The organism is Trinickia sp. Y13 (genome assembly GCF_029522115.1).
Classification (GTDB): domain Bacteria; phylum Pseudomonadota; class Gammaproteobacteria; order Burkholderiales; family Burkholderiaceae; genus Trinickia.
The window spans coordinates 459,434-514,910 of sequence record NZ_JAKWFK010000003.1; the positions used below are offsets into that span (position 1 = coordinate 459,434).

Sequence of the window (55,477 nt, forward strand, 5' to 3'; positions counted from 1 at the left end):
CTCGGTGCTCACGGGTATCCCCGTGCGTGCGAATGTGGCGATGACGGGCGAGATCACGCTGCGCGGCGAAGTGCTGCCGATCGGCGGGCTCAAGGAAAAGCTGCTGGCGGCGCATCGCGGGGGCATCAAGCTCGTTCTGATCCCCGAGGAGAACGTCAAGGATTTGGCGGATATCCCCGATAACGTGAAGAATGCGATCGAGATCGTGCCGGTGCGCTGGATCGACAAGGTGCTCGAGCTCGCTTTGGAACGCGTGCCTGAGCCGTTGGTCGAGGAAGAAGTGAAGGCCGCGCCCGTGGCCGACGCAACCAAGGATGCGGCAGCGACGGAAGTCGTTAAGCACTGACCCGGCGCCGTTCAGGCGACTAACGGGTAAAACCGCGACGGCGTGACAAACGCCGGTCGCGGTTTTTTTATGCCCGCGCGCTATGCACCGATTCGCACGTTCGCACTTGGAAGCCGTTGCGCAGCCCAGGGTAGATCAGGCGCAACCCTTGTTGACACGGCAGTTTCGGCCACTTTTAATGGGCCGGCGCAGTATGGCTGCGCTTCTTTCGCGCGCTTCGGAGCGCGCTCGCGATTGTCCAACATTCATCATCGGGGATTCGGATGAACAAGACGGAACTGATCGACCACATTGCACAGCAAGCGGATCTATCCAAGGCGGCGGCCGGGCGCGCGCTCGATGCTGTCATCGGCGGCGTCAAAGGCGCGCTGAAAAAGGGCAGCACGGTGACGCTCGTCGGCTTCGGCACGTTTGCCGTCGGCAAGCGCACCGCACGCACGGGCCGCAACCCGCGCACGGGCGCAGCGATCAAGATCAAGGCCGCGAAGGTGCCGAAATTTAAGCCTGGCAAAGCTCTGAAAGATGCGCTAAACTAGCGGGCTTGCTGGTTGCGAATGTTCACGTTCGTGGAACACAGCGAAAAGCAAGAAGCGCAACAAAGCAAGCAGCAAAAGGCTTCGCGAACGGGTGCTTAGCTCAGTTGGTAGAGCGGCGCCCTTACAAGGCGTAGGTCGGGAGTTCGAGCCTCTCAGCACCCACCATCGTTCGCGAGCGGCATCGGCCCACATCGGCAGCCGTAGCCACCGCCCAAGACCCGCATCACCGAAAGGTTTGCGGGTTTTTTGTTGCCGCGTGCGCCGCTACGCGGCTTTCGCGGCATTCACGCTCAGCGCTGCCCCGGCGGCAGTCTGCATCAACGGCTCGTTAGCAAAGAGCGTCTGCACCCAATCGGCGAACACACGCACTTTGCGCGGCAAGTGGCGGTTGCGCGCGTACATGATGGAAATCGCCCGGGGCGGCGAGCAATAGCCGGTCAACACTTCTTTCAGTTCGCCGCTCTCGAGATATCGAGCGATCGGGAAAATCGCCGTCTTGAGCAATCCCAGGCCGTGCAGGCCACATGACACATAGGCGTCGACGTCGTTGACCGCGATCATGCCGCGGATATCGACCGTTTCGACGCGGCCGTCCACCACGTAGTCCCAACTGCGCACGCGCCCGGTATTGCTCGATACGTAATTGACGCCGATGTGCTCGCGCAAGTCGTCGATCGTCTTCGGCTCGCCGTATTTGTCGAGGTAAGCCGGCGAAGCGCACGTCACGCGCCGCATGTTGCCCAGGCGCCGTGCGACGAGCCCCGAATCTTCGAGTTCGCCGGTGCGAATCACGCAATCGACGCCTTCTTCGACGATATCGACTTGGCGATCGCTCAATCCCATCTCGATCTCGATATCGGGGTATCGCTCGAAAAACTCAGGCAGGGCAGGAATGATGACGAGTTTGGCGACGAGCGCCGGCAGGTTCACTTTGAGCCGCCCCTTCGGGTTGAGCTTGGCGTGGGTGAGCTCCGCTTCCATCTCGTCGACTTCGGCCAGCACGCGAACGCAGCGCTGGTAGTAAGCCTCGCCGTCGTCCGTCACGCTGATGCTGCGCGTCGTCCGGTTGAGCAAGCGCGCCCCGAGATGCGCCTCGAGCGCCTGGACGATCCGCGACACCTGCGGCGCCGCCATATGCAGCGATTCGGCGGCCTTCACGAAACTGTGCGATTCGACGACCCGCGCGAATACCTTCATTGCAACGAAGCGGTCCATAGGACGCCTCCTCCGTATCGTTCTCTTTTCGAATGGTCACTGCTGCTTCATTGTCGAACATCTTGCGCCGCGGCGCTTCGGGACCGCGCAAACTGGACGCTAACGGCGGGCCAGGATTGTTATCCCACACGCACCAATGAATTCCGAATTCCCATATTTATCCGGGAAGACCCTGAGCCTACACTGCCTTCACCTGCTGCACACAACCGTGTCGCAGCCCCTTAAAAAAGTATTCGGAGGTAGTCATCATGAACGCATTCATCAAGCAAATCGCAGTTGCCGTCGCCCTCGTGGCCCCCGTGGCCGCTTTCGCTCAATCGAACCAACCGCTCACGCGCGACCAAGTGCGCGCCGATCTGGTGCGTCTCGAGCAAGCCGGCTACAACCCGCGCGATTGGCAACACTACCCGGAAAACATCCAAGCCGCTCAGCAACGCGTCAACGCGCAGCAAGGCGTCGCGCAAGCCGATACGAGCGGCTATGGGCCCAGCGTGGAGGGTGCCTCGCAAGCAGGCAGCCGCACCAACGATGGCGCCGTCAGCACGTACTCGCCGCCCGTTTATCAGCACAACTAACGATCGATTACGGCGCAGCGGACGGTTCGGCGATTCTCCTCGGCGGATCGCCGAACCGCTGTGGTGTTCGCATTGCCATGCGACGCCGATCTTCTCCGAGCCGCTGGGGTTCCCGGTGGTGTTTGCCCAGGCCGGTGAAGCCTGGGTTTTTTTCTTGATGCTTTGAAGCGCGGGCTCAGACGAGGGTGAGCGTCACGTCGATGTTATTGCGCGTCGCATTCGAATACGGGCAGACGACGTGTGCCTTTTCGATCAGCGCTTGGGCCGCGGCGCGGTCCATGCCCGGCAGCGAGATCTTCAATTCGACTTCGATGCCGAAGCCATTCGGAAGCTGGCCGATACCGACGCTACCGTCGATTGCCACGTCCTGCGGCAAAGCGATCTTGTCGCGCGCCGCGACGAACTTCATTGCCCCGATGAAACACGCGCTGTAGCCGGCCGCGAACAGTTGCTCGGGATTCGCGCCGTCGCCGCCCGCGCCGCCCAGTTCTCGCGGCGTCGTCAAACGCAGGTCCAGGCCGCTGTCGGGAACGACTGCGCGTCCGTCGCGGCCGCCCGTTGCGCGAGCATGGGCACGATAGAGAACTTTTTCGATCGACATGGTGTAGCTCCTCTCAATGAATGAAGGTGGGGTGTGCTCGGCCTGCGCTCGTAAAAGATAGGCCATCCGCAAAACCCTACTGCACAGTGGGTACTTCTCCCGTTGCGGGTCGCAACGATTCAATAATCTATCTACCAGAAGATAGATAAATCAACCCTAAAACGGGGCGCTGTCTTGCGCCCCTTGCTTCCATACTGCCTGCTAATGCTTACTTCGACAACTTGAACGACGCTTGCACTTCTGCGAGCCGGCTCTTGGTGCGGAACAGCCGACTTGCCAACCCTGCGCCCTGCAATGCCGCGAAGAAGGCCCGCGCCGCCTGATCGGGCTTGGCGCTCGATGCGAGCGTGCCGTCGCGCATGCCTTCGGCGAAGACATCGGTGAGCCAGGCCTCGTTCGCCCTGAAAAAACCTTGCACCGCTACGCGGACCGGCTCGGGCAACGTTTCGATGTCCGAGGCGAGCATGCCGCACAGACAAATATGATCGCCATCGCCGAGCGTGCGGCCGAACATCTTCGCGAACTTGGCGAGCTTTGCCTCGGCCGGCAGGGCAACGTCGATCGTTCGAACCGCGCGTTGCACTTCCTGCGTATAGGCATGAACGGCTTCGAGCACCAAATCGTCTTTCGACGGGAAGTAGTAATGGATGCTCGACGTTTTCACGCCGACGAGCTCGGACAAATCGCGGTAGCTGAAGCCGTTGTAACCGCGCAGCATCATGAGCGTGATCGCATGATCGAGGATCTGTTCGCGTACCGGCTTCGTCGTTTCCATGCCCACCACTTTATCTACTAATAGATAGATAGTCAACCCTCGGGCAAAAAGAAACGGTGGTCAGCTTCCAGAGGCGGCTTCAGGGGCGTGATGGCGGCGCTTGTCTTCGTACATCGCGGCATCGGCCTCGCGCAGCATGTCTTCGATGCGCTCGCCGCGCTCGCACGTGGCGTAGCCCATCGAAAAGCTCAGCGCCGGGCCTGAATAGAATTGATTGTTGAGCTCGACGATTTGCCGGATGCTTTCGGCCACCACTTCGGTGTCGCGTTCGTTCGCCCCGGGCAGCAGCACGACGAACTCGTCGCCGCCGATGCGCGCGGCGTGATACGGCTTTTGAATCGCTTTGGACAGGGCTTCGCCTGCACGACGCAAGAGCGCGTCTCCCGCCGCATGGCCCAACTGGTCGTTGACGGTCTTCAGGTCGTTCAAATCGACGATGATCGCGCTGACGGGGAAGGGGCCTTTGCGCTCGAGGCGATTGAGTTCGTCGACATAGAACGAGCGGTTCTTCAGCTTCGTGAGCACGTCGTGCTTGCCCAAATATTCGAGGTACGCCTCGGCCTTTTTGCGCGCGGTGATGTCGGTCAGCGCGAGCAGCACGAGGTCCCATTGATCCTCATGGCCAGGAAAGACCGAGAATTGCAAATGCAGATGGACTTCGCTGCCGTCGAGCGCGTAGTTGAGCACCTCGCGCTGCTGGAACAGCCGCCCCTCCCACAGGTCGATCAACTGCTCGCGAAAGTGCTGATGCATGTCGTCGCGAAACACTTCGGGTAGACGGTCCAGCAGCGAGGCTTTGTCGTCTGCCTTGAATAGGTCGATCGTATAGCGGTTGACGTCGAGCACGACGATCTCCGCCATGCAGCGCTCGACGAAATCAGGGTGGACATCGGTGAAAGTGCGAAAGTCGACGATGCCTTGTTCGCGCACCTCGTCGATCAGCCCTTTGATGCGGCGGAAGTCCTCGATCCATAGCGAAACGGGTGCGTGCTCGAACAATCCTTGCGCATATTGCTGACTCGCGGCCACGCGCCGCCGCGCATCTTCGAGCGCCGTGATGTCGTCGATGGCCACGAGCACCCGGTCCCACGACGCTTCGTGGCCGGGAAGGATGACGCCCTTGAGCAAGATGTCGAGCCGCCGTCCGTCCAGCGTGTAGTTCACGCTTTGGCTTTCGAACGTGCAGTTGCCCGACCACATTTGGACGAGTTCGTCGACATGCGCTTCGAGCATGTCGTCGCGCAACACGACGTCCAAGCGCGCGCATAGCTCGTCGAAGTCGCGCGCGCCGTACATTTGCAGCGTGCGGCGATTGACCTTCAACACGCGAATGCAAGCCGAGCATTGCGCGACGCGGCCGGTGTCGGCCGCGAGGAACGCGCGCAGGTCGGTTACGCCTTGCTCGCGCCAGGTAGCGAACAGCGCATGCAGGCGGCTGTAGTCTTCGAGCCAAAGCGAGGTCGGCGTAAGGTCGAATAGATCGACGGACGTGACGCCGCTCGCGTCCAGACCGCTTGCTTCGTTCGGTGTGCCTGGTTTCATATCGAATGTGTGAGAGGTTCTATTGCGCTGTGTCGGTGGTTCTTTCCCTGAGTTAACGGCGCAAGTCCTTCGCAAGTTGAGCGCGCAACGTGCGACGCCATGTCGCGCCGCATCGCTAGCTCGCCTCGTGCATCGACAGTTTGCGCGCCGCCGTGTCGAGCATGGCGGTCACGTCATCGAGCGAGGGCGCGACGTACTCGTCGATGCGTCGCATGTAAGGCGTCGTGAGACAGGCCATCGCATGCCCGGACGGGCCGAGGATCGGGAACGTGACGTCGGTCACGCCGAACGTTTGCGCGCTGTCCTTGCGCAGGTGCCCTCGCTCGCGAATCGACGCGAGCAATGCCGTGAGCGCCGCATCGCCGAGCGCGATTTCCCCCTTGACCTTCGTGTGCTCCGCGAGCATGCGCACCCGTTCGGCCTCGCTCTGAAATGCGAGCATGACTTGGCCCGAGGCAGTGTCGACCAAGCCGACTCGCGAGCCGAGACGAATCGACAGGCCCCACGTGCCGGGGCCGTCGACCTGGGCGATCACGAGTAAGTTGCCCCGATCGTAGACCGTCAAGTGACACGACTGCTCGGCCGTCTCCGCAAAGGCCTGCATCACGGGCAATGCTTCGGCAATGAACCGGTTCATGGGCGGGTGCCGGTGCGCGAGCGCAAATAGTTTGAGGCTCAACGAGTAGCGATCGCCCGCGCTCGAGCGCATCACGTATTGCCGAGCGACGAGCCGCTCGAGCATCCGGTAGATCTCGCTCGCGTTGCGTCCCAGCGCCTTCATGATCTCGGCGCGGGTCAATCCTTCCTTTTGTTCGGACAGTAGCTCGAGGATGTCGAGCCCTTTGTCGAGCGCCGGCGCGCGGTAACGCTCGGCCTCATCGGTTGCGCCGTCCGGCGCCGCTTCGTTCGCGGCGGTTTGCTTGGCTGGTTTCACTGGCGTCGCTTCCTCACAGCTTGGGGCACTAAGGGAAAACACGGGCGAACGTCGTCCTTGACGTTGGATCGTCCGTATATGAATAATACGTTCATCCATGAATCATTGCGTCGATCGCAAACCGGCGACGCCGACGAACCCGGCTCGCGGAGACATCCGCCAAAGCCGCAAACCGCAGCATAGCGAAGCCGCCGCAGAGCGGACCATAGATCGGGCCCGAAAAGCCCGAGCCGTTGCGTCTTCCCGACGCATGAGGACTAGGAGACAACCATGACGTTCAGCTTTGAGCCGGCCGATACCCGGCATTGGGCAATTCGCGCATTTCGTGTTCTTCGACTCGCGGCGTCGCCCTCGGCACGCGCCCGGGCGCGCGCCAGCCGCCGCGCATGGGCGCGCTACAGTCTTGCAACGGCGGCTGCGCTCGCGGCTTTCGGGGCGGCCGCGCCCGCGGTGCAAGCCGCACAAGGCGCAAGCGAAGTGGTGGGCGCCAATTTGCCGCTGCTCACCTCGCCGTTCTGGCAGGCGTACAACAACTATCTGCCGCAGTACGCGAAAGAGCTCGGTGTGAACATGCTCGCGCCCGTCAACTCGAATGGCGACCCGGCGCAACAGATCACCGACATCAACGCGCTGCTCAATCAACGCGTCAAAGGGATCGTCACGGGACCGCTCGATTCGGCGGCAATCAGCCGGGCGCTCGATGCAGCCTCGGCCAAGCACGTGCCCGTCGTGGCCGTCGATGTGGCGCCGACGCAGGGCAAGGTGGCGATGGTCGTGCGCGCCGACAACCGGGCCTATGGCGAGAAGGCCTGCAAGTACATCGGCGATCACGTATCGCAGGGCAAAGTGGTGCAGATCATGGGCGATCTCGCATCCGTCAACGGCCGGGACCGGTCCGAAGCATTCCGCTCTTGCATCAAGAGCCACTATCCGAAGCTGCAGGTGCTCGAAATTCCGGCCGCCTGGAAGGGCGATGTGGCCGCTTCCGCGCTCGACAGCCTGCTGACCGCGAACCCGGATGTCAAAGGGATCTATATGCAAGCGGGCGGGGTGTATCTCTCGCCGACGCTGCAGACGCTGCGCCGCAAGCAGATGTTGTTTCCGGTCGGCGATGCGAAGCATATCGTGATCGTCAGCAATGACGGGATTCCGCAAGAGTTCGATGCGATCCGCAAGGGCGAGATCGACGCGACCGTGTCGCAACCGGCCGATGCCTACGCGAAATACGGCCTCTGGTATTTGAAGGAAGCGCTGGCGGGCAAGACCTTCAAGGCCGGTCCGACCGATCACGGCAGCACGATCGTCGAGTTGGCCCCCGGCATGCTCGAAGATCAATTGCCCGCGCCGCTCGTCACCAAAGCGAACGTCGACGACAAAAACCTTTGGGGCAATACGCTCAAGTGAGCGGCGTGCGCGCCCCGTTCCATTTCGACACATCGAACCAGCGAGCCGACATGGCAGCCGTTCTTCTTTCTAGTGAAAGCGCGGGACGCCCGACGGCGCCCGTCGTCGAAGCACGCGGCGCAACCAAGCGCTTCGGCTCGACGACGGCGCTATCGAGCGTCGATTTACGCGTGATGCCGGGCGAATCGCATGCACTCGTCGGCCGCAATGGCGCGGGCAAGTCGACGCTGGTGTCGCTTTTGACCGGGCTGCGCAAGCCCGATCAAGGCGAGATCCGGTTCGGCGGCGAGTTGGCGCCGCCGATCTCCGATCGCGACGCTTGGCGCGAGCGCGTGGCGTGCGTCTATCAGCATTCCACCGTCATTCCCGAGCTGAGCGTCGCCGAGAACTTGTTCGTGAATCGGCAGCCGACGCGCGGCGGAATCATCGATTGGCGCGCGATGCGGCGGGAAGCGCGCGCGCTGCTCGACCATTGGCGCATCGATGTGCGCGAGGACACGCGTTGCGGCGACTTGGGCGTCGAAGCGCGGCAACTCGTGGAGATCGCCCGCGCGTTGTCGCACGGCGCACGGTTCATCATTCTCGACGAACCCACGGCGCAGCTCGACGGCGATGAGATCAAGCGGCTCTTTGATCGCATCGAGGGACTGCAGCGCGAGGGCGTAACGTTCCTGTTCATTTCGCATCATCTGCAAGAGGTCTATGAGATTTGCCAGGCCGTCACCGTGTTGCGAGATGCTCGCCGGATCCTGACGGCGGGCGTCGAGCAACTGCCGCGCGAGGCGCTGATCGAAGCCATGACGGGCGAAGCGGGCGGGGTCGCGCGGGACGATGCGTCGCGGCGCGCGCCGCTCGGCGATGCGCCGCTTGCGCTAGAAGTCGACGCGCTTTGCGGCGAGGGCTTCCACGACGTTTCGTTGAGCGTGCGGCGAGGCGAAGTCATCGGCCTCACCGGAGCGACGAGCAGCGGACGCACGAGCGTGGCCGAAGCCATCGCCGGGCTGCGGCGCCCGCGCAAGGGAGCGGTGCGCGTGTTCGGCGAGCGGGCGGGCGCGGGCGTGTCGCTGCCTTATGGCGACGTGCCCGCCGCGCTCGACGCGGGCATCGGGTGCGTGCCGAAGGACCGCCATCGAGAAGGACTCGTGCTGTCGCAATCGATCGCCGAAAACGCGACGATGACGCTTGCCCGGCGGCTGGCGTCGTTCGGTCTGGCGCCGCCTTCGGTCAAGGCGCGGCTCGCACGCGAGGCGATCGACGCCCTCGGCATCGTGGCGCCAGGCCCGCTTGCGCCGGTGTCGGGGCTCTCGGGCGGCAATCAGCAAAAAGTCGTCATGGCGCGGGCGCTTGCCACCGATCCGCGCGTCCTGGTTCTGATCGACCCGACGGCCGGCGTCGACGTCAAATCGAAGGAAGCGTTGCTCGCCATGGCCGAGCGCGCGCGCAACGAAGGGCGGGCAGTCATCGTGTCGAGCGGCGAGCTCGACGATTTGCGCGGCTGCGACCGTGTCCTCGTCATGTTTCGCGGACGCATCGTCCAAGCGTTTGCGGCCGGTTGGGCCGATCACGAATTGATCGCATCAATTGAAGGAGTCGATCTGAATGAAGCCTAGTTTCTCGAGCCCAGGGGCGCAGCCACGCGCGGCCGCCTTCGCCGTCGCGGGCGCCGCACGGGCGCATGGATCCCGGTTGGATTTGGCGCGCTGGCGCGATTTAGCGTTGTTGCCCGCACTGGTGCTGTTGATCGCGATCGGCGCCTGGATCAGTCCGAGCTTTCTCACGCGAGCCAATCTCATCAGCGTGCTCGGTGCATCGGCTGCGCTGGCGTTGGTCGTTCTGGCCGAATCGTTGATCGTCATCGTCGGCAAATTCGATCTGTCGCTCGAATCGACCGTCGGTTTCGCCCCAGCCCTGGGCGCGATGCTCGTGATGCCGGCGGCCTCTGCCGGCTTCGGCTGGCAGTGGCCGGCGGCGGCGGGCCTATGCGTGATCGTCGCGGTGGGCGCGCTGATCGGCTGGGTCAACGGCTTGCTCGTCGTGCGCTTGCGCCTGAACGCGTTCATCGTGACGCTCGCCATGCTGATCGTCTTGCGCGGTATGCTGGTTGGCGCGACCAAAGGCGGGACGCTGTTCGACATGCCGCCTTCGTTTTTCGCGTTGGCCACCGTGACCGTGCTGGGGTTGCCGCTGTCGGTATGGCTCGCGGCTGTCGCGTTTGCCGTTGCCGCCTTCGTGCTGCGCTATCACCGCATCGGCCGCGCGCTTTATGCGATCGGCGGCAATGCGCAGGCGGCGCGGGCAGCCGGTATTCGCGTGGAGCGCATCGTTTGGGGCGTGTTCGTGCTCGGTAGCGCGCTGGCCTCGATCGGCGGGATCGTGGTGACGGGGTATGTGGGCGCGATCAACGCCAATCAAGGCAACGGCATGATCTTCACGGTGTTCGCCGCGGCCGTGATCGGCGGCATCTCGCTCGACGGCGGCAAGGGAACGATGCTCGGTGCGTTGACCGGCGTGTTGTTGCTCGGCGTCGTGCAAAACTTGCTGACGCTCGCGCAAGTGCCGTCGTTTTGGATTCAAGCGATTTACGGCGCCATCATTCTGGGTTCGTTGATGATTGCCCGTTTGGCCGGCAGCCAGGAGTAAGGGACCATGACGCTCGACTCGCGGCTGCTGCTGCTCTGTCCCGACGACAATTGCTTGATCGCCGCAACCACGCTCGAGGCGGGCGCCGTGGTGGACATCGAGGGCGAGCGCGTTGCGCTTGCGACGACGATCTCCCTCGGGCACAAGCTCGCGCGCCGTGCGTTGAGCGCGGGCGAGAAGGTCCTGCGCTACGGCGCGCCGATCGGTCATGTCACGTGCAACGTCGTCAAGGGCGGGCATCTGCATACGCACAATCTCGAAAGCGATTATTTGCCTACTTACACGCTCGACGAGGGCCATGCCTTCGTCGGACACGACGATTGACCTACTGTCAGCGGAAACGAATATGAACGAGATCCCATCCGACGCCGCGCCGCTTCTCGGCTATCTGCGGCAAGACGGGCGCAAGGGGATACGCAATGTCGTCGCCGTTGCGTATCTGGTGGAATGCGCGCATCACGTCGCACGTGAAATCGTGACGCAATTCGCGCCGCGCTTGATGCATGCCGGCGCCGATGTTGCGGCGGACGAAGAAGCCGATGGGCAAGCCGACGGCCTATCCGCTGCCGATTTCGATTCGGTCAACGCCCACGATGCGGCGCCGGAAGTCCACTTGATCGGCTTTCCGGGTTGCTATCCCAACGCCTATGCGCAGAAGATGCTCGCGCGCATCGCGACCCACCCGAACGTCGGCGCGGTGCTGTTCGTCTCGCTTGGCTGCGAGAGCATGAACAAACACTTCCTGGTCGATACCGTGCGCGAAAGCGGCCGGCCTGTCGAAGTGCTGACGATTCAGGAAACCGGCGGCACGCGCAGCACCATCATGCGCGGCGTCGATTGGGTGCGGCGCGCTCGGCGCACGCTCGCTCAGATGCGCCCAGTGCCGATGCGCTTTGACGAGTTGGTCGTCGGCACCGTGTGCGGGGGCTCGGACAGCACGAGCGGCATCACGGCCAATCCCGCGGTAGGGCGCGCGTTCGATGCGATGATCGAGCGCGGCGCAGCCTGCGTGTTCGAGGAAACGGGCGAGCTCGTGGGCTGCGAGCATCATATGAAGTCGCGCGCGGCGCGCGCGGAACTGGGCGAGGCCATCGTGGCCTGTGTCGAGAAGGCAGCGCGCTACTACACGATCATGGGGCATGGCAGCTTCGCGGTCGGCAACGCGGACGGCGGTTTGACGACGCAGGAAGAGAAATCGCTCGGCGCCTATGCGAAGAGCGGGGCGTCGCCCATCGTCGGCATCGTCAAACCCGGGGACATTCCCCCGACGGGTGGCCTGTACTTGCTCGACGTCGTGCCCGACGGCGAGCCGCGGTTCGGTTTCCCGAACATCAGCGACAACGCCGAGATCGGCGAACTCATCGCTTGCGGCTGCCACGTCATCCTCTTCACGACCGGGCGCGGCTCGGTCGTCGGCTCCGCCGTTTCGCCCGTGATCAAGATTTGCGCGAACCCGGCCACGTATCGCAATTTGTCGGGCGATATGGATGTCGACGCGGGCCGCATCCTCGAAGGACGCGCATCGCTCGACGCGGTCGGCCGCGAGATTTTCGAGGCGACGCTCGCGCTCGGGCGCGGCGAGCGCTCGAAATCGGAACTGCTCGGCCATCAGGAGTTCATCTTGACCTACAAGGCGTTCGAACCAATCGGCCCCGGCTGCTTGCCGATCGTCCGGGCGGCCCCCGTGCAGGCGGGCGCATGAGCACGGGCGCAGGCACGGCGGTGGGCGCGCGCCGCCGAATCGGCCGCACTTCGCTCGAAGTCACGGCGCTCGGGCTCGGTTGCGCGGGGCTAGGCGGCTTGTATCGTGATGTCGACGAGGCCGATGCGCGCGCGACCATCGATGCCGCCTGGGAAGCCGGCATTCGCTTGTTCGACACGGCGCCGTACTATGGCTACACGAAAAGCGAGCATCGCGTCGGCGCGGCGCTGCGCGAGCGTGAGCGCGATACGTTCGTGCTTTGCACGAAGGCGGGGCGGATCATGCTGCCCGATCGCGGCGCATCGGCGCGCGCACCGCGCGACGGTTGGGCGCATCCGCTGCCGTTCACGCCCGTTTTCGACTACACGTACGACGGCATCCTGCGCTCGTTCGACGATAGCCTGCAGCGGCTCGGCATGGCGCGCATCGACATCTTGCTCGTGCACGACATCGGCGCGCTCACGCACGGCGAGCAAAGCGCGCACTATTGGCGGCAATTGAGCGAAGGCGGCTTCAAAGCGCTCGACGAGCTGCGCGCTGGCGGCGCGGTGCGGGCCGTGGGACTAGGCGTGAATGAGGCGGGCGCGGTGCTCGACGCGATGCGCGAGTTCGAGATCGACTGTGCACTGTTGGCCGGCCGCTACACGCTGCTCGAGCAGCGGAGCCTCGACACCCTGCTGCCCGAGTGCGCGCGGCGCGGCGTGTCGATGCTCGTGGGCGGCGCATTCAATTCGGGCATCCTCGCGCGCGGCGTTCGGCATCTGCGGGAGGCCGGCGGGGACGCTTCGAGCGCGCTCAAATTCAATTACGGAAGCGCGCCAGCCGAGGTGATCGAACGCGTCGCGCGGATCGAGGCGCTTTGCGATGCCCATGGCGTTGCGCTCCCGAGCGCCGCCTTGCGCTTTCCGTATGCGCACGAGGCAGTCGCAAGCGTGCTGACGGGCGCCAGCAGCGTAGCCGAGTTGCGAAGCAGCGTCGAGGCGTTCACGACGCCGACTCCCGGCGAGCTCTGGTCCGCGTTGCGCGCCGAAGGTTTGTTGGATCCGAGATCGCCCACGCCGAGCGCGTGACGCCACGTCAGCGTGGATCGCGCCGCGCGCGTGTAGACGGTTCGCGGCGGTGCCCATGCTAGCCTTTGATAGCTTCCTTTCGACGGAGTGTTGCAAACAATGACCGCCATCGCCACGAGTTTTCCCGCGTCGCCGGCCACGCGCCTGGCAGGCAAGACCGCGCTCGTCACGGCCGCTGCCCAGGGCATTGGCCGCGCCTGCGCCGAGCGCCTCGCCCAAGAGGGCGCTCGGGTCGTCGCCACCGATATCCGGCTCGATATGCTCGCGCAAGCGCCGTTTGAAGCGCGCGCGCTCGACGTGCGCGACGGCGCGGCGATCACGGCGCTGGCCGAAGAGATCGGCTGCGTCGACGTGCTGGTCAACTGCGCCGGCTTCGTTCATGCCGGTAGCATCTTGGAATGCGACGAAGCCGACTGGGATTTTTCGTTCGATCTGAACGTGAAGTCGATGTATCGGACAATACGAACGTTTCTGCCGGGCATGCTCGAGCGTGGCGGCGGTTCGATCGTGAACCTCGCGTCGGCAGCCTCGAGCGTGAAGGGCGTGCCCAACCGTTTCGTCTACGGCACGACGAAAGCGGCCGTGATCGGGCTCACGAAGGCCGTGGCCGCCGATTTCGTCACGCGCGGCGTGCGCTGCAATGCCATTTGCCCCGGCACCGTGGCGTCCCCCTCGCTAACCGCACGCATCGCGGAGCAAGCGCAGGCGCAGGGCAAGAGCGTGGCCGACGTCGAGGCCGCATTCATCGCCCGGCAACCGATGGGGCGTATCGGGCGGCCCGAGGAAATCGCGGCGTTGGCCGCCTACTTGGCCTCGGACGAAGCGGCATTCACCACGGGGCAGATTCATCTGATCGACGGCGGCTGGTCGAACTGAGCGAGCCATGCCTGCCGCGTTTTATCCATCTTGAGGATTGAGTAATACATGAAACTTCTTCGCTATGGTCCCAAGGGCCAGGAAAAGCCCGGTCTGATCGACGCAGAGGGCATCGTGCGCGATCTGTCGTCGGTCGTCGACGATATTGCCGGAGACGTCCTATCGGACGCCGGACTCGCGCGCCTGCGCGCCCTCGATCCTTCGACGCTGCCGCGCGCCCCCGAGGGTGTGCGCTTGGGCGCTTGCGTCGGTCGCGTGGGCAAGATGGTTTGCATCGGCTTGAACTACGCCGATCACGCGGCCGAATCGAACCTGCCCATTCCGACCGAACCCGTCGTCTTCAACAAATGGACCAGCGCGATCGTGGGCCCGAACGATGACGTGCACATTCCGCGCGGTTCGACCAAGACCGATTGGGAGGTCGAACTCGGGGTCGTCATCGGCAAGCCGTGCAAGTACGTGGAAGCGGCCGATGCGCTCAGCTACGTGGCCGGCTACTGCGTCGTCAACGACGTGTCGGAGCGCGAATGGCAGATCGAGCGCGGCGGACAATGGGACAAGGGCAAGGGCTTCGACACCTTCGGGCCGCTCGGGCCGTGGCTCGTGACGCGCGACGAAGTGCCCGACCCGCAGCAATTGGACTTGTGGCTCGAAGTGGACGGCCACCGCTATCAGAACGGCAATACGCGCACGATGATCTTCAGCGTCGCCGAGATCGTGGCTTATCTGAGCCAATGCATGAGCCTGCAGCCGGGCGACGTCATCTCGACAGGCACGCCACCGGGGGTCGGGCTCGGCATCAAGCCGACACCGGTCTATCTAAAGGCGGGGCAGACGATGCGCTTGGGCATCGCCGGGCTCGGCGAACAGCGTCAGCGCACGGTCTCAGCCGAATAAGCATTCGGTGGGGTCGGGTCGCTCGCGCGCGCCATGCCGTGCGCGCGAGCTGCAAGCTCGGCGCCGGGCGGCCGCCGCAGCATCAGATGCTTTCATCGTCGGCAAATACGCTGTTCTCGGCCAAGGTCGCTTCTTCGTCCACGCACTGCACGTGCCAATGGCCGCGCGCCTTGATGCCGCACAATTGTGCGCCGCCCGTTTCACCCTCGAACGGGCCCTCGTCGCTCTCCAGATCGAACCCGGTCAGCTCGCAGATCGCCTCGTCGGCGCGCGGGCTGCACAGACGCGTCACGCCGCGCTGCGACGTCACGACGCCCCACGTCGGCAGATCCAGCCCGAAGTGGCTCTCGCGCGACCATTTGCGAGCGTCGCGATCGATCCACACGATCGCGTAGGCGCAAGGATTGAGTTCGTCGAACGTACTGAGATGGATGGTGATGCGCATCGTCATGTCCTCCTCTTGCTGCGTTCGGTTCCGGTTCCGGTTCGGGATCCGGTTCGGTGATGGGTCCACCAGGCGCTGCCGGGCACGGGGCAGGCCGGCCGACTTCGCCCCGCCGTTGCCCACGATCGATGATCGCCCCATGTGCAACCTCGCGCCTTGCGTTGGGTCAAGAAGAGGCGGCCCGATTGCGCTGAAATGGACGAGGAACGCGTTTCGTGGGTAGACGAATGCGCGGTGCGCATGCGGGGCGAACGGAAAGGGAGACAGCGATATGCGAGCGATGGTGTACGACGGGCGTTCGCCCGTGCTGCAATTGCGCGAGTTGGCCGAGCCGCGGCCGGGACCCGGCCAGCTTTTGATCGAGGTGCATGCCTGCGGCGTTTGCCGCACCGATCTGCATGTGATCGACGGCGAGTTGACGCAGCCCAAGACGCCGCTCGTGCCGGGGCATGAAATCGCGGGCGTCGTGGCCGCGCTCGGCGACGGCGTGACGGGATTCGCCCTGGGCGACCGGGTAGGCGTGCCTTGGCTCGGCCATACGTGCGGGCATTGCGCCTATTGCGCGCGGGGCAAGGAAAATTTGTGCGATGCGCCGCAGTTCACGGGCTATACGATCGACGGCGGCTATGCCGAACGCACGGTCGCCGATAGCCGTTATTGCTTCCATTTGCCGGCGCGCTATTCCGACATCGAGGCGGCGCCGCTGCTGTGCGCCGGGTTGATCGGCCACCGGACCCTCTCGATGGCCGGCGATGCGCATCGGATCGGCCTCTACGGCTTCGGTGCGGCCGCGCACATCGTCGCGCAGGTGGCGCGGCATCAGGGGCGAGAAGTCTACGCGTTCACGCGTCCGGGCGACCTGGCGGCGCAAGCGCTCGCAAGGCGACTGGGCGCGCACTGGGCCGGCTCCAGCGCCGACCCGGCGCCCGCGCCGCTCGACGCCGCGCTCATTTTCGCGCCGGTCGGCGCGCTGGTGCCGGCGGCGTTACGGGCGGTGGTCAAAGGCGGGGTCGTCGTCTGCGGCGGAATTCATATGAGCGATATTCCGTCGTTCCCGTACGAGGACCTATGGGGCGAGCGCCGAATCGTCTCGGTGGCCAACCTTACGCGCGAGGACGGCCATGCGTTCATGCGGCTTGCCGAGAACATTGCGCTCCAGATCGAGACCACGGTCTATCCGCTGGCCGAAGCGAACCGGGCGTTGGCCGATTTGCGGGAAGGGCGGCTATCGGGTGCGGCGGTGCTCGATGTCCGAGCGTAAAGGCGCTTCCGAGTCTTCGGTGCGCTTGCCGGGCGCTTGCAGGCGCCACGAGCGCCTCTTATACGCGGCCCAATGCGTCGATGTTGACGATGCGAATCAGCTTGCCTTGCGTCTGCACGAGCCCGTCGCGCTGGAATTTCGAGAACATCCGGCTCACCGTTTCTAGCTTCATGCCGAGGAAGTTGCCCATCTCTTCGCGTGTCATGCGCAGGTTGAATTCGGCTGCTGAATAGCCTCGCGCTTTCATTCGATTCGACACGTTGAGCAGGAAAGAGGCGACTCGCTGCTCGGCGCTCATCGTGCCGAGCAACATCATGAGCGACGATTCGCGCACGATTTCGCCGCTCATCATGCGCAGCACTTGCTGCTGAAGCGTGCGCGATTCGGCGCACATCGATTCGAGCAGCGCATAAGGAATGATGCAGACGCTGCCGTCTTCGAGGGCGATCGCGTCGCTGCTGTGCACCTCGGTGCCGAGGCCGTCGAGGCCCAACACTTCACCGGCCAAATGAAATCCGGTGACTTGCTCGCGACCATCGCGATGCATGACGACCGTTTTGAACGAACCGGCGCGAATGGCGTATACGCTCTGGAACGGATCGTTCGCCCGGTAAAGCGTGTCGCCTCGCTTGATATGGCGCGTGGCGCTGACGATCGAATCGAAGCGCAGGAGTTCCTGCGCGTCCAGCGTTTGCGGCATGCAAACCGAGCGCATCGAACAGGTGGCGCAGTGTTGCGCGGGGCGCGCCGCCTTGGACGCACGGCCGGTGCAGGCCGAGGCGTTTGCGGCAGCCGGTGCCGCGATGTCGTCGGCGAAAACTGCTTCGTTCAACATACGACCTCCGTCGAAGGAGCGCCTCGCCAGGGGGCCAGGCACGTTGATTCCATGATTTGCAGTATCGACGGTAAGGTGCTTGAAAAAAATCGGCGCCGTATGAAAGTGCGGTAAGTGTTGACGAAGCGGTGTAAGGATCGTCCTACACGCGTTCGAGGTGAAAGTGGAAAAACCGCGCTGACCGAGCGCGAGGTGTAATCGATTACGCCTATGACTCGCCCGTGAAGCCGATGGTTGCGCGCGCAATCATTGCCGCGCCCGCTCGCCCCCGGGCGTATTGCTCAGCCAAAATCGCCTCACCGCCGGGTGGATCGCATCGTGCCACCGCGGGCCGGTGAACAGGTCGTAGTGATCGCAGTCGTCAATGGTCAGACGCATGCGTTTTTCGGCGGGCACCGCCGTGCAGACATCGTGCGCCGCGTGCGTCTGACCGGCGCCGGTGATGTCGTCGCGATCGCCTTCCACGGTGCAAAGCGCCGTTGCGCTCAGCGCGGCGAGCGTGACGCGTCGCGCGCCGACCGACCATGTGCCGCGCGCCAAGCGCTGCTCCTGGAAGACGATGCGCAGCGTGTCGAGGAAGTAGTCCTCGTCCATGTCCAGCACGGCGCAATACTCGTTGAGCGAGCGCAGGCTCGACGCGATCGCTCGCGCGCTGCTCGAGAGCCGGCTCGTCCAATAGCGCGATTCGAGAGCCAATTGCCGATGCGGATGAGCCGCGACGATCGCAGCGTGCTGCAGATATCCGGGATAGATGCGTCGGCCGACGCCCGCGTACCCGCTCGGCACGGTATCGATCAGCGTACGGCGGAACCATTCGATGTCGTGCGTGGCCGCGAGCCGGTCGATCATCGTTGGGTTAGAGCGCGAGTCGATCGGGCCGCCCATGAGCGTGACCGATAGCGGCGCCGGATGCTTCCCCGAGCCGGCGACGAGCGCAGCCGCGGCAAGTGCGGGCGGCGCGGCTTGGCAGACCGCCATCACGTGGACGCCGCGGTCAGCGAGAAGGCGTAAGAAGCGTTCGACGGCTAGCACGTAATCGTCGAGGCCGAATTTTCCTTGCGCGAGCGGCACGTCGCGCGCGTTGGCCCAATCGGTGACGAACACATCGGCGTCCTCTAGCATCGTTTCGACCGTCTCGCGCAGCATCACGGCGTGGTGCCCAGCGAGCGGCGTGACGAGCAGGACGCAGGCTCTCGCGAGCGGCTCGGCTGCTTGTGCGGCTGCTTGTGCAGCTACATCGGCGCGGCGGCCTCGGGCGGGCTTGGTGGCGTCTGCCCGTGCCGCTCGTTTTCGCTGGGTCCGTTTGTGCGGCTCATGCTGAGCGGGCAAGGGGGCAAATTCGCGTTCGAACGCGCGCAGCGCGCAAAAAGGCGTTCGATCGACGACCGTTTCGCGCACCGGAACGACCTGCCCCCCGATTCGCACCGATTCGATACCGAAAGGCGGCGGCTCGGGCGTCGCCTGCAACAGACGATAGAGCCAATCGCAGCCGGGCGGGCCGACGCCCGCGAGCCGCGCCGCGTCTTCGTCTTGCATGATGGATCGCGCATTGCCGGTAGAAGCCGGCAAGCCGCCCCATGAAGCGGCGACGAGCGAGGCCCATGCATCGACCGAGCGCATCAGCGCGCGTTGCGTTTCGAGCCACTGATAGAACATGGTCGCCTCCGCCCGGGCGCCGCGTCGCGTGCGGCCTCCGGCCCTACGGCGCCGACAACGCGCCGAATCGAGAAGGGCGCCGCCCCGCGGCGACGCGCTCGCGGCGCAAGATCCGCCGCGAGCGCTATTTTGCGGACGCTCGACGGTCCCTGGCAACCCCGCCGTTCGACGCGCCCGAGGCGGCCCGATGGACGGGCGTTCGGTCTAAATTGCCGTTCCCCATTGCACCTGTTGTACTATTGGGCGTTTTTGTCCAACGTAACCAGTCACGCATGCTCGATTTCTTTCGCAACCACAAGCGCCTGATGATGCTCATGCTCGTCCTCGTCATCGTGCCGGGGCTGGGTTTCGTCGGTATTCAAGGCTTTCGCAACTTCTTCGACGAAAGCGCGAACGTCGCGAGCGTGAACGGGCACAAGATCACCCGCGCCGAATTCGACGGCGCCATGCGCCAGCAGCTCGACCAGGCGCGCCAGTTTCTCGGCGCGCAGTTCGATGCGAAGGCGCTCGATACGCCCGCGCGCCGCAGTGAATTGCTCGACAACCTGATTCAGCAACGCGCCCTGGCCGACGAAGCGCAACGCGAGCATCTCACGGCGTCGGACGACGCGGTGCGCCGCGCACTGCTCGCCGATCCCGTCATCGCGTCGCTGCGCAAGCCGGACGGCTCGATCGACATCGATCGCTACAAGCAACTGCTCGCGATGCAAGGCATGACGCCGGAGCAGTACGACGAGCGCGTGCGCTACGGGCTGGCCTTGCAGCAAATCCCCGAAAGCATCGAAGCAAGCGCGTTCACGCCGAAGTCGCTGGCCGAGCACGTCGCGCAGCTGGCGCAAGCGCAGCGCACGGTGCAAGCACTCGTGCTGCATGCGAGCGATTACGCATCGAAGGTGCAGCCCACGGACGCGCAGCTGTCGGCCTACTACGACGCGCATCGCGCCGATTTCGCGACGCCTGCCACGGCGACGATCGATTACCTCGTTTTGTCGCCTGCTACGCTCGCCGCCGCAGTGACGCCGAGCGAGGCCGATGCGAAGAAGTATTACGACGAAAACATCGCGCATTACACGACGCCGCGCGAAGTGCGCGTGAGCCAAATTCTGATCGCTTCGCCCAAATCGGCGAGCCCGGCCGACGACGCCAAGGCGAAAGCCAAAGCCGAATCCGTGCTGGCCGAGGTCAAGGCGCACCCCGATCAGTTCGCGCAGATCGCGGAAAAGGAATCGCAGGATCCGGGTTCCGCGGCCAAGGGCGGCGATCTTGGCTGGTCCACGAGCGGCGTGCTGACGGGCGAAAAGGCGTTCGATACGGCAGCGATGGCGTTGAGCAAGGACGAGGTGGGCAATGTCGTGCATTCGTCCTTCGGCTATCACATCGTCAAAGCGACCGACGTCAAACCGGCGGCGACCAAGCCGTTTGACGAGGTCAAGGACGCGATCATCAAGGATCTGAAGACGCAACTGGCCACGAAGGCATACAGCGACGATGCCGATGGCTTCACGTCGATTGTCTACGAGCAGGCGAAGAGCCTGAAGCCGGCAGCCGACAAATACAAGCTGACGGTTCAAACGGCGACGGTTACGCCCAAGCCCAATCCCGCGTTGCCGCCCGACAGTGCGCTGAACAATCCGAAGTTCCTTGCGGCCGTGTTCGCCGACGATTCGGTGAAGAACCACAACAACACGCAGGCGATCGACGTCGGCAGCAACACCTTGATTGCCGCGCATGTGAACGACTACAAGAGCGCTGCCACGCCGCCGCTCGCTTCGATCAAAGACGCGGTGAAGGCGAAGTACGTGGCCGAGCAGGCCGCCGAATTGGCGCGCAAGGATGGCGCAGCCAAGCTCGCAGAACTGCAAAAGTCGAAATCGACGGCCGGCTTCGGCGCCGAACAAAAGATCTCGCGCAGCGATGCGCAAGGCGTCTCGCCGCTCGCGCTCAGCGCCATCTTCAAGGCCGACGATACGAAGCTGCCGGGCTACGTGGGCGTCGATCTCGGCAGCGACGGCTATGCCATCTACCGTATCAACGCCGTCTTGCCGCCAGCGCCGATCGATCCGAACCGCCTGGCCGCTGCGCAACACCAGCTCGCTCAAATCGACGCGCAGACGCAATTGGAGGCGTACGTGGCGTCGCTGCGCAAGCGCTCGAGCGTAAAGACGTACGGCTCGCTCGGCGCGTCTGCGTCCGATTCGCAGTAGGGCCCGCTGCGCCTGAATGGGGCGTCTGCCCGCGCGCTTGAAGCATCGCCGCTATCGCGGCAATCAGCGGCCGCGCGGGCGCAGCAACGGCGCAAGCACGGGCCAGACGTTATCGAGCAAGAAAGGCTGCGCTTGCTGTGTCGGATGCATTTGATCGGACTGGAACATGTCCTGCTGGTTTTCGATGCCAGCAAGCAAGAAAGGCACGAGCTTGACGTTCAAGTCGCGGGCCAACGCGCCGTAAAGCCCATGGAATCGCTGCGTATAAGCTTGGCCGTAGTTGGCCGGCACATACATGCCGACGAGCACGACCTTCGCATGTCCCTGCTGCGCCTGCTCGACGATCGTGCGCAGATTGTCTTGCGTCGTCGATAGCGGGACCCCACGCAACGCATCGTTCGCCCCCAACTCGACGATGACGATGGACGGTTTGAGCCGCGCCATCAACTCGGGCATGCGCGCGCGCCCGCCGCTCGTCGTGTCGCCGCTGATGCTTGCGTTCGCAACGCTATAATCGATGCGCTCATCGACCAGCCGCTTACGCAAGAGCGCGACCCAACCCGTATCGCGCGGCAAGCCGTACTCCGCGGAAAGGCTATCGCCAAGCACGACGATCGTCGGCTTTTGCCCCTCGGCGCTGCGGGCTGGGGCGGCAGCGGACGGCGACGCCGCGACCGATGCGATGAGGGCGAAAGCCACGAACGCGGCGGCACACGCCGTGCCGACAATCCAGCGACGCTTGTTCATGCCAGAAAACACGAATGCCATTATCGAAGTGCGCAGTTTATGCAAGCGGGTCAAGGATGCAACGGGCGAGTTGACGATACTCGACGATGTCGATCTCGATATCGCCGCCGGGACGAGCGTCGCGATCGTCGGCGCATCGGGATCGGGCAAGTCGACGCTGCTGGGTCTACTCGCGGGCTTGGACAATCCAACCTCGGGTTCGGTTCGACTGCTTGGCCACGATCTGGCCATGCTATCGGAAGACGAGCGCGCGCGCCTGAGAAACGGTGCCATCGGCTTCGTCTTTCAGTCGTTCCAATTGATGCCGCATTTGACCGCGCTCGAGAACGTGCGTTTGCCGCTCGAACTGCAAGGCGGCATCGACGCGCAGGAGGCCACGGCGCGCGCCAAGGCATTGCTGGAAAAGGTTGGGCTGGGCAAGCGCACGCGGCATTATCCGAAGCTGCTTTCGGGCGGTGAGCAACAGCGCGTTGCACTCGCGCGCGCGTTCGTGACCCGTCCGGCCATCCTCTTCGCCGACGAGCCGACCGGCAGCCTGGACGCCGCCACGGGAGCCGCGGTCATCGATCTGATGTTCGAATTGAACGCTGCGCAGGGCGCGACGTTGATCCTCGTCACGCACGACGCCGAGTTGGCGCGCCGCTGCGCACACACCGTGACGATCGAGGCGGGCCGTGTGGTGCGACACGCCCCGCTAGAAGGCTAGGCTCTGTCGTCTAAACGGATCCTGACCTTCGCCCCGCGCTTAGGCGCTTAGCCGCCCTTGGCCGCCTTGCGCGCCCTCTCGATCAGCGCCGACGTGGAAGAGTCGTGCCGGCTTGCATCGAACGACGCTGCCGTGAGATCGGCTTCGACCACCTTGCCGAGAATCTTGCCCAACTCGACGCCCCATTGGTCGAATGGGTTGATGTTCCAGATCGCCGCCTGCACCAGCACCTTGTGTTCGTACAACGCGATGAGGGCGCCGAGCGAACGGGGTGTGAGCGCATCGAGCATCAGCGTGGTCGACGGCCGGTTGCCCGGGAAGACGAGATGCGGCACGAGTTCGGGCTTGTCCGGGCCGGCGACTTTGCGCGCTTCCTCTTCGGTGCGGCCGAGCATGAGCGCTTCGCTCTGCGCGAAGCAATTGGCGAGCAGCTTCGGATGATGGCTCGTCAGAGCATGTTCGGGCGTGAGCACGGCGATGAAATCGATCGGCACGATCGTCGGCCCTTGATGCAGCATCTGGAAGAACGCGTGCTGCCCGTTGGTGCCCGGCTCGCCCCAGGTCACCGCCGAGGTGGCGTAGTCGACGTAGGCCCCGTCCAGGCGCGCCGATTTACCGTTGCTTTCCATTTCGAGCTGCTGCAAATACGAGGGCAAGTAATGCAGCGCTTCGGAGTAGGGGGCGACCAGATAGCTCTGCAGGCCGAAGAAGTTGCGATACCAAACGCCGACGAGGCCGAGGAGCACTGGCAGGTTGCGCGCGAGCGGCGCCTCGCGAAAATGACGGTCCATTTCGTGCGCGCCGGCCAGCAACGCATCGAAGTTCGCGGCGCCGACCGCGATCATGATCGACAGGCCCACGGCAGACCACAGCGAGTAGCGCCCGCCCACCCAGTCCCACATCTCGAACACGTTTTCTTTGGCGATGCCGAACTTCACGACCTCGGCCGGATTGGCCGATACGCCGACGAAGTGCTTCGCGAGCGCGCTTTCCGGACACCCCTTTTGCACGAACCAATCGCGCAACGAGCGCGCGTTGGTCATGGTTTCGAGCGTCGTGAAGGTCTTGGAGACGATGATCGCAAGCGTCTCTTCCGGGTCGATCCGGGCAAGCACGCGAGCCAAGTCGGCGCCATCGACGTTCGAGACGAAATACGAAGCGATCTCGGGATGCGCCAAATGATCGAGCGCATGGACGACCATCTTCGGCCCGAGGTCCGAACCGCCGATGCCGATGTTCACGATATGGCGAATGCGCTTGCCCGTATAGCCTGTCCACGCGCCGCTGCGCACACGTTCGGCGAAATCGGCCATTTTGGCGCGCTCGGCGGCGATCTGCGCGTGAAACGGCGCGTCGGCCTGTGTCGCGCGAAGGGCCGTGTGCAGCGCCGCCCGGCCTTCGGTCGGGTTGACGACTTCGCCGGCGAACATCGCATCGCGGCGCGCGGCAACGCCGGCTTCATCGGCCAGGGCGGCGAGCAGGCGCAGCGTTTCGTCGGTGATGCGGTTCTTCGAAAAGTCGGCTACGAGGCCGCCGCCTTCGATCGTCAATCGCTCGGCGCGCGTGGGATGAGCCGTATCGGCAGCGAACCAGTCGCGTAGCCGCTCGTCGCGGATGCGTTCGTAGTGGGCGGTGAGGGCGGACCAAGAGGGAAGCGAGTTCAGCGTCTTGAGCGTCATGGCGTTCGTCTAACGAAGAGGGCTCGGTACAGGAGCCGGGCTTGGTCGGGCGCTTGCGTTGCGTAGCGCCGGGGTCGGTCAGTATAGCGGCGTTAGACGCTACTTCGAAGCGTCGCATTCCGATGCGGGAGCGGCCGCCCTGCGAGAAAACCGAGGCTCGCGCCAAGCCGGAATCGGCTAGCCAACGTTAGGCCGACAGCGAGCCGACGATTGCCCGACGGCACGTGCGAAGCACGGCCGAGGCGCCGCGATGCGCGCTATCATCTGATGTTTTTCAACCCTCGCAATTCAATCAAGAAAATGAAAAAAATGGGCCACTGTGTCGCCGTCGCGGCGCTCCTTACGTTTACCTCCGTCAACGGGTTTGCTCAAACGGCCGGGGTCGACTGCGCGAAGCCGCATCAACCGATCGAGCGCGCGATCTGCGCGAACGGCGCTTTGCGTGCGCTCGACGCGCGCGCCGGCGCCTATTATTCGATGCTGCTGGAAGCGAAGCCGGCCGTCGAAAGCGGACCTTACCGCGAGTTTCGCGAGAGCCTTCAGGCCGACGAGCAAAAATGGCAGCATGAGACGCGCGACGCCTGCGGCGCGCAAGTCTCTTGCCTCATGGGCGCCTATCAGCATCACATCGACGATCTGCGAACGAACGCGAGCGAGCATCTCACCCTGAGCGCATCGGCGGCCGATGCAAGCACTCAGGAGCCGGCAGGCCCGTTGATCGACTATAAGGACGCGACCTATCGCATCGGCACGCAGGATGTGACGCTACTCGGCGGCCAGCACACGGCGCCGGCCGCGTCCGATTCGTCCGCGCAAGACGTGACCCGCGTCGTCGAGCCGCCCGAGCACGCTGGCGGCAAGCTCGGCGGGCGCGCGGCCGTCGCCGTCTTTCTCTCGGCCGAAGGCGGAGGCAGCGGGACGTTCTATTACGCCGCGGTGGTCTTTGCCGACGGGCGAGGCACCACGTTTCAGATCGGCGATCGGATCCAGCCGGTTGGCATCGCGATCAACGGCGACGACCTCGTCGTCAGCTATCTCGATCGCAAGCCCGACGAGCCAATGGTGGTGCCACCCACGGTGCCGCGCGAGCGACATTTCGCCTTTATGAACGGGCAGATCGTAGAGCGCCCCGCGGCACAGGCGGCCGCCAAGTAATCGCGAGCGCCTCTCGTGCGGAGCGCCGTTGCGGGGCCGACGGCGGGTAGCGTCGGCCGCTAGGACGCTTCGGCGCGCGCGGGATAGATCAGCCGATTGAGCAAGCGGCGCACGGCAGGGGCCAGTTCGCCGGCCGTCAAACCGGCTGGTCCGGCGCCCGAGGCCGTAAGCGTGTCGGCGGCCAAGCCATGCAGATAGACGCCCGCCAGCGCCGCCTCGTAGCTCGGCAAGCATTGCGCCAGCAAAGCCCCGATGATGCCGCCGAGCACGTCGCCGGTCCCGCCCGTGGCGAGCGCGGCGCTGCCGGTCGGATTCACGGCGCTGCGCCCGTCGGGCGTGGCGATGACGGTGCCCGCCCCCTTGAGCACGACCGTGGCGCTAAAACGCGTGGCCAGCGCCCGCGCCGCGCCGAGCCGGTCGCCTTGGATTTGGGCGGTATCGCAGCCGAGCAGCCGCGCCGCTTCCAACGGATGCGGCGTCAGCACGCAACGCTGCTCGCCGCCTGGCGCATTGCGGGCCGAGCGGGCGGCTAAGGCATCGGCCAAAGCGCGATCCGAAGCGATCAAGTTCAGGCCGTCGGCATCGACGAGGAGCGCCGCATCGCAAGCGAGCGTCTTCGCCAGCGCCGCGGCTGCGCGCTCGCCGTGGCCCATGCCGCAGCCGACGGCGAGCGCATCTATTGCATCGAACGCGAGCGTGCCGGGAGGGTGGAGCATGAGTTCCGGATAGGGCGGATCGTAGGGCGGCGCACCCTCGCCGATCAAGGCGACGTGGACCTTTCCCGCCCCGGTATGCAGCGCGGCGCGCGCGGCTAGGATCGGCGCTCCGCACATGCCCGTGTCGCCGCCGACCACGGCAAGGCTGCCGAACGTTCCCTTATGAGAGGCGAATGCGCGCGCCGGGAACTGCGAAGCGAAAAGCGCCGGCGCGTTCAGGCGAGCGGCATCGGCGGGGGCGGGCAAATCCACCCCGAGCGGCGCAACGATTACCGCGCCGGCCAGGTCGCGGCCCTGCGTCATGTATAGGCCGGGTTTAGCGCCGAGAAACGTGACGGTTTCGGTCGCGCGTACGGCGGCGCCCCCGCCCACGACGTTGCCCGTGTCGCAATCGAGCCCGCTCGGCACATCCAGCGCGAGCACACGCCCATGCGTGCTCGCCCGTAGCGCGATGCGCGAGGCCAACTCGCCGAACACGCCGTCGAGCGGGCGGGCAAGGCCGATGCCGAACAGCCCGTCCACCAGCCATCCGAACGCATCGAGCGAGGCGGGCGGCGCGTGAAAGACGGGCACGCCCGCGGCGCGCGCTTCGTCGAGCGCCCAGCGCGCATCGTCGGTTCCCACTTCGACCGGCATGCAGACTTCGGCCGCGATGCCCGCTTGCCGCAGCCGCGCCGCGAGCACGAGCGCATCGCCGCCGTTGTTGCCCGGGCCGGCTGCGATCCAGACCGGGCGCTCGGCAGCGAGCGAGCCGTCGTGTGCGGCACGCTCGAGCAGATAATGCGCGCTCGCGGCGCCCGCGCGAGCCATCAGCGTGTGGGCGGGCAAGCCATGCCCGCCCCGCGCTTCGAGTTCGCGCAGTTGGGCGACAGTGAAAAGGGGTAGCGGCCGATCGTTCGGCGAGAGCAACTGCGGCGGATGGCCGGGCGAGACGGGAGAGTCGGTCATGAGAGGGGCTTCCACGGACACGCTTTGCCGGACGCGCGAAGCCGGTGCGGCGCCCCGCGCTCACAACGCGATACGGCGCCGGCGGCGCGCAACCGCGTCAGCTCGCGAAGCGATCGACCCGCAACGCGGCCAGCGTTTCGGGCGGCACCAGCGGCGCCGCGCCCGAGATCAAATCTGCGACCACTTTAGCAGACCCGCACGCAAGGCCCCAACCGGCAGGGCCGTGCCCGAAGTTGACGAATAGCCGCGGGTGGGCAGTGGCGCCGACCACCGGTAAGCCATCGGGCGAGAGCAGCCGCAGCCCTTCCCAGGCGTGCGCGGCCGAGATCTTGGCCGCTCCGGGGATCCAATCGTGCGTGGCCTGGGCGAGCAAAGCCGTGCCGGCTTCGGCGAGCGGTTCGGGCAACGGCTTGGCCGTTTCGCGCTCGGGCTGCAGCACGGCGGCGCCCGCTACGCGGATGCGCTGGTTCATGCGCGTCATCGATACGCGCCGCACCGAATCGACGACGGTCAGATGCGGCGCGCATTCCTCGTAAGCGATCGGCGCCGTCAGCGACAACATCCGCACGGCGTGCAGCGGCAGCGGGAGCCCTAGCTGCTCGAGCAGCGCCACGCTGCCCGTGCCCGCCGCGACCACGACCGCGTCGCAGGACATGACGTCGACCTCGCGCTTGCGGACCCGTTCGCCTTCGGCCGGTGCAAGTTCGACGGCGGCGCGGTGACCTTCCAATCGAATTGCGTCGACTGCGCGCCCGAATAGGAACTGCACTTCGCCTTGCTCGTCGAGCACCTGCTTCACGAGTTTCGTAAACAGCGGACAGTTGGCGGTGCGCTCGCGTTCGAACAGCACGCCGCCCGCAAAGGGCGGCTCGGCGGGAAGGGAGTGCTCGATGTCGGCGCATTGGGCGGCCGACAGCACGTGATGATGCATTTCGAATTCACGCAGCAACTCGAGCGCGCTTTGCGCCTGGTCCCATTCGCGCTGATCGCGAATGACATGCAAGATGCCTTCGCGCTGCTCGAACTCCAAATGGAACCCGGCTTCGATCGAGGCGATCGCTTCACGTGAGAGATCGACGAGCGGGCGCAGCCGCAGCCATTGCCGGCGAAACGCCTCGGGCGTCTGCACGAGCGCCAGTTGGCGAGCGAATCGGCGCGCGCTCGAATGGAGCCCGGGACGGTAGACGACGCCGCTGCGCGCGCTGCGGCGCCCGTCCAGGAACGCAGGGCCGAACCATGCGTCGAGCGGCGTCGGCAGCACGATGCCGCCGTGGCCGTAGGTGGCCCCTTGGGCGACCGTCGCGTGGCGCTCGAGCACACACACGCGGTGGCCGGCCGCTCGGAGTTGGTAGGCGGTGGCGACGCCGACGATTCCGCCGCCAATGACGATGACATCCATGAATGACTGGGTTCGGTGCGCACGGACCGCCAGCTCGCGAGACGGGGCAAGCGCCGTGCCGTATGCGAAACGCGGGGCGACGAGCGAGACGCGGGTGAGGCAAACCGCGCATGATAGCGCCAAACGGGCTGCGATGGCGCTTGCGCGGCGCAAAAGCGGCGCCCGAACCACGGTCCGGACGGCGCGAACGCCCCTCTCGCGCCTATCGGGAAACGAGTTCCGGGTATAATCTCGGTCTTCCTTTCGCCTCATGTCGTGGCATGCGCGCGCGAACCGCGCGATGCGCGACTCATCGACGCCTACGTCCTTCCATGGCCCACTTCTCGTGCTTCCCCGGTGCTTCGGCGCTTTCCGACTTCCGTCAAACCCGTCTGCTCGAAACGCTCGCTCGCATCGACGCCAATATCGTCGGCGTTAGCGGACGATATCTGCACTTCGTCAACGCGCTGACGCCGCTGTCGCCCGAGGACGAGCAACGCATCGAGGCGCTGCTGCATTACGGCGAGTCCGCCCAAGCCGAAGAGGGGCGCGGGGCGCAAGAGACCTTCCTGGTGGTGCCGCGCATCGGCACGGTTTCGCCCTGGGCGAGCAAGGCGACCGACATCGCGCATCACTGCGGGCTCGCCCACGTGCGGCGCATCGAGCGCGGCATCGAGTTCACGGTCACGCTGAAGTCGGGGCTGGCGGGCTTGCTGGGCGGAAAGAAGGCGCTCGGCGAAGCGGTGCGTGCCGCGGTGGCCGCGGCGCTGCACGACCGGATGACCGAGAGCGTGGTCGCCTCGCGCGACGATGCGCTGCATCTGTTCGACGAACTGCCGGCCAAGCCGCTCGCCACCGTGGATGTGCGCGCCCAGGGGCGCGCCGCGCTCGAGCGCGCCAACGGGGAACTCGGTCTTGCGCTCGCGGACGACGAAATCGACTACCTCGTCGATGCGTTCGGCAAGCTGGGCCGCAATCCGACCGACGTCGAACTCATGATGTTCGCGCAGGCGAACAGCGAGCACTGCCGCCACAAGATTTTCAATGCGCAATGGACGATCGATGGGCAGGCGCAGGACGTCTCGCTGTTCCAGATGATCAAGAACACCGAGAAGCTGAACCCGCAGGGGACGATCGTCGCCTATTCGGACAATTCGGCCATCATGGAAGGCGGCCCTGCCGAGCGCTGGTTCCCGCGGCCCGCGAAGGCCGGCGACGGCGTGGCGCTCGACGAGCGCTACGAGCGCCATGTCGAGCTGACCCATACGCTGATGAAGGTCGAAACCCACAACCACCCGACGGCGATCTCGCCATTCGCCGGCGCGGCGACGGGGGCGGGCGGGGAAATCCGCGATGAAGGCGCGACCGGACGCGGCGCGCGCCCCAAAGCGGGCCTCACGGGCTTCACGGTTTCGAACCTCGAACTGCCCGGCGCGGTCGAGCCCTGGGAAAACGCGCGCGACTGCGCGCAACCGCCCGCCACGCGCGATCCGAGCGAGGCGCAGGCGGCCTACGGCCGTCCCGACCGCATCGCTTCCCCGCTGCAAATCATGATCGACGGCCCGCTCGGCGGCGCCGCGTTCAACAACGAATTCGGCCGGCCCAATCTGGGCGGCTACTTCCGCGTCTACGAACAAAACGTCGGCGGCCAAGTGCGCGGCTATCACAAGCCGATCATGATCGCCGGCGGCATCGGCAATATTTCGGACGGGCATACGCACAAGCACGATCTGCCGGCCGGCTCGCTGCTCGTGCAGATCGGCGGCCCCGGCATGCGCATCGGCATGGGCGGGGGCGCGGCCAGCTCGATGGCGACGGGCGCGAACACGGCCGAGCTCGATTTCGATTCAGTGCAGCGCGGCAATCCCGAGATCGAGCGGCGCGCGCAGGAAGTGATCAACGCGTGCTGGCAACTCGGCGCGAACAACCCCATCCTGAGCATCCACGATGTGGGCGCGGGCGGGCTCTCGAACGCATTCCCCGAGCTCGTCGACGGCGCCGATAAGGGCGCGCGCTTCGAACTGCGCCAAGTGCAGCTCGAGGAAACGGGCCTTTCGCCGCGCGAAATCTGGTCGAACGAAGCGCAGGAACGATACGTCTTGGCCATAGCCCCGGCCGATCTACCGTTATTCGATGCGATTTGCGCGCGCGAGCGCTGCCCCGTGGCCGTGGTCGGCGTGGCAACGCAAGAGCGGCAGCTGCAGCTGATCGATGCGCATGCGCAGGGCGAAGCCGCCTATCCGGTCGACATGCCGATGGACGTGTTGCTCGGCAAGCCGCCGCGCATGCACCGCGACGTCCAGCGGGTGAGCGCCGAACGCGCGCCGGTCGACGTGACAGGGCTCGCGCTGGCCGATCTCGCCGTGTCGGTGCTCAAGCACCCCACGGTCGCAAGCAAATCGTTCCTCATCACGATCGGCGATCGCTCGGTTGGCGGCACGAGCGTGCGCGATCAACTCGTTGGTCCGTGGCAAGTTCCCGTTGCCGATTGCGCCATCACCGCTGCCGACTACGCCGGCTATCGCGGCGAAGCGATGACGATGGCCGAGCGCACGCCGCTTGCCGTCATCGATGCCCCCGCTTCGGGCCGCATGGCCGTTGGCGAAGCCATCACGAACATCGCTAGCGCGCCGATCGCATCTCTCGACAAGCTCAAGCTGTCCGCGAACTGGATGGCCGCCTGCGGCGTGCCGGGCGAAGACGCCGCGTTGTTCGACACGGTCAAGGCCATCGGCATGGAGCTGTGTCCCGCGCTCGGCATCAGCATCCCGGTGGGTAAGGACTCCTTGTCGATGAAGACGAAATGGGATGAGCAAGGCGTGGCGAAGGAAGTCGTCGCCCCGGTGTCGCTGATCATTTCGGCGTTCGCGCCCGTCGACGACGTTCGCCGCCATTTGACGCCGCAATTGCGCCGTCACGACGAAGTGGGCGACTCGGTCCTGATCGCGATCGACCTCGGCCGCGGCAAGCACCGCTTGGGCGGCAGCATTCTCGCGCAGGTCACGCAGCAGGTGGGCGACAGCGTGCCCGACGTCGACGACGCGCAAGACTTGAAGCGCTTTTTCACGGCGATCCAATCGTTGAATGCGAGCGATCGCTTGCTGGCCTATCACGATCGGTCCGACGGCGGCTTGTGGGCGACGGTGTGCGAAATGGCGTTTGCCGGCCATGTCGGCGTTTCGCTCAACGTCGACATGCTCGCGCTCGACGCGGCGCACGAGTTCGACTACGGCGATGCGAAGGATTGGGCGAAGCAGACGAGCGGCCGGCGCGACGATTTGACGTTGCGCGCGCTGTTCTCCGAGGAACTCGGAGCGGTAGTGCAGGTGCGCGCGGCCGATCGCGATGGCGTGCTCGCCGCACTGCGCGAGCACGGCTTGAGCGCTTGCTCGCACGTGATCGGCAAACCCAACGAACGCGATGTGATCGAGGTGTATCGCGACGCGAAGAAGATCTACGACGCACCGCGGGCCGAGCTGCAGCGCGCCTGGAGCGAGGTGAGTTGGCGCATTGCGCGCCTGCGCGACAACCCCGCCTGCGCCGACGCCGAATACGACATGCTGCTCGATGCGAACGATCCGGGCCTCTCGCCGCATCTCTCGTTCGATCCGAGCGACGATATCGCGGCGCCGTTCGTGCAATCGGGCGCGCGTCCGCGGGTCGCGATCTTGCGCGAGCAGGGCGTCAACTCGCATCTGGAAACGGCCTATGCGTTCGATCGCGCCGGCTTCGATGCCTACGACGTGCATATGAGCGATTTGCTCTCCGGCCGCGCGTCGCTCGGCGATTTCGCAGGCGCGGTGGCATGCGGCGGTTTTTCGTACGGCGACGTGCTGGGCGCGGGCGAGGGCTGGGCGAAAACCATCCGCTTCAATCCGCAGCTTGCCGACATGTTCGCGGCCTTCTTCGATCGTGCCGATACCTTTGCGCTCGGCATCTGCAACGGCTGCCAAATGATGAGCAGTTTGGCCTCGATGATCCCCGGCGCCGATGCCTGGCCGAAATTCACGCGTAACAAATCCGAAAAATTCGAGGCGCGCTTCTCGTTGGTGCGTGTCGAATCGTCGCCGTCGATTTTCTTTGCTGGGATGGAAGGCTCGCGCATTCCCGTGGCGATCGCTCACGGCGAAGGGTTCGCCGATTTTTCGCAGCAAGGCGACCCGGCTCGCGCCGCCGTCGCGATGCGCTTCGTCGATCATCATGGCGAGGCGACCGAGCGTTACCCGTTCAATCCGAACGGCTCGCCCGAAGGGATCACGTCGGTCACGACGCCGGATGGACGGTTCACGGTGCTCATGCCGCATATGGAGCGCGTCCATCGCACGGTGCAAATGAGCTGGCACCCCGAAGGCTGGGGCGAAGCGAGCCCGTGGATGCGCGTGTTCCGCAATGCACGGCGCTGGTTGGGCTAAATTGCGAGCGTCGTAGGAACGCTGCAGAAAGACCGCAGAAACACAAATGCCGCCCTAGGGCGGCATTGTCTTTGGTGTCACGGCAAAGGAGGCAAGACGTGCAGCCGGCGGCGATCGATTTACTCGACTTTCGCCTTGGCGCGCAGCTTCTGTTCGAACGCTTGCAGCTTTTCTTGCTGCATCTGCTGAACGATTTGGCCCTTGACCTGATCGAGCGGCGGCGGCTTGACGGCGCGAATATCGTCGACGCGGATGATATGCCAGCCGAATTGCGTATGCACCGGCGTATCGGTCATCTGGCCTTTTTTCAGCTTCTCTGCCGCAGCCGCGAATTCCGGCACGTAAGTCTTGGGATTCGCCCAATCGAGATCGCCGCCGTTCTTGCCCGAACCCGGATCCTTCGAGAACTGCTTGGCGAGATCTTCGAACTTGGCGCCGCCCTTGATCTTGGCGATCAAATCCTTCGCTTGCTGCTCGTTATCGACGAGGATGTGATGCAGGTGGTATTCATTGCCGCCAGCCTGCTTGATCAGCTCGTCGTAACGCGCCTTGACTTCCGCATCGCTCGGCTTGTTCTTCGTGACGTAGTCTTCGATCATCGCGCGCAGCACGACCGTTTGCTGAGCCACGGCCACTTGCGCCTTCACATCGGCACGCGTCGGGATGCCTTCGCGCACCGCTTCTTGCATGAGAATTTCGCGATTGACGAGTTCGTCGCGCACGGCCTGATGCAATTGCGGGGTGTCCTGCTGACCTTGCTTCACGAGTTGGCTGATCAGCGCGTCGGCGCGCGACTTGGGAATGGCGGTACCGTTGACGACGGCGACGTTCTGCGCAAACGCCGGGGCAGCTGCGAACGCAGCGACCAACACGCAGAGACGGGTCTTTTTATGGATCATCGGGAATTCCTAGCGTTCCTGTCGAAAAGAATCGGTGGAGGGAGCGCGCCCCCGGCTTGCCGCCCTGTCGAAGGGGGACCGGGGCGCTCGAGGGTCAAGCAACGACGGCGTGGATCACGCGTCGGGCAGCCGAGAAAATTCTTCTGGCGTGTAGGCCGTGATGGCGAGCGCGTGAATCCCGCGTTGCATGACGTCGGCCAGCGCATCATACACTAGGCGGTGTCTGGCCACGCGGGGCTTGCCCGCGAACGCGCCGGCGACGATCGTCACCGAGTAGTGCCCGCCGGCCGAGGCGCCCGCATGGCCCGCATGTTGCGCGCTGTCGTCGCGCACGGCGACCGACTCCGGGGCGAGCGCGGCAAAAAGGCGCTGCTCGATGAACGCCACGCGGGCATCGGGCGATGCGGCGAGGAAGGCGGGGGCGTCGTTCATTGCTCTTCCTCCTTCATGTACTTCGCCAGCCACAGGCTTTGCGCGACGATGAAGACGAACATCGCGCCGGTCGTGCCGAACAGCTTGAAGTTGACCCACTGCGCCTCGGTGAAGTTGCCCACGACATAGAGGTTGACGACACCGAGCGCGACGAAGAAGAACGCCCAGGCTAGATTCAGTTTGTCCCAGACGGCGGAGGGCAGCGTCAGTTGCTTGCCCATCATCGTTTCGATCAGGTTCTTGCGGAACCCGTACCGCGCCACGGTGAGGCCGACCGCGAACAACCAGTAGAGCGCCGTCGGCTTCCACTGGATGAACTTCTGGTTGTGCAAGACGAGCGTGGCGCCGCCGAACACGACGATCACGGCGAGGCTCACCCACAACATCGGATCGACCTTGCGGTGGCGAAACGCCACCCAAGCCACCTGCACGAGCGTTGCGGCAATCGCGATGGCCGTGGCCGTGAAGATGCCCCACAGCTTGAACGCGACGAAAAAAAGGATGATCGGGAACAGATCGAAGAGAAATTTCATGAAGGCGCAAGAGTCCCAAAGCGTCGTTGGACGGGGGCCGTGCGCGGCGCTCGATGCGGTGCGCACAGCCGCTAGGCGGCAAGACGACGCCTCGCCGCCTACCTACTTGGGCTCGAATTGTAGCGCAGCCGAATTGATGCAGTAACGTAGGCCGGTCGGCGCAGGGCCGTCCTCGAAGACGTGGCCGAGATGCGCGCCGCATTGCTTGCAGCGCACTTCGATGCGCAGCATGCCGTGCGAGCGATCGGTGCGCTCTTCGATGACTTCGCCGTTGATCGGCTTGAAATAGCTCGGCCAGCCGCAGCCGGCATCGAACTTCGTCGACGATTCGAACAGCGGCGCGCCGCAGCAGACGCAATCGTAGACGCCGCCTTCCCAATGGTCCCAGTAACGCCCCGTAAACGGCCGCTCGGTCGCGGCGTGGCGCGTCACTTCGTATTCCATCTCGGACAATTGCTCTCGCCAGGCCTCGTCGGGCTTGCTGACCTCGTACGTTTCGCGCGTTGCGTCGGAAGAATCGGGCATAGCGGTAGGACGTTCATTCATGTCGGTGTGTCTCCGTTGTGCGGCGCGGCTTTTGGCGCGCCGGGTTGAGCAGGCGTTCGCGGTTCACGACGAACAGCTCACTTCGAGGGTGCCGGCCCAGTCGGGCGGCAGCGCCGCGTAAGCGTCGTTCTCGGGCTGCTCGTCGAACGGCTGGCGCAGCACGGCCGCAAGGCGCTCGAGCTCCGAGAAATCCTTTTCCTTCGCGCGCCGTATCGCCGTTTCGGCCAGATGGTTGCGCAGCACGAACTTCGGGTTGACGCGATTCATCGCCTCGCGCCGTGCATCGTCCTCGCGCGGCTCGAGCGCGAGCCGCGCCCGATAATCGGCGAGCCAGCCGTCGATCCCGGCCAGATCGAGAAACAGGTCGCGCACGGGCGCGTCGCCGCTCGCATCGCGCTTGGACACCTGCGACAGACGCCGGAACGTCAGCGTGAAGTCGGCGCGGCTCGCATGCATGAGCCCGAGCAAACGATCGGCCAGCGCGGCGTCGCCTTCGTGCGTCTCGTGAAGGCCCAGCTTCGCGTGGAAGCGGCGCTCCAGCGCCGGACCGAAATGCCCCTTGAAGCCGTCGAGCGTCGCTTGCGCATCGGCGACCGAGCGGTCCGAACGCACAGTTTCATCGTAGCGCTCGCCGATCAGCGGCATCAGCGATTGCGCGAGGCAAAAGCAGTTCCAATAGGCGATCTGCGGCTGCATGCGGTAGGCGTAGCGGCCTTGCGTGTCGGAGTGATTGCAGATGTAGCCGGCGTCGAAGCCGTCGACGAAGCCGAAGGGGCCGTAATCGATCGTCAACCCCAAGATCGACATGTTGTCGGTGTTCATGACGCCGTGGCAAAAGCCCACCGCTTGCCATTGCGCGACGAGTTCCGCCGTGGCCGCGACGACCCGATCGAGCAGCGCGAGATAAGGATCGTCGGACTCGCGGCAGGCGGGGTAGAAGCGCTCGATCACGTGGTCGGCGAGCGTGCGCAGTTCGTTCGTGCGGTCCGCGGCGTAAAAGTGCTCGAAGTGGCCGAAGCGTACGAAGCTTGGCGAGACGCGCGTGACGACCGCCGCCGTTTCGATCTCTTCCCGGCGCACGGGCTGATCGGAGCCGATCACGCTAAGCGCCCGCGTCGTGGGAATGCCGAGATGGTGCATCGCCTCGGAGCACAAGAACTCGCGAATCGAGGAGCGCAGCACGGCGCGGCCGTCTCCCATGCGCGAGTACGGCGTGCGGCCGCTGCCTTTCAGTTGCAGCTCGTAACGCTTGCCCGCGTGATCGAGCTCGCCGAGCGAGAGCGCGCGGCCGTCTCCGAGCTGCCCCGCCCATACGCCGAACTGGTGCCCCGAGTACACGGAAGCATAGGGCAAAGCCTCGTGCCGCCATTCGCGCGTGGCGTTGCCCGTGAAGAGTTCGGCGAAGCCCGGATCGGCGGCGATCGCCGGATCGAGGCCGAGCAGGCAGGCCGCGTCGGCGGAAAAGCCGACGACGTACGGCGCGGGCAGCGGCGACGCGGGCAGGCGGGTGTAAAACGCGCTGCCCAAGCTCGCAAAAGCGTCTTGGCGCTGGGCGAATAGGGCTTCGATGAGCGCCGAGAGGTTCGTGGACGACTCGGCGATGCTTGGGGAAAACGACATATTGAGGGCCTCGGTGTTACCCGATATTGTAAGTCGCCGCCCCGCGGCGCGCTGAGCGCGGCTCGAGTCGCGCAAACGCCCGTTGCGCCGGGCTGTCGCAGGTTGCAACGAATCGACGCACACATACAGGAATACAGGACCGTCCACCCGCGCGAGGAGACCGCCGCTATGCCAACGCCGTTGCTGGGCCAGATGATGGACGTACCGCTGAACGTATCGACGCTGCTCGTGCACGCCGCCCGATACGCCGCCACGACCGAAATCGTGTCGCGCCGCATCGAGGGCGACATTCACCGATACACCTACCGCGATTGCGAACGGCGCGCGAAGCAGCTCGCGCAGGCTTTGATGCGGCTTGGCGTCGAGCAGGGCGATCGCATCGGCACGCTCGCGTGGAACGGCTACCGCCATCTCGAAGCGTATTACGGCACGACCGGATTCGGCGCCGTGTGCCACACCATCAACCCGCGGCTTTTTCCCGAGCAGATCGCCTACATCGTCAACCATGCCGACGACCGCTACGTGTTGTTCGACACGACCTTCGCGCCGCTCGTCGCCACGCTCGCGCCGCGCTGCCCGAACGTGAAAGCTTGGATCGCACTGGCGGCCGATGCGGATATCCCGGCGCTGGACGCACCGGTGCTCGGCTACGAGACGCTCGTCGAGGCGCAAGACGGCGATTTCGATTGGCCGGCGCTCGACGAACGGCTTGCGTCGTACCTTTGCTATACGTCGGGCACGACCGGCCATCCCAAAGGCGCGCTGTACTCGCATCGCTCCGTCTACTTGCACGCCATGGGCGCGGCGTTGCCCGACGCCATGGGGTTTTCGGCGCACGACTCGGTGCTGCCGGTCGTGCCGATGTTCCATGTGAATGCGTGGGGCATCCCGCACGGCGCGCCGCTTGCCGGTGCGAAGCTCGTCCTGCCAGGCAAGGATCTGGACGGCAAATCGTTGTTCGAGTTGATGCAGGCCGAGCGTGTGACCTTTTCCGCCGGGGTGCCGACGGTTTGGATGGGCTTGCTGTCGCACGTGAAATCGATTGGGGCGCGATTTTCGTCGCTCGAGCGAACCGTCATCGGCGGCTCGTGCTGTCCGCCGTCGATGCTCGAATCGTTCGAAGACGATTATGGCGTGCGCGTGATCCACGCCTGGGGGATGACGGAGATGTCGCCGCTCGGCACGCTCGCGCGGCTGAACTGGGAGCAATCTCAGCGTCCGCTCGCCGAACGCCGCCGCTTGTTGCAAAAGCAGGGCACGGTCATATGCGGCATCGACATGAAGATCGTCGGCCAGGACGGGCGCGAATTGCCGCGCGACGGCGTCGCTTTCGGCGATCTGCACGTGCGCGGCCCATGGGTGATCGACCGGTATTTTTCGACCGAGGAATCGCCGCTCGTCGACGGCTGGTTCCCCACCGGGGACGTTGCGACGATCGACCCCGACGGTTTCCTCGAAATCACCGACCGCAGCAAGGATGTCATTAAATCGGGGGGCGAGTGGATCAGTTCGAGCGCGCTCGAGAACATCGCCGTCGCGCACCCCGACGTGGCGGAAGCAGCCTGTATCGCTTGTCACCATCCGAAGTGGGACGAGCGGCCATTGCTCGTCGTCGTCAAACGGCCTGGGGCGGCGCTCACTCGGGAGGCGCTGCTTGCGTTCTACGAGGGCAAAGTCGCGAAGTGGTGGATCCCGGACGACGTCGTCTTCGTCGATCAACTGCCGCATACCGCCACGGGCAAGCTGTTGAAGTTGAAGCTTCGCGAGATGTTCCGCGAGCACGTGTTGCCGAGTGCAGGGGAAGGAGCGGCCAATTAATCGATCGTGCGATGATTGACGAGCGGCTGCGACGCCGCCTATCCAAGCGAGGCAGGTATCCATGAAGGGACAGGAAGACGTATTGCTGGTCGTCGATGTGCAAAACGATTTCATGCCGGGCGGCGCGTTGGCCGTGCCGCGGGGTGACGAAATCGTGCCGATCGCCAATCGCCTCGCGACGGGTTTCGAGCATGTCGTATTGACGCAGGATTGGCACCCGCGCGATCACGTCTCGTTTGCGGCCAATCACGACGGCCGCCGGCCGTTCGAGACGATCGCGCTCGCCTACGGCGAACAAGTGCTGTGGCCCGTTCACTGCGTGCAGGGCACGCCGGGCGCGGCGTTTCACGCGGGGCTCGACGCCGCGCATGCTCGGCTCATCATTCGCAAGGGGTACCGGCGCGCGATCGATAGCTATTCGGCGTTCGTCGAAGCCGATCGGCGCACGCCAACGGGGCTGGCGGGCTATCTTCGAGAGGTCGGTGTCAAACGTGTGTGGTGTTGCGGGCTCGCGACCGACTACTGCGTCGCCTGGTCGGCGCTCGATGCGCGCGCGGCGGGCTTCGACGTCGTGTTGGTCGAAGATGCCTGCCGCGCGATCGATCTGGACGGATCGCTGGAACGCGCGTTGCGGCAGCTGAGCGAGGCCGGGGTGGTACGGATGAGCGCGGAGCAGGCGATGGCGCCGGCATAGGGGCGAACCGCTCTGGACGGCCCGCCTTCGATCGCAACGACAGGACCGATTCGCATGAATTACTTCACCGAGCACACCTACACCGAACCGCGCCGACTAACGCCCGCGGCGACGCCCGAACGCTTCGCTGCCATTGTCGGCACTGTCGTGACGTCAACGGAACACGAGATCGTCGGCCGCAACGGAGAGCATCTGCAGTTCTACGTCGACATCGGCAACGGGGTCCGCTATCAGGCCGACGTCAACATTCGATCTAGCGACGGCAGGCCGATCGAGATGTATCTCGGGGCCGAAAACCTCGACCCCGTCGGTGTCACGCCCGACCAGCCATTCGGCGCGCCGCAGTACGGCGTGTTTCCCGCCGCGGCGCTGAGCTATGCCGCCATCGGGCTGGCCGACGCGATGTTCAGTCCTGTCAGCGATGTGCGCATCCAGCAACAACTCGAGGCCGCATTTGCGCAATCGGTGTTCGTCGCGGTCTACGGTTTGATCTTCGACGACGGAGGCCCGAGCGGCAAAGGCATCCACGAAACGCACTTGAACGTCACGCGCACCCGCCAAGACGGCGCGCTCGCCGTCTACGGCAAAGACGCCAACGGCAATGCGCAGCGCAAGTGGTTCTTTTTCAAGTTCGCCGAAGACCATATCGCCGCCTAGCCCGGCGCTGCTAGGGACCTGGATCGGGCAACCGGAAGGCGTGGCCTCGGTATCGGATCTGCCGTCGATCGACCTCGCGCCACCGACCTCGTCGGTAGGCACCGCGCTGCCGAAGCGGTGGTGGCGAGCCTTCGCCAACGACACGCTCGCGGCCCTCATCGAAAAAGTCTTGGCGAACAACACCGACCGGCGCCTGTTCCCTCGCGGCCGCTCGCTCCATGCGCTGCGCACCGAGCAACGGCGCAACGGGCAACCCCTTGGCTCGACTCGAAAATCGGATGGGTCTGTTCCTTGCGTTCGGCGGTAGTTAGCGATGGCAGGCTGGATAAGAAGAGCGCGGCGGGCGACCGCCGTTGGCCGTTCGACAGGCTGCCCGGCCCCAGCGAAGCGAGTATCATCCGTCGCTACCGCCGCACTTGCGGCAACAGCAGCGTGAAGGAGCTGAAATCGTGATTCGTCACATCGTCATGTGGAAATTGAAAGAGACGGCAGAAGGCGCGGGCAGGGCAGAGAACGCAGCCGCCTTGAAGGCGCGGCTGGAAGAGTGTCGCGACATCGTGCCGGGCATCTTGCACCTCGAAGTCGGCATCGCCGCGCCCGGGCTCGAATCGACGTACGACGTCGTGCTCGTTTCCGATTTTGCCGATAAAGCCGCGCTCGACGCCTATCAAGTCCATCCGAAGCACGAAGCATTGAAGCAGTTCGTCACGGCCGTGCGCGAATCGCGCCAGTGCGTCGATTACGCAGTTTGACGTGTGACCCCGTATGACATCCGAACGCCACCCCACCTCGGCTCAGTCGGTTTCGCCCGCGGGTTCGCCCGCGATGGTGCGTGAGCGCACGATAGAAAGCCCATTCGTCGATCATCTCGGCGTGCGGTTGATCAGTGCGGCGAACGGGGAGAGCGAAGTCGCGCTGACACTGACCGATGAGCAGATGAACACTTGGCATGTCGCCCATGGCGGCGTGACGATGACGCTGGCCGATGTCGCGCTCGCCACCGCGGCGCGAAGCCTGGCGGACGATGGCGTCGGCGTCGTGACGGTCGAGATGAAAGTCAACTTCCTGCAGCCGGGGCGCGGCGAGCTGCGCGCCTTCGGCCGGGTCCTGCATCGCTCCAGCACGATGGCCTACTGCGAAGGAGAGGTGCGCGACGACAGCGGCCACTTCGTCGCCAAGGCGCTCGGGACGTTCAAATATATGCGGCGGCTCGCGGTCGGGCGCGATATCGTCGACCAAAAGAGGCGCAGGCCTCCCGCAGCCCACCCCGGTCCCAGCGACGGCTGATGTCGGCGCCCCATGCGCCCCGTGCGCTTCGTGCGCGCCGCCATCGCCGTATTTCCTTACACCAGCGAATCGGAAAGAGGAATTGCCATGACTCAGATGAATCGCCGCATCGTTCTCGCTTCGCGCCCGCAAGGCGAGGTTCGCACCGACAACTTTCGGCTGGAAGAGGCCCCGCTCGCCGAGTTGGCGCAAGGGCGCTTTCGCGTACGCAACCTGTATCTGTCGATCGATCCGTACATGCGCGGACGCATGAACGACGCGAAGTCGTACGTCGAGCCGCAGCCCCTTGACGAGGTGATGCTAGGCGGCGCCGTGGGTGAAGTCGTGGAGACGAAGCACGGCGGGTTCGCCGCCGGCGAAAAGCTCACCGGCATGTTCGGGTGGCAGCAATACTGCGATTCCGACGGCGCGGGCGTGCGCAAACTCGAGGAAGCGCGGGTGCCGCTCACGGCCTATCTCGGCGTCGCCGGAATGCCCGGCGTGACCGCGTGGTACGGGCTAAACAAAATCATTGCGCCGCGCGAGGGGCAAACGATCGTCGTGAGCGCGGCGAGCGGCGCCGTGGGCAGCGTGGTGGGCCAATTGGCCAAGCTAGCGGGGTGCCGCGCAGTCGGCATCGCCGGCGGTACGGACAAGTGCCGCTACGTCGTCGAAGAACTCGGGTTCGACGCCTGCGTCGATTACAAAGCCGGCAACCTCTACCGCGATTTGAAAGCCGCTACGCCGGACGGCGTCGACGGTTACTTCGAAAACGTGGGCGGGGAAGTGCTCGATGCGACGCTCGCGAGAATGAACCCGTTCGGCCGCATCGCAGTCTGCGGCATGATCGCGGGATACGACGGACAGCCGGTGCCGCTCACGCAGCCGTCGATCATTTTGACGATGCGCCTGCTGGTGCAGGGCTTCATCGTCACCGAACATCTGGACGTGTGGCCCGAGGCGCTCGCGACACTGGTCTCGCACGTGGCGCAAAAGAAGCTGCGCTATCGGGAAAGCATCGTCGAAGGGCTCGAACGCGCGCCCGAGGCGTTGATCGGCCTGCTTCACGGCAAGAACTTCGGCAAGCAGCTCGTCAAAATCGCTTGATGTTCGCCCGCGGGCGCCGCGCCGCGCCCAGTCGCGCCCGCGGCCGCTGTCCCGTTCCTGCGCGGCGGGCGCACCCTGCCGCGCCGCATGGAGACGACCTGGGATGAACGGTGGTAACCGGTCCCAACCGAGCGCTAAAAGGGAGACAAAATGAAAGATTTCCACGGCAAGGTCGCCGTCATCACGGGCGCTGCCAGTGGTTTGGGCCGCGCCTTCGCGCAAAAGGGCGCACAGCTCGGCATGAAACTCGTGCTCGCCGATATCGACGGCGATGCCATGAGCGATGTCGTCGAATCGCTGGCCGCGACGGGCGCCGATGTGATCGGTTTGCCCACGGACGTATCGGACGCTACGCAGGTCGAAGCACTGGCGCGCCGCGCATTGGATGCCTACGGCAAGGTGCATCTGCTGTTCAACAACGCAGGCGTGGGTGCCAGCGGGCTGCTCTGGGAAATGAGCGCGAACGATTGGTCGTGGGTACTCGGCGTCAACGTGATGGGCGTGGCGCACGGCGTGCGCGTATTCACACCAATCATGCTGCAGCAGAACGAGCCTGCGCACATCGTCAACACGGCGTCGGTGGCGGGGCTGATCTCGCCTCCTGCGATGGGGATCTACAACGCGTCCAAGCACGCCGTCGTCTCGCTCACCGAAACGCTTTACCACGACCTGCGTCGCGTGGGCGCGCCTGTCGGCTGCTCCGTGCTGTGCCCTGCGTTCGTTCCGACGGGTATCGCCGAAGCCGAACGCTCGCGGCCTGCGCACTGGCGCAACGAATCGCCGCCAACCGCATCGCAGTTGTTGGCCGGTAGGGAGCTTCGTCGGGCGGTGCGCTCCGGCAAGCTCAGCGCATCCGACATTGCGTCGGCGGCCTACGACGCGGTGAGCGCCGATCGCTTCTACGTCATCACGCATCCGGCCATCTTGGCCAGCGTGCGCGCCCGCCACGAAGAGATCGAGCAAATGCGCGCCCCCACCGATCCGTTGCCGCCGTCCCCCGAACAACGTTGAGCGGCTCGGCCGGTCGCGGCATCGCGGCCCGCGCTTGGAAAATTCGACTTGGAGATTCCGATGCAGGACGTCACGATTGCATCCGAAAAGTGGAGCCGCATCGGGGCGGACGCCTCGCGCGTGCGCGAGGCCGTGTTCATTCGTGAACTCGGAGTCGATGCGCCGCTCGTATCGGACGAAGCCGATAACGGGGCGGTGCATGTCGTCGCATATCGGCAGGGCGAGGCGATCGCCGCCGCGCGGCTGCTGCCGGACGGCGCGATCGGCCGGCTCGCCGTGCTGCCCTCTTCGAGGCGCGAGGGGATCGGCTCAAGGCTGTTGCACACGCTGATCGAGCATGCGGCGCGACGAGGCGATGCCTGTGTCAGGCTGTACGCGCAAAGTGGGGCCGTGTCGTTCTACCTGCGGCATGGATTTGCAACGGTCGGCGACTCGTTCTACGAGGGCGGCGTCGAACATATCGAAATGGTAAGGCCGCTTGCCATCAGCGATGCGCGCGGTTAGCAGGGCTAGAGCTAGGGCGAGGCGACCTGCGGCGATTCGTCGCTCGTCGCCTTAGTACGGCGACGGCTCGGCAATGAAGGCGTACCGGCGTTGATGGCTGCCGGGGCGCGTCAACCGGTGCGAACCATCGTCGTCGCTGCGCTCGACGATGTCGAGCTCGAGCGTCGCACCGCGGATGGCTGCCCGTAGCGCCGTCGTGCCGCGCGTGCCGTAGTCGGGCGTCTCGATGAATGCGGCCGACAGCGCGCGCTCGCGCTCCAGTGCAATGCCTGTGGCGGGCAGCGCCTCGTCGGCCGCCACCCGAGGGTCGCGCATCAATTCGACCAGCGCCTCGAGAGAAGGGGCTCGAGCCCCTTCGGCAAGCGCGCTCAGTTCCGCGCGTTTGCGCACGAGTTTGGGCCAGGGAGTATCGAGGACGGCGTTCGAAATGCCGTGGGCGCCCGGGGGCAGCAAGGCCGGCCCGCGATCGGCCCGGTTGCAATACCAAGCGAGTTCGCGCCGGAACAAGTCGCCGACGATCAAATTGAAGCCGTTATAGCGGGCTGCGTGACCGGCCAAGGCGTTCAAATAATCGAGCGGCGCGACTGCCGGCCCGGTCAGATAACCGGCGACGAGCGCGCCTCGGCTCGGGGCATCGGCGCGCCATGCGTGCGGGGCGCGGTAGTTCGTCAACGCGGCGAAGCGTCCGTCGCGCGAGACGCCGAGCCAGGTGCCGCCGCCGACGAGATCGCGGCCTGCGAGCACGCCCGTTTGGTCGGGCCACCAATCGAGCGGCGCGCTCAACCGCGAAAAATACTCATCGCGGTTGGCGGCGAGCGTCAGTAGCGCGCCATCGTCGGCGCCGGGCCGCCAGTCGAATACGATCAGACACATATGAGGTAGCAGGAAGGTCCGGAATCCAGCCCTTCAAACCTCGCTCGGGAACGCATAAGGCAGCGGCTGAAACACGAGTTGCGGCCCTTCGGCGGCGCCCAGATGAACGGTTCCGCCCTCGAGCGCCGCCAGTTTGATCTCCGCCAGCAAATCGAAGCCGCCGTTCGGCGCGGCCGCCGCATTCACCACCATGCCGCACGGCTGGCCCGGGTCCTCGGCATGAAACAATTCGACGCCGGGCGCGACCGGCTGCTCCAGTGCGCCCGCGTCGAGCGCCGCGGCGCGCTCGACATGGGCTAGCGCCGTGCGCCGCTTGATCGTCCCGCGATACTGGCTGCGCGCGACGACCTCTTGCCCCGGATAGCAGCCTTTGCGGAAATTGACGGCGCCGATGACGTCGAAGTTGACCATCTGTGGCACGAACTGCTCGAGCACGCCTGCGGTGATGCGCGGCTCGCCCGCACGGATATCGAGCCAGTCCCACACCGCCGGAGAAACGCGCGCAAGTTCGCCTTCGAGCACGGCCAGGCGCGCATCGACCAGCGCTTTCGGCCCGATCCACAAATAACGGGCGCGCGCCTGCGCATCGGGCACGCGGATCAGCGACCCGGCCGGTCCCGCCACGTGCACGTGCACGCCGTCGGGCAGGGCATCGAACAGCCCCGAAAGCGCCGCACGCACGTCCCCCGCGAAGCCGACGACGCCAACCGAATCGGTCACGTCGGCCAACTTCGCCTTGGCCCGCAACACGAACATCGAAAGCCGCTTTTGCACCGACGCGGTCAGATCCTTCGATACGAGCAGGCGCACCGCGCCTTGCGCGCGCCAAGCCAGCATCGACGCGAGCAGACGCCCCTTGGGCGAGCAGTAACCGGTCAAGCGGGCGCTGGCGGCGTCCAAATGCTCGATGTCGTTCGTGAGTTGTCCGTGCAGGAATGTCGCCGCGTCGTCGCCCAGCGCCTCGATGACGCCGAACTGGTCGAGCGCCGCGAACGCGCCGCCCGAGAGCGCCGCTTCGAACTGAGCGGGAGCGGGGCGCGACGGCGCAGGGGAGGGGGAAACGGCAGCGTTTGATTGGTTCATGGAATTCGTGTGGAGTCAATCCTGACTTGGGCTTAGGCGAACAAGTATTATATGGGGTCCATCCCAGCCTTGTTGCGCATGACCCTGCTGAAGAAATGCCTCGTTTTCGGGGCGGCGTTTGCCGTCCTGCTCGCCGCGTTGGCCGCCGCAGGCGGCTACTTTTGGGCCACGCGCCCGCTCGCGTTGGCGGCCCCGACGCTCGACGTGACCATCCAACCGCGCAGCACCGTGCGCGGCGTCGCGGCGCAACTGCGGCGCGGCGGCGTGCCGATTCAGGCCGATCCGTTCGTCCTCATGACGCGCTTGTTGGGCTTGGAAAGCCGGCTGAAGTCAGGCAACTACGAGTTCAAAAGCGGGGTGACTCCCTACGAGGTGCTGCAAAAGCTCGCGCTCGGGGACGTCAACGAGTCGGTCGTGACGGTCATCGAAGGCTGGACCTTCAAGCGCATGCGGGCCGAGTTGGACGCCAACCCGGCGCTCAAGCATGATACGGCCGGCATGAGCGACGCAGCGCTGCTCGCAGCCATTGGCGCTGGCGGGCCAGGGGGCGTTCCAGCGCTTGCCGGCACCACCGGGACCACCGGAGCCGACGGATCGGCCGCGGCCAGCAACGCTCAGGCCGCCAGCGCCAACGCCAACGCCAACGCGGAAGGATTGTTCTTCCCCGATACTTACTTGTTCGACAAGGGAACGAGCGATCTGAACGTCTACCGGCGGGCGTACCGGCTGATGCAGCAACGGCTGAACGCCGCGTGGGCGGCACGCGCGCCCGGCTTGCCGTATCGTTCGCCGTACGAGGCGCTCACCATGGCGTCGCTGATCGAGAAGGAGACGGGCAAGGCAGGCGACCGGCCGCTCGTGTCGGCCGTCTTCGCGAACCGGCTGCGCATCGGCATGCCGTTGCAGACCGATCCGGCCGTGATTTACGGCCTTGGCGCGAGCTACGATGGCCACTTGCGCAAGCGCGACTTGCAAAGCGACACGCCATACAACACCTACACGCGCCGGGGCCTGCCGCCCACGCCGATCGCACTGCCGGGCATCGCGTCGCTGCAGGCGGCGATGAACCCCGCGCAGACGAGCGCGCTTTATTTCGTGTCGCGCGGCGACGGCAGCAGCGTCTTTTCCGAAACGCTCGGCGATCACAACCGAGCGGTCGATAAATACATTCGAGGACAGCAATAAATGGCGCGTGGCAAATTCATCACGTTCGAGGGTATCGACGGGGCCGGCAAGACGACGCACCTTTCCTGGTTTCGCGAGCGCCTCGAACGCAAAGTGGCGGACCTCGGCCACGCCGTCGTCACCACGCGCGAACCGGGCGGCACGGCTCTTGGCGAGGCGCTGCGCGAACTGTTGCTGCACGAGCGAATGGATCTCGAGACCGAAGCGTTGCTCATGTTCGCCGCCCGACGCGAGCATCTGGCGCAGGTCATCGAACCTGCGCTCGCGCGCGGCGATTGGGTGCTGTCCGATCGTTTCACCGATGCCACCTTCGCCTATCAAGGCGGCGGCCGCGGCTTGCCCCGGGACAAGCTCGAGACGCTCGAGCGCTGGGTGCAGGGCGGATTCGAGCCCGATCTGACGATTTTGTTCGACTTGCCGCCCGAAACGGCGAGCGCACGGCGCGGTGCGGCGCGCTCGCCCGACAAATTCGAAAGCGAAACGGAGGCATTTTTCGCCCGCACGCGCGCCGAATATCTGCGCCGGGCACAAGAGGCGCCATACCGCTTTGCGATCGTCGACGCCTCCCAAAGCATCGAACGCATCCAGGCCGCGCTCGGCGAGCTCATCGATGCGCTTTGAACGCGCGACCAACATGAAGCGACCGCATCCAACCGCATGAAGGTTCGACGATGATCTATCCGTGGCAGCACGACGATTGGAACCGCCTGCAGCGCTTGCGCGCGCAATGGCCGCACGCCTTGCTTCTTTACGGTCAGGCGGGCATCGGCAAATTGCGCTTCGCGCAGCATCTGGCGCAAGGCATGCTCTGCGAGGCGCCGACCGCCAACGGCGAGCCTTGCGGCCAATGCGTCGCGTGCAATTGGTTCCTGCAGGGCAACCATCCCGACTACCGGGCGTTACTGCCGGAGGCGCTGGCCGGAGAAGCGATAGGCGCGGTTTCCGCTGGCGCCGATGACAAGGCCGAGGGCGAAGAGGGCAAAAAGACTCGCACGCTCAGCAAGGAGATCAAGATCGAGCAAGTGCGCGCTTTGCTCGATTTTTGCGGTATCGGCGCGCATCGCGGCGGCGCGCGCGTCGTGCTGGTCTATCCGGCAGACGCGCTCAATGCCGCCTCGGCCAACGCCTTGCTCAAGACACTGGAAGAACCTCCGGCCGGCGTCGTGTTCCTGCTCGTGTCGGCGCGCGTGGACCGTTTGCTGCCGACCATCGTCAGCCGCTGCCGGCAATGGCCGATGTCGACGCCTTCGGCGAGCCAAGCGCGCGCCTGGCTCGCCGAACAAGGCGTGGCCGACGCGCCCGTGCTGCTGGCCGAGGCCGGCGGCGCGCCGCTCGCGGCGCTCGCGTTGGCCGCCGACGAGAACCGCGGGCTGCGCGACTTCACGCTCAAGCAATTGGCCGCAGGGCCCGCTTGCGACGCATTCGCTTGCGGCGAGGCATTGCAAAAGCTGCCGGTTGCCGTGGTGCTCGGCTGGCTGCAGCGTTGGCTCTACGATCTCGTAGCCGAGCGGGCCGCGCAGCGGCCTCGCTACTTTCCGGCGGCACAACGTGAGCTCGCGCAGTGCGCCGCGCGCATCGACGCCAATGCCTTTGCGCGATTCATGAAGACGGTCACGCGCGAGCGTGCGGTCGAGAATCATCCGCTCAATGCGCGCCTCGTGTTCGAGTCGCTTTTTTTGGGCTACCGAGATTTGTTCGTTTGAGGTTAGATAGGATTCCCGATGTTCGTCGATTCGCATTGCCACATCAATTTCGAAGGGCTAGTCGAGCGCCTGCCGCAGGTGCTCGAAAACATGCGCACCCATGACGTGACGCACGCGCTATGCGTCAGCGTCGACTTCGAAACGCTGCCGAGCGTGTTGGAGGTGGCTCAGGCGTATGAAAACGTGTATGCATCCGTGGGCGTGCATCCCGACCACGAGGACGCGCGTGAGCCGACGCTTGCGGAACTGATCGAGCTCGCGGCTCATCCGAAGGTGGTCGCCATCGGCGAGACCGGCTTGGACTATTACCGCCTAGAGGGAAGATCGATCGCTGATCTCGAATGGCAGCGCGAGCGGTTTCGCACGCATATCCGCGCGGCGAAGACGACGATGAAGCCGCTTATCGTCCATACGCGCGCATCGGCGGACGACACGCTGCGCATCATGGCGGAAGAGGAGGCGCACGTGCCCGGCGGCGTCATGCATTGCTTCACGGAGCCGTGGGCGGTTGCAGAACGCGCCTTGGCTCAGAATTTTTACATTTCGCTTTCGGGAATCGTTACCTTCAAGAGCGCGACCGACGTGCAGGACGTTGCGCGCCGGGTGCCGCTCGAACGGCTTTTGATCGAAACGGATTCCCCTTATTTGGCACCCGTCCCATATCGCGGCAAGCCCAATGAACCTGCGTACGTTAGTTATGTCGGACGTTACATCGCGCAGGCGCGCGGCATGCTCGACACGGAACTTGGCGCCGCGACGACGCAAAACTTCTTTCGCTTGTTCCGCATTCCGGCGCCGCATGGCGTTTGAGCGGGATCGAAGCGAAACCGAACCCCGATACGACAAAACAAAGGTAAACAAAACTTGATTATGTTCACGCACTCGTCGCTGCCGCTCGTCTTCCGCCGCATGCTGCATCGCTCGGCAAAGCTCGCCTGTGCGGGCGCGCTCGCTTCGCTCGCCGTCGCGGCGCACGCAACGGACGTCGATTCGCTCGTCAAAGCCGTCAAATTCGACGACGTGAGTGCGGTGCAAAAGGCGCTCGCGCATGGCGCCGATCCGAATGCGACCGACAAGCAGGGCATGCCGCTCATCGTGCTGGCCGCGCGCGAGAAATCGGATAAAGTCGCCAAGGCGCTCATGGCCGATTCGAAGACCGATATCGAGAAACTCGACGCCGCGGGCGAGAACGCGATGATGCTCGCGGCGCTCAACGGCGATGCCGATCTGGTGAAGGCGCTGATCGACAAGGGGGCGGAGGTGAACAAGAAGGGCTGGGCGCCGCTGCATTACGCGGCCGCGAACGGTCATGACGACGTCGTGCAACTGCTGCTCGAGAACTCGGCGTATATCGACGCCGGCTCGCCGAACGGCACGACACCCTTGATGATGGCCGCGCGCGGCAATCATCTTTCGACGGTCAAAGTGCTGCTCGATGCGGGCGCCGATTCGCGCGTGAAGAATCAACTCGGCTTGACGGCGCTCGATTTTGCCACGCGCTACCACGCCAAGGACGTGGCCGACGGGCTGCGGGACATGTACGCGCGCGAGGCGGCCGCCGCTTCGGCTGCATCTGGAGCATCTATTCCGGCTCAAAACGGTGCAAAATAAATACTTTTCGCTTCGGTGCGCTTTGCCGGGGCAATTCGCAGTACCCGTTCACCGCTCGGAGAAAAGGAAGATTATGTTGCGGGCTTTGATATGCGTGGGCACGTTGGCGCTGCCGCTTGCCGCGATGGCGGCGCCGACGACGGCCACGCTCGGGGGGGGAAAGTTCACGGCAGGCGATTTGCATAAGCTGTGCAGCCAAACCGACGCGATCTCGCGGGCGGCTTGCGTGTCCTATATCAAGGGGGCTGCCGACGGCGTGTTCAATACGATCGATGCCATCGGCGGCACGACCGGCCCCCGCGTGGGTCAGTATTTCTGCCTGCCGGATCGGATCGAGCCGCAACGGCTGGTGGACGCGGTTCGCCGGTACGTCGCCGACAACCCCGATGCCGCCGGCTATAACGCAAGCACGGCCGTCTCGCTCGGGCTCGAGAAAAGCTTCCCGTGCAAGGGCGACTAGGCGAGGGCGCAGCCAACGAACCATGGGCCGACTGATCGCCGTATCGAACCGCGTGGCAACGCCCACCGAGACCAAGGGCTCGGCCGGCGGGCTCGCCGTCGGCATCTTCAGCGCGCTCAAGGACATGGGCGGCGTATGGTTCGGCTGGAGTGGCGACGTGGTCAGCGAAGCCGTCGCCAACGCGGGCCCCACGCTCAAGGACGAAGGCCACGTGACGTTCGCCACCGTCGGGCTGACGCGGCGCGATTACGATCAGTATTACCGCGGCTTTTCGAACGCGACGCTGTGGCCCGTGTTCCACTATCGCAACGACCTGGCCGCTTATGAACGCGAGGAATACGCGGGCTACCGGCGCGTCAACGCCTGGCTGGCGCACAAGCTCGCCAAGCTGGTCGGGCCAGACGATATCGTCTGGGTCCACGACTACCACTTGATCCCGTTTGCCGAAGCGTTGCGGCGCGAAGGCCTGCGCAACCGTATCGGCTTTTTCCTGCATACGCCGTTTCCGTCTCCCCAGATCCTGCTGAACGTGCCGCCCCATCAGGACCTCGTCAAGTCGCTCTGCTGTTACGACTTGGTGGGCTTTCAAACGGACACCGATCGGGTGGCGTTTCATGACTACATCGTCCGTTATGCGGGCGGCACGGTCGACGAAAATGGCGTAGTAGAGGCCTACGGGCGCCGTCTGCGCAGCGGCGTGTATCGGATCGGCGTGTTTCCGGACGAGATTCAGCAGGAAGCGGCTCGCAACGAGAGCCGTCAGCAAGTGCTCGAGCTGAAGCACAGCCTCGAAGGCCGAAAGCTCGTGATGAGCGTCGATCGCCTCGATTATTCGAAGGGATTGATCGAACGATTCCGCGCCTTCGAGCAACTGCTCGAGCGCGCGCCGCAGTGGCGCGAGAACGTCACCTTCGTTCAAGTGGCCCCGCCCACGCGGGCAGACGTGGAAAGCTATCAGCGCATCCGTCACAACCTCGAATACGAGGCCGGGCGCATCAATGGCCGCTACTCCGGGTTAAACTACACGCCGATCCGCTATCTGAACCAGCGCTTCGCGCGCTCGCATTTGATGTCGATGTGCCGCGAATCGCAGGTCGGGCTCGTCACGCCGCTTCGCGACGGGATGAATCTGGTCGCAAAAGAGTACATCGCCGCGCAGAACCCCGACGACCCCGGTGTGCTGGTGTTGTCCGAGTTTGCGGGCGCCGCCGCCGAGCTCTGCGCGGCGCTCATCGTCAATCCGCACGATATCGCCGGCATGTCCGAGGCACTCGAGCGCGCGCTCTCGATGCCCCTCGCGGAACGTAAGCATCGCCACGAAGTCAATATGGCCGTGCTGCGACGAAACGATCTCGGCGTTTGGCGCGACACGTTCCTGGCCGATTTGCGGGCACCCTGAGCCGGCACGGGGGCATGACGCGCGGGGGCCGTACCGGTTCGCCCGGGGCAGCGCGGCGGCTCAGCGCTCGTTCGAGGCATGCCCGGCGCCTGTTTCGCGACTGTAACAGCTCGCAGTAAATGAAAAAGACGCGGGACGATGGCCGCGTCATACCAAATAATTGAAACCAAGGATGCCGCGCCGGGTGGGTTCCGCATGGAACGACGACCTAGCGCGGCCGAGCAACCGGCCGGAACCGCTCGCGCTGAGAGCGAGCCCAGGCCCTTCTGCAGGGAGTCGATCGAATGAGAATTGCCCAAATCGCGCCGCTGACCGAATCGGTGCCGCCCAAGCTGTACGGCGGCACGGAGCGCGTCGTCTCGTACATCACCGAAGCGCTGGTCGATCTGGGCCACGACGTGACGCTGTTCGCGAGCGGCGACTCGAAAACGAGTGCAAAGCTCGAGGCGGTTTGGCCCCGCGCGCTACGGCTCGACCCGGCCATTCGCGATCGCATCGCGCCGCATATGTTGCTCATGGAACTCGTGCGCCGGCGCGCCGAAGAGTTCGACGTCCTGCATTTTCATATGGACTATTACTCGTTCTCGCTGTTCAAGCGCCAAGAGACGCCGTTCGTCACGACGCTCCACGGCCGGTTGGATTTGCCCGAGCAACAGCCGGTATTCGACACGTTCAATACGGCGCCCGTCATTTCCATATCGAACGCGCAGCGCCACCCGATGCCGCAGGCTAAATGGCTTTCCACGGTCTATCACGGGCTGCCGGAGGCGCTTTATACACCCCAGCCGGTGGAGCAGAAGTATCTGGCTTTCCTCGGTCGTATCTCGCCGGAGAAGCGCGTCGACACGGCGATTCGCATCGCCGCGCATTGCGGACTGCCGATTCGCGTCGCCGCCAAGATCGATGCCGCCGACCGCGAGTATTTCGAGCGCGAGATCAAACCGCTCTTCGATCTGCCGCATGTCGAATTTATCGGAGAGATTGCCGACGACCAAAAGGCCGAGTTCTTGTCGGGCGCGCATGCGCTGCTGTTCCCCGTCGACTGGCCGGAGCCGTTCGGGCTCGTCATGATCGAAGCGATGGCGTGCGGCACGCCCGTCATCGCCTTCAACCGCGGCTCCGTGCCGGAAGTGATCGACGAAGGGTTCTCCGGTTTCATCGTGGAAGACGAAATCAGTGCGGTCGCGGCCGTCAACCGGCTGCACACGCTGCCGCGCGCGCGCGTGCGGCAGCGTTTCGAGGAACGGTTTACGTCTCACCACATGGCGCGGCAATACGTCGAGGCCTATCAAGCCGTGATTCGTGCGCAAAAGCGCGCGCGCTTCAAGGTGATCGATTCGATTTCGGGGGAAGGCGCCTCGCACGCCTGAACGGCACTGCACATCTCTCGCCGTGAGAGAGGGGTATGCCCAAGAGATGCGCAAAACGCCGGGCAATGCAAAACCGGCCCGCAGGCCGGTTTTGCAGGGGGATTGCTGCCGGCTAGATCTTGAGCCGGGTGATCTTCGTGCCCTCGAGCGAGAGGTCGCCCATGAGGCCCGCGTTCGTCATGACGATCACTTCGACCGGCTTGGTCGCTGTCGTCGTATCGATGGCGCCGTTCGCGCCCATCTTCAGCACGGCCACCGATGCATCGCCGCCGACCGACCAACCGTCGCGCGAGCGGAAGGAATTGAGCGCGTCGTCCGTCATGAATAGAAAGACCACGGCCTTCGATTGCGCGCCTGCTTGCAGACCAAACGAGCCCGACACGGTGTTGTAGTACCCGACCGTCTGGCCGCCTACGCGCAAGGCGCCTTCGCCGTATTGGCCGCCCACGACGAAGCCTGCTTGCAGAACCTTCGGGAACACCAGCACGCCATGAGCCTTCTGCACCAGTTCGCGCGAGCCGGGGACCTGCGCATAGAGGCGCGAGAGCGTTGCATCGACGCTCGAGTTGATTTCCTGACGCTTGGACACGTTGCTGCCCGGCGTCGAGCCGACGGGGTTGCCATTGTTGGTTGTCGTGGTGCAGCCGGCCAGCGCGACCGCTCCGACTACCACGGCGGCTGCGGCTTTGAGCATCAAGGTCTGTTTTTGCATGGACTTTCTCCGTTATGTTTCCGTCGGTCAAACCGCTCGACGGCAGGTTCGGACGAAGCGTGATCTCACACAACGCAAGAGAAAGTGAGCACGACCCATGCCAGGACCCGGCCCGAATTTGCCGGGCCGGCGCGCCGCAGAATGGCGCTTTCAGTGCTGGACGGTGCGCTTGACGACGGGTGGACGCCGCAGCGCCCGCCGGATGCCGGCGACGACGAGCCCAATCGCGAAGACGAAAGCGGCCGGCACGATCCAATAGCCGACGAATGCATGCCAGAGATACAGAAAGAGCGTGCGACGCCGCAATGCATATTCGGCGATCGCCTCCTGCTGGCGCGGCGCATTGGCGGCGAGCACATCGGCCGGGCAACCCAGCGCGCGGGCCTCGTCGGGCTTGCCGCGACAGCGCGCGACATCGCCCCCGGCGCGTTCAGCGTCGGTGAACTGCCATGTCGTGAGCGCTCGATCGAGGTCGACGATGTTGTAGGACATCTCTTCCTGGATCTCGCGCACAGCGACGATCGCCACGGGAACCGCCCAGAAGACGACGAGGACGAGCCAGCGTCTTACCCAGCGGTTGTGTCTCCATGCCATTGAATGCCTCCGCAATGCATTGCGCATCTACGATGAGACGGCGGCCCGATGGCTTGATGTCTTATGTCTGCGGGCCGTCCTGGCCCTCATCATAGAAGAAATGCGACGAATCGTCGCGCCCCGAACACGTCGCCGAGCGTTCGGT

The 55,477-nt window shown here is 65.0% G+C and carries 53 protein-coding genes and 1 tRNA gene (1 of these 54 only partly in view); 33 read left to right on the forward strand and 21 right to left on the reverse strand.

The annotated features are described in order from the left end of the window. From lon to MMB74_RS08275, 3 genes are all read left to right on the forward strand, one after another. Positions 1–346, forward strand: the end of a protein-coding gene (lon, locus tag MMB74_RS08265; RefSeq protein WP_277428113.1) for an endopeptidase La. Its footprint begins 2,072 nt before the window's first position; 346 of the gene's 2,418 nt are visible here — the last part of the coding sequence; the start codon falls outside the window, past its left edge; it ends in the stop codon at positions 344–346. 263 nt (positions 347–609) lie between these two features. After that, complete coding sequence (locus tag MMB74_RS08270; protein WP_277428114.1) at positions 610–882, forward strand: HU family DNA-binding protein; 273 nt, start codon at positions 610–612, stop codon at positions 880–882. Between the two features lie 89 nt (positions 883–971). After that, positions 972–1,047, forward strand: a tRNA-Val gene (locus MMB74_RS08275). 99 nt (positions 1,048–1,146) lie between these two features. On the opposite strand, the gene MMB74_RS08280 is transcribed toward MMB74_RS08275, so the two are convergent. After that, positions 1,147–2,097, reverse strand: coding sequence for a LysR family transcriptional regulator (locus MMB74_RS08280; protein ID WP_277428115.1), 951 nt, complete (start codon positions 2,095–2,097; stop codon positions 1,147–1,149). 248 nt (positions 2,098–2,345) lie between these two features. Between MMB74_RS08280 and MMB74_RS08285 the strand changes: the two genes are divergently transcribed. Beyond that, entirely contained in the window at positions 2,346–2,672 is a 327-nt protein-coding gene (locus MMB74_RS08285; RefSeq protein ID WP_277428116.1) for a DUF4148 domain-containing protein, read from the forward strand. Between the two features lie 175 nt (positions 2,673–2,847). On the opposite strand, the gene MMB74_RS08290 is transcribed toward MMB74_RS08285, so the two are convergent. The 4 genes from MMB74_RS08290 to MMB74_RS08305 all read right to left on the reverse strand — a co-directional run bounded on the left by MMB74_RS08290 (position 2,848) and on the right by MMB74_RS08305 (position 6,524). Continuing rightward, positions 2,848–3,273, reverse strand: coding sequence for an organic hydroperoxide resistance protein (locus tag MMB74_RS08290; RefSeq protein WP_277428117.1), 426 nt, complete (start codon positions 3,271–3,273; stop codon positions 2,848–2,850). 208 nt (positions 3,274–3,481) lie between these two features. Continuing rightward, positions 3,482–4,048 (reverse strand): TetR/AcrR family transcriptional regulator, encoded by a 567-nt coding sequence (locus MMB74_RS08295; protein WP_277428118.1) that lies wholly within the window; start codon positions 4,046–4,048, stop codon positions 3,482–3,484. A 60-nt stretch (positions 4,049–4,108) separates the two neighbouring features. Then, positions 4,109–5,590 carry a sensor domain-containing diguanylate cyclase gene (locus tag MMB74_RS08300; RefSeq protein WP_277428119.1) on the reverse strand — a complete coding sequence of 494 codons (1,482 nt, stop codon included), beginning with the start codon at positions 5,588–5,590 and terminating at the stop codon, positions 4,109–4,111. A 115-nt stretch (positions 5,591–5,705) separates the two neighbouring features. Continuing rightward, positions 5,706–6,524: an IclR family transcriptional regulator gene (locus tag MMB74_RS08305; protein ID WP_277428120.1), complete on the reverse strand. Its 819-nt coding sequence runs from the start codon at positions 6,522–6,524 to the stop codon at positions 5,706–5,708. A gap of 270 nt (positions 6,525–6,794) precedes the next feature. On the opposite strand from MMB74_RS08305, the gene MMB74_RS08310 reads away from it, so the two are divergent. From MMB74_RS08310 to MMB74_RS08345, 8 genes are all read left to right on the forward strand, one after another. After that, positions 6,795–7,928, forward strand: coding sequence for a sugar ABC transporter substrate-binding protein (locus MMB74_RS08310; protein ID WP_277428121.1), 1,134 nt, complete (start codon positions 6,795–6,797; stop codon positions 7,926–7,928). 50 nt (positions 7,929–7,978) lie between these two features. Continuing rightward, a complete protein-coding gene (locus tag MMB74_RS08315; RefSeq protein WP_277428122.1) occupies positions 7,979–9,538 on the forward strand; it encodes a sugar ABC transporter ATP-binding protein in 1,560 nt (519 codons plus the stop codon). Beyond that, a complete protein-coding gene (locus MMB74_RS08320) occupies positions 9,528–10,568 on the forward strand; it encodes an ABC transporter permease (protein WP_277428123.1) in 1,041 nt (346 codons plus the stop codon). Before MMB74_RS08315 ends, MMB74_RS08320 begins: the two co-directional genes overlap by 11 nt. Before the next feature lie 6 nt (positions 10,569–10,574). Then, positions 10,575–10,892 carry a UxaA family hydrolase gene (locus MMB74_RS08325; protein WP_277428124.1) on the forward strand — a complete coding sequence of 106 codons (318 nt, stop codon included), beginning with the start codon at positions 10,575–10,577 and terminating at the stop codon, positions 10,890–10,892. 22 nt (positions 10,893–10,914) lie between these two features. Further along, positions 10,915–12,270, forward strand: coding sequence for a UxaA family hydrolase (locus MMB74_RS08330; RefSeq protein ID WP_277428125.1), 1,356 nt, complete (start codon positions 10,915–10,917; stop codon positions 12,268–12,270). Then, positions 12,267–13,340, forward strand: coding sequence for an aldo/keto reductase (locus tag MMB74_RS08335; RefSeq protein WP_277428126.1), 1,074 nt, complete (start codon positions 12,267–12,269; stop codon positions 13,338–13,340). The genes MMB74_RS08330 and MMB74_RS08335 overlap by 4 nt, the downstream gene beginning before the upstream one ends. A 99-nt stretch (positions 13,341–13,439) precedes the next feature. Then, positions 13,440–14,216 carry an SDR family oxidoreductase gene (locus tag MMB74_RS08340; RefSeq protein WP_277428127.1) on the forward strand — a complete coding sequence of 259 codons (777 nt, stop codon included), beginning with the start codon at positions 13,440–13,442 and terminating at the stop codon, positions 14,214–14,216. A gap of 48 nt (positions 14,217–14,264) precedes the next feature. Beyond that, entirely contained in the window at positions 14,265–15,113 is an 849-nt protein-coding gene (locus MMB74_RS08345; RefSeq protein WP_277428128.1) for an ureidoglycolate lyase, read from the forward strand. 82 nt (positions 15,114–15,195) lie between these two features. Here the strand turns inward: MMB74_RS08345 and MMB74_RS08350 are convergent, their stop codons facing one another. Further along, a complete protein-coding gene (locus tag MMB74_RS08350; RefSeq protein ID WP_346780671.1) occupies positions 15,196–15,564 on the reverse strand; it encodes a DUF3564 family protein in 369 nt (122 codons plus the stop codon). Positions 15,565–15,829: 265 nt separating this feature from the next. Between MMB74_RS08350 and MMB74_RS08355 the strand changes: the two genes are divergently transcribed. Next, the gene (locus tag MMB74_RS08355) at positions 15,830–16,819 is read left to right on the forward strand and encodes a zinc-dependent alcohol dehydrogenase family protein (protein WP_277428129.1); all 990 of its coding nucleotides are present in this window, start codon (positions 15,830–15,832) and stop codon (positions 16,817–16,819) included. A gap of 58 nt (positions 16,820–16,877) precedes the next feature. Here MMB74_RS08355 and fnr read toward each other — a convergent pair whose 3' ends face one another. Together fnr and phaZ are read right to left on the reverse strand one after the other, a co-directional pair. Continuing rightward, positions 16,878–17,654, reverse strand: coding sequence for a fumarate/nitrate reduction transcriptional regulator Fnr (gene fnr / locus MMB74_RS08360; RefSeq protein WP_277428130.1), 777 nt, complete (start codon positions 17,652–17,654; stop codon positions 16,878–16,880). A gap of 246 nt (positions 17,655–17,900) precedes the next feature. Further along, a complete protein-coding gene (phaZ, locus tag MMB74_RS08365) occupies positions 17,901–19,310 on the reverse strand; it encodes a polyhydroxyalkanoate depolymerase (protein ID WP_277428131.1) in 1,410 nt (469 codons plus the stop codon). A gap of 272 nt (positions 19,311–19,582) precedes the next feature. Here phaZ and MMB74_RS08370 point away from each other — a divergent pair, with 272 nt between their 5' ends. Then, the gene (locus tag MMB74_RS08370) at positions 19,583–21,514 is read left to right on the forward strand and encodes a SurA N-terminal domain-containing protein (protein WP_277428132.1); all 1,932 of its coding nucleotides are present in this window, start codon (positions 19,583–19,585) and stop codon (positions 21,512–21,514) included. A gap of 63 nt (positions 21,515–21,577) precedes the next feature. Here the strand turns inward: MMB74_RS08370 and MMB74_RS08375 are convergent, their stop codons facing one another. Further along, positions 21,578–22,261, reverse strand: coding sequence for an arylesterase (locus MMB74_RS08375; RefSeq protein ID WP_277428133.1), 684 nt, complete (start codon positions 22,259–22,261; stop codon positions 21,578–21,580). On the opposite strand from MMB74_RS08375, the gene MMB74_RS08380 reads away from it, so the two are divergent. Further along, a complete protein-coding gene (locus MMB74_RS08380; protein ID WP_277428134.1) occupies positions 22,260–22,967 on the forward strand; it encodes an ABC transporter ATP-binding protein in 708 nt (235 codons plus the stop codon). The genes MMB74_RS08375 and MMB74_RS08380 overlap by 2 nt on opposite strands. 47 nt (positions 22,968–23,014) lie before the next feature. On the opposite strand, the gene pgi is transcribed toward MMB74_RS08380, so the two are convergent. Further along, positions 23,015–24,646: a glucose-6-phosphate isomerase gene (gene pgi / locus MMB74_RS08385; RefSeq protein WP_277428135.1), complete on the reverse strand. Its 1,632-nt coding sequence runs from the start codon at positions 24,644–24,646 to the stop codon at positions 23,015–23,017. Positions 24,647–24,946: 300 nt separating this feature from the next. On the opposite strand from pgi, the gene MMB74_RS08390 reads away from it, so the two are divergent. Then, complete coding sequence (locus tag MMB74_RS08390) at positions 24,947–25,801, forward strand: lysozyme inhibitor LprI family protein (protein ID WP_277428136.1); 855 nt, start codon at positions 24,947–24,949, stop codon at positions 25,799–25,801. 59 nt (positions 25,802–25,860) lie between these two features. Here MMB74_RS08390 and MMB74_RS08395 read toward each other — a convergent pair whose 3' ends face one another. Both MMB74_RS08395 and MMB74_RS08400 read right to left on the reverse strand, forming a co-directional pair. After that, the gene (locus MMB74_RS08395; RefSeq protein WP_277428137.1) at positions 25,861–27,465 is read right to left on the reverse strand and encodes an NAD(P)H-hydrate dehydratase; all 1,605 of its coding nucleotides are present in this window, start codon (positions 27,463–27,465) and stop codon (positions 25,861–25,863) included. A gap of 97 nt (positions 27,466–27,562) precedes the next feature. Further along, positions 27,563–28,864, reverse strand: coding sequence for an FAD-dependent oxidoreductase (locus MMB74_RS08400; RefSeq protein ID WP_277428138.1), 1,302 nt, complete (start codon positions 28,862–28,864; stop codon positions 27,563–27,565). Positions 28,865–29,175: 311 nt separating this feature from the next. Here MMB74_RS08400 and purL point away from each other — a divergent pair, with 311 nt between their 5' ends. Continuing rightward, positions 29,176–33,255: a phosphoribosylformylglycinamidine synthase gene (purL, locus tag MMB74_RS08405; RefSeq protein ID WP_277428139.1), complete on the forward strand. Its 4,080-nt coding sequence runs from the start codon at positions 29,176–29,178 to the stop codon at positions 33,253–33,255. A 119-nt stretch (positions 33,256–33,374) separates the two neighbouring features. Here the strand turns inward: purL and MMB74_RS08410 are convergent, their stop codons facing one another. From MMB74_RS08410 to MMB74_RS08430, 5 genes are all read right to left on the reverse strand, one after another. Further along, complete coding sequence (locus tag MMB74_RS08410) at positions 33,375–34,154, reverse strand: peptidylprolyl isomerase (RefSeq protein WP_277428140.1); 780 nt, start codon at positions 34,152–34,154, stop codon at positions 33,375–33,377. 114 nt (positions 34,155–34,268) lie between these two features. Then, a complete protein-coding gene (locus MMB74_RS08415; RefSeq protein WP_277428141.1) occupies positions 34,269–34,586 on the reverse strand; it encodes a BolA family protein in 318 nt (105 codons plus the stop codon). Beyond that, the gene (locus MMB74_RS08420) at positions 34,583–35,119 is read right to left on the reverse strand and encodes a septation protein A (protein ID WP_277428142.1); all 537 of its coding nucleotides are present in this window, start codon (positions 35,117–35,119) and stop codon (positions 34,583–34,585) included. The genes MMB74_RS08415 and MMB74_RS08420 overlap by 4 nt, the downstream gene beginning before the upstream one ends. Positions 35,120–35,221: 102 nt before the next feature. Beyond that, positions 35,222–35,644, reverse strand: coding sequence for a peptide-methionine (R)-S-oxide reductase MsrB (msrB, locus tag MMB74_RS08425; protein WP_277428202.1), 423 nt, complete (start codon positions 35,642–35,644; stop codon positions 35,222–35,224). 84 nt (positions 35,645–35,728) lie between these two features. Beyond that, a complete protein-coding gene (locus MMB74_RS08430) occupies positions 35,729–37,285 on the reverse strand; it encodes a protein adenylyltransferase SelO (protein ID WP_277428143.1) in 1,557 nt (518 codons plus the stop codon). Between the two features lie 168 nt (positions 37,286–37,453). Between MMB74_RS08430 and MMB74_RS08435 the strand changes: the two genes are divergently transcribed. The 8 genes from MMB74_RS08435 to MMB74_RS08470 all read left to right on the forward strand — a co-directional run bounded on the left by MMB74_RS08435 (position 37,454) and on the right by MMB74_RS08470 (position 44,342). Continuing rightward, the gene (locus MMB74_RS08435; protein WP_277428144.1) at positions 37,454–39,103 is read left to right on the forward strand and encodes a 3-(methylthio)propionyl-CoA ligase; all 1,650 of its coding nucleotides are present in this window, start codon (positions 37,454–37,456) and stop codon (positions 39,101–39,103) included. 61 nt (positions 39,104–39,164) lie between these two features. Continuing rightward, positions 39,165–39,797 (forward strand): bifunctional nicotinamidase/pyrazinamidase, encoded by a 633-nt coding sequence (gene pncA, locus MMB74_RS08440; RefSeq protein WP_277428145.1) that lies wholly within the window; start codon positions 39,165–39,167, stop codon positions 39,795–39,797. A 54-nt stretch (positions 39,798–39,851) separates the two neighbouring features. After that, the gene (locus tag MMB74_RS08445; protein WP_277428146.1) at positions 39,852–40,454 is read left to right on the forward strand and encodes a hypothetical protein; all 603 of its coding nucleotides are present in this window, start codon (positions 39,852–39,854) and stop codon (positions 40,452–40,454) included. A 449-nt stretch (positions 40,455–40,903) separates the two neighbouring features. Then, positions 40,904–41,206, forward strand: a complete 303-nt coding sequence (locus MMB74_RS08450; RefSeq protein ID WP_277428147.1) for a Dabb family protein — start codon at positions 40,904–40,906, stop codon at positions 41,204–41,206. Positions 41,207–41,279: 73 nt separating this feature from the next. After that, on the forward strand, positions 41,280–41,741 hold the full coding sequence (locus MMB74_RS08455) for a PaaI family thioesterase (protein ID WP_277428203.1): 462 nt from the start codon (positions 41,280–41,282) through the stop codon (positions 41,739–41,741). 87 nt (positions 41,742–41,828) lie between these two features. After that, a complete protein-coding gene (locus MMB74_RS08460; protein WP_277428148.1) occupies positions 41,829–42,827 on the forward strand; it encodes an NADP-dependent oxidoreductase in 999 nt (332 codons plus the stop codon). Positions 42,828–42,977: 150 nt separating this feature from the next. Continuing rightward, the gene (locus tag MMB74_RS08465) at positions 42,978–43,838 is read left to right on the forward strand and encodes an SDR family oxidoreductase (protein ID WP_277428149.1); all 861 of its coding nucleotides are present in this window, start codon (positions 42,978–42,980) and stop codon (positions 43,836–43,838) included. A 60-nt stretch (positions 43,839–43,898) separates the two neighbouring features. Continuing rightward, complete coding sequence (locus tag MMB74_RS08470) at positions 43,899–44,342, forward strand: GNAT family N-acetyltransferase (RefSeq protein WP_277428150.1); 444 nt, start codon at positions 43,899–43,901, stop codon at positions 44,340–44,342. Between the two features lie 51 nt (positions 44,343–44,393). Here the strand turns inward: MMB74_RS08470 and MMB74_RS08475 are convergent, their stop codons facing one another. Together MMB74_RS08475 and MMB74_RS08480 are read right to left on the reverse strand one after the other, a co-directional pair. Further along, positions 44,394–45,215: an NRDE family protein gene (locus tag MMB74_RS08475; protein WP_277428151.1), complete on the reverse strand. Its 822-nt coding sequence runs from the start codon at positions 45,213–45,215 to the stop codon at positions 44,394–44,396. 33 nt (positions 45,216–45,248) lie between these two features. Further along, positions 45,249–46,298 carry a folate-binding protein gene (locus tag MMB74_RS08480; RefSeq protein ID WP_277428152.1) on the reverse strand — a complete coding sequence of 350 codons (1,050 nt, stop codon included), beginning with the start codon at positions 46,296–46,298 and terminating at the stop codon, positions 45,249–45,251. A gap of 78 nt (positions 46,299–46,376) precedes the next feature. Here MMB74_RS08480 and mltG point away from each other — a divergent pair, with 78 nt between their 5' ends. From mltG to MMB74_RS08520, 8 genes are all read left to right on the forward strand, one after another. Beyond that, positions 46,377–47,483 (forward strand): endolytic transglycosylase MltG, encoded by a 1,107-nt coding sequence (mltG, locus tag MMB74_RS08485; protein WP_277428204.1) that lies wholly within the window; start codon positions 46,377–46,379, stop codon positions 47,481–47,483. Beyond that, positions 47,484–48,104 (forward strand): dTMP kinase, encoded by a 621-nt coding sequence (gene tmk, locus MMB74_RS08490; protein WP_277428153.1) that lies wholly within the window; start codon positions 47,484–47,486, stop codon positions 48,102–48,104. It begins immediately after the preceding gene. A gap of 50 nt (positions 48,105–48,154) precedes the next feature. Continuing rightward, positions 48,155–49,186 (forward strand): DNA polymerase III subunit delta', encoded by a 1,032-nt coding sequence (locus MMB74_RS08495; protein WP_277428154.1) that lies wholly within the window; start codon positions 48,155–48,157, stop codon positions 49,184–49,186. An 18-nt stretch (positions 49,187–49,204) separates the two neighbouring features. Then, positions 49,205–49,996: a TatD family hydrolase gene (locus MMB74_RS08500; protein ID WP_277428155.1), complete on the forward strand. Its 792-nt coding sequence runs from the start codon at positions 49,205–49,207 to the stop codon at positions 49,994–49,996. A 99-nt stretch (positions 49,997–50,095) separates the two neighbouring features. Continuing rightward, positions 50,096–50,797 carry an ankyrin repeat domain-containing protein gene (locus MMB74_RS08505; protein WP_277428205.1) on the forward strand — a complete coding sequence of 234 codons (702 nt, stop codon included), beginning with the start codon at positions 50,096–50,098 and terminating at the stop codon, positions 50,795–50,797. Between the two features lie 73 nt (positions 50,798–50,870). Continuing rightward, entirely contained in the window at positions 50,871–51,257 is a 387-nt protein-coding gene (locus MMB74_RS08510; RefSeq protein WP_277428156.1) for a Rap1a/Tai family immunity protein, read from the forward strand. Positions 51,258–51,279: 22 nt separating this feature from the next. Continuing rightward, positions 51,280–52,656, forward strand: coding sequence for an alpha,alpha-trehalose-phosphate synthase (UDP-forming) (gene otsA, locus MMB74_RS08515; RefSeq protein WP_277428157.1), 1,377 nt, complete (start codon positions 51,280–51,282; stop codon positions 52,654–52,656). Between the two features lie 284 nt (positions 52,657–52,940). Then, complete coding sequence (locus MMB74_RS08520) at positions 52,941–54,026, forward strand: glycosyltransferase family 4 protein (protein WP_277428158.1); 1,086 nt, start codon at positions 52,941–52,943, stop codon at positions 54,024–54,026. A gap of 112 nt (positions 54,027–54,138) precedes the next feature. Here the strand turns inward: MMB74_RS08520 and MMB74_RS08525 are convergent, their stop codons facing one another. Both MMB74_RS08525 and MMB74_RS08530 read right to left on the reverse strand, forming a co-directional pair. Then, entirely contained in the window at positions 54,139–54,738 is a 600-nt protein-coding gene (locus MMB74_RS08525) for a YSC84-related protein (RefSeq protein WP_277428159.1), read from the reverse strand. A 150-nt stretch (positions 54,739–54,888) separates the two neighbouring features. Continuing rightward, the gene (locus MMB74_RS08530) at positions 54,889–55,332 is read right to left on the reverse strand and encodes a hypothetical protein (protein ID WP_277428160.1); all 444 of its coding nucleotides are present in this window, start codon (positions 55,330–55,332) and stop codon (positions 54,889–54,891) included. Positions 55,333–55,477 lie beyond the last annotated feature (145 nt).

Bases quoted from the DNA above. Each gene is read 5' to 3' on its own strand.
- MMB74_RS08270 (WP_277428114.1), top strand. From the start codon at position 610: ATGAACAAGACGGAACTGATCGACCACATTGCACAGCAAGCGGATCTA.
- MMB74_RS08280 (WP_277428115.1), bottom strand. From the start codon at position 2,097: ATGGACCGCTTCGTTGCAATGAAGGTATTCGCGCGGGTCGTCGAATCG.
- MMB74_RS08285 (WP_277428116.1), top strand. From the start codon at position 2,346: ATGAACGCATTCATCAAGCAAATCGCAGTTGCCGTCGCCCTCGTGGCC.
- MMB74_RS08290 (WP_277428117.1), bottom strand. From the start codon at position 3,273: ATGTCGATCGAAAAAGTTCTCTATCGTGCCCATGCTCGCGCAACGGGC.
- MMB74_RS08295 (WP_277428118.1), bottom strand. From the start codon at position 4,048: ATGGAAACGACGAAGCCGGTACGCGAACAGATCCTCGATCATGCGATC.
- MMB74_RS08300 (WP_277428119.1), bottom strand. From the start codon at position 5,590: ATGAAACCAGGCACACCGAACGAAGCAAGCGGTCTGGACGCGAGCGGC.
- MMB74_RS08310 (WP_277428121.1), top strand. From the start codon at position 6,795: ATGACGTTCAGCTTTGAGCCGGCCGATACCCGGCATTGGGCAATTCGC.
- MMB74_RS08315 (WP_277428122.1), top strand. From the start codon at position 7,979: ATGGCAGCCGTTCTTCTTTCTAGTGAAAGCGCGGGACGCCCGACGGCG.
- MMB74_RS08320 (WP_277428123.1), top strand. From the start codon at position 9,528: ATGAAGCCTAGTTTCTCGAGCCCAGGGGCGCAGCCACGCGCGGCCGCC.
- MMB74_RS08325 (WP_277428124.1), top strand. From the start codon at position 10,575: ATGACGCTCGACTCGCGGCTGCTGCTGCTCTGTCCCGACGACAATTGC.
- MMB74_RS08330 (WP_277428125.1), top strand. From the start codon at position 10,915: ATGAACGAGATCCCATCCGACGCCGCGCCGCTTCTCGGCTATCTGCGG.
- MMB74_RS08335 (WP_277428126.1), top strand. From the start codon at position 12,267: ATGAGCACGGGCGCAGGCACGGCGGTGGGCGCGCGCCGCCGAATCGGC.
- MMB74_RS08340 (WP_277428127.1), top strand. From the start codon at position 13,440: ATGACCGCCATCGCCACGAGTTTTCCCGCGTCGCCGGCCACGCGCCTG.
- MMB74_RS08345 (WP_277428128.1), top strand. From the start codon at position 14,265: ATGAAACTTCTTCGCTATGGTCCCAAGGGCCAGGAAAAGCCCGGTCTG.
- MMB74_RS08350 (WP_346780671.1), bottom strand. From the start codon at position 15,564: ATGACGATGCGCATCACCATCCATCTCAGTACGTTCGACGAACTCAAT.
- MMB74_RS08355 (WP_277428129.1), top strand. From the start codon at position 15,830: ATGCGAGCGATGGTGTACGACGGGCGTTCGCCCGTGCTGCAATTGCGC.
- fnr (WP_277428130.1), bottom strand. From the start codon at position 17,654: ATGTTGAACGAAGCAGTTTTCGCCGACGACATCGCGGCACCGGCTGCC.
- phaZ (WP_277428131.1), bottom strand. From the start codon at position 19,310: ATGTTCTATCAGTGGCTCGAAACGCAACGCGCGCTGATGCGCTCGGTC.
- MMB74_RS08370 (WP_277428132.1), top strand. From the start codon at position 19,583: ATGCTCGATTTCTTTCGCAACCACAAGCGCCTGATGATGCTCATGCTC.
- MMB74_RS08380 (WP_277428134.1), top strand. From the start codon at position 22,260: ATGCCAGAAAACACGAATGCCATTATCGAAGTGCGCAGTTTATGCAAG.
- MMB74_RS08375 (WP_277428133.1), bottom strand. From the start codon at position 22,261: ATGAACAAGCGTCGCTGGATTGTCGGCACGGCGTGTGCCGCCGCGTTC.
- pgi (WP_277428135.1), bottom strand. From the start codon at position 24,646: ATGACGCTCAAGACGCTGAACTCGCTTCCCTCTTGGTCCGCCCTCACC.
- MMB74_RS08390 (WP_277428136.1), top strand. From the start codon at position 24,947: ATGAAAAAAATGGGCCACTGTGTCGCCGTCGCGGCGCTCCTTACGTTT.
- MMB74_RS08395 (WP_277428137.1), bottom strand. From the start codon at position 27,465: ATGACCGACTCTCCCGTCTCGCCCGGCCATCCGCCGCAGTTGCTCTCG.
- MMB74_RS08400 (WP_277428138.1), bottom strand. From the start codon at position 28,864: ATGGATGTCATCGTCATTGGCGGCGGAATCGTCGGCGTCGCCACCGCC.
- purL (WP_277428139.1), top strand. From the start codon at position 29,176: ATGGCCCACTTCTCGTGCTTCCCCGGTGCTTCGGCGCTTTCCGACTTC.
- MMB74_RS08410 (WP_277428140.1), bottom strand. From the start codon at position 34,154: ATGATCCATAAAAAGACCCGTCTCTGCGTGTTGGTCGCTGCGTTCGCA.
- MMB74_RS08415 (WP_277428141.1), bottom strand. From the start codon at position 34,586: ATGAACGACGCCCCCGCCTTCCTCGCCGCATCGCCCGATGCCCGCGTG.
- MMB74_RS08420 (WP_277428142.1), bottom strand. From the start codon at position 35,119: ATGAAATTTCTCTTCGATCTGTTCCCGATCATCCTTTTTTTCGTCGCG.
- msrB (WP_277428202.1), bottom strand. From the start codon at position 35,644: ATGCCCGATTCTTCCGACGCAACGCGCGAAACGTACGAGGTCAGCAAG.
- MMB74_RS08430 (WP_277428143.1), bottom strand. From the start codon at position 37,285: ATGTCGTTTTCCCCAAGCATCGCCGAGTCGTCCACGAACCTCTCGGCG.
- MMB74_RS08435 (WP_277428144.1), top strand. From the start codon at position 37,454: ATGCCAACGCCGTTGCTGGGCCAGATGATGGACGTACCGCTGAACGTA.
- pncA (WP_277428145.1), top strand. From the start codon at position 39,165: ATGAAGGGACAGGAAGACGTATTGCTGGTCGTCGATGTGCAAAACGAT.
- MMB74_RS08445 (WP_277428146.1), top strand. From the start codon at position 39,852: ATGAATTACTTCACCGAGCACACCTACACCGAACCGCGCCGACTAACG.
- MMB74_RS08455 (WP_277428203.1), top strand. From the start codon at position 41,280: ATGGTGCGTGAGCGCACGATAGAAAGCCCATTCGTCGATCATCTCGGC.
- MMB74_RS08460 (WP_277428148.1), top strand. From the start codon at position 41,829: ATGACTCAGATGAATCGCCGCATCGTTCTCGCTTCGCGCCCGCAAGGC.
- MMB74_RS08465 (WP_277428149.1), top strand. From the start codon at position 42,978: ATGAAAGATTTCCACGGCAAGGTCGCCGTCATCACGGGCGCTGCCAGT.
- MMB74_RS08470 (WP_277428150.1), top strand. From the start codon at position 43,899: ATGCAGGACGTCACGATTGCATCCGAAAAGTGGAGCCGCATCGGGGCG.
- MMB74_RS08475 (WP_277428151.1), bottom strand. From the start codon at position 45,215: ATGTGTCTGATCGTATTCGACTGGCGGCCCGGCGCCGACGATGGCGCG.
- MMB74_RS08480 (WP_277428152.1), bottom strand. From the start codon at position 46,298: ATGAACCAATCAAACGCTGCCGTTTCCCCCTCCCCTGCGCCGTCGCGC.
- mltG (WP_277428204.1), top strand. From the start codon at position 46,377: ATGACCCTGCTGAAGAAATGCCTCGTTTTCGGGGCGGCGTTTGCCGTC.
- tmk (WP_277428153.1), top strand. From the start codon at position 47,484: ATGGCGCGTGGCAAATTCATCACGTTCGAGGGTATCGACGGGGCCGGC.
- MMB74_RS08495 (WP_277428154.1), top strand. From the start codon at position 48,155: ATGATCTATCCGTGGCAGCACGACGATTGGAACCGCCTGCAGCGCTTG.
- MMB74_RS08500 (WP_277428155.1), top strand. From the start codon at position 49,205: ATGTTCGTCGATTCGCATTGCCACATCAATTTCGAAGGGCTAGTCGAG.
- MMB74_RS08505 (WP_277428205.1), top strand. From the start codon at position 50,096: ATGCTGCATCGCTCGGCAAAGCTCGCCTGTGCGGGCGCGCTCGCTTCG.
- MMB74_RS08510 (WP_277428156.1), top strand. From the start codon at position 50,871: ATGTTGCGGGCTTTGATATGCGTGGGCACGTTGGCGCTGCCGCTTGCC.
- otsA (WP_277428157.1), top strand. From the start codon at position 51,280: ATGGGCCGACTGATCGCCGTATCGAACCGCGTGGCAACGCCCACCGAG.
- MMB74_RS08520 (WP_277428158.1), top strand. From the start codon at position 52,941: ATGAGAATTGCCCAAATCGCGCCGCTGACCGAATCGGTGCCGCCCAAG.
- MMB74_RS08525 (WP_277428159.1), bottom strand. From the start codon at position 54,738: ATGCAAAAACAGACCTTGATGCTCAAAGCCGCAGCCGCCGTGGTAGTC.
- MMB74_RS08530 (WP_277428160.1), bottom strand. From the start codon at position 55,332: ATGGCATGGAGACACAACCGCTGGGTAAGACGCTGGCTCGTCCTCGTC.